This is a genomic window from Kitasatospora sp. NPDC057738 (genome assembly GCF_042798815.1).
Taxonomy (GTDB): domain Bacteria; phylum Actinomycetota; class Actinomycetes; order Streptomycetales; family Streptomycetaceae; genus Kitasatospora; species Kitasatospora lactacystinica.
This window is the reverse complement of sequence record NZ_JBHVJT010000016.1, coordinates 38,347-95,251: the sequence shown is the minus strand read 5'-3', so window position 1 is coordinate 95,251 and position 56,905 is coordinate 38,347. Positions and strand designations below refer to the sequence as shown.

40 protein-coding genes and 3 pseudogenes are annotated in these 56,905 nt (G+C 71.5%); 29 read left to right on the top strand and 14 right to left on the bottom strand.

Annotated elements, in window-relative coordinates:
* Nucleotides 1–137: 137 nt before the first annotated feature.
* The 7 genes from ACFVGO_RS11615 to ACFVGO_RS11585 all read right to left on the bottom strand — a co-directional run bounded on the left by ACFVGO_RS11615 (nt 138) and on the right by ACFVGO_RS11585 (nt 8,473).
* Nucleotides 138–1,166 (bottom strand): alpha/beta fold hydrolase, encoded by a 1,029-nt coding sequence (locus ACFVGO_RS11615; protein WP_380631439.1) that lies wholly within the window; start codon nt 1,164–1,166, stop codon nt 138–140.
* A gap of 11 nt (nt 1,167–1,177) precedes the next feature.
* The gene (locus tag ACFVGO_RS11610) at nt 1,178–2,458 is read right to left on the bottom strand and encodes a lipase (protein ID WP_359898870.1); all 1,281 of its coding nucleotides are present in this window, start codon (nt 2,456–2,458) and stop codon (nt 1,178–1,180) included.
* Nucleotides 2,459–2,673: 215 nt separating this feature from the next.
* The gene (locus ACFVGO_RS11605) at nt 2,674–2,898 is read right to left on the bottom strand and encodes a ferredoxin (protein WP_359898872.1); all 225 of its coding nucleotides are present in this window, start codon (nt 2,896–2,898) and stop codon (nt 2,674–2,676) included.
* A 3-nt stretch (nt 2,899–2,901) separates the two neighbouring features.
* Entirely contained in the window at nt 2,902–4,107 is a 1,206-nt protein-coding gene (locus tag ACFVGO_RS11600; protein ID WP_359898873.1) for a cytochrome P450, read from the bottom strand.
* Between the two features lie 204 nt (nt 4,108–4,311).
* Nucleotides 4,312–5,676 (bottom strand): hypothetical protein, encoded by a 1,365-nt coding sequence (locus tag ACFVGO_RS11595; RefSeq protein WP_380350691.1) that lies wholly within the window; start codon nt 5,674–5,676, stop codon nt 4,312–4,314.
* The gene (locus ACFVGO_RS11590; protein ID WP_380631438.1) at nt 5,673–6,986 is read right to left on the bottom strand and encodes a phenylacetate--CoA ligase family protein; all 1,314 of its coding nucleotides are present in this window, start codon (nt 6,984–6,986) and stop codon (nt 5,673–5,675) included. Before ACFVGO_RS11590 ends, ACFVGO_RS11595 begins: the two co-directional genes overlap by 4 nt.
* A 248-nt stretch (nt 6,987–7,234) precedes the next feature.
* Nucleotides 7,235–8,473 carry an MFS transporter gene (locus tag ACFVGO_RS11585; RefSeq protein ID WP_380631437.1) on the bottom strand — a complete coding sequence of 413 codons (1,239 nt, stop codon included), beginning with the start codon at nt 8,471–8,473 and terminating at the stop codon, nt 7,235–7,237.
* 107 nt (nt 8,474–8,580) lie between these two features.
* On the opposite strand from ACFVGO_RS11585, the gene ACFVGO_RS11580 reads away from it, so the two are divergent.
* Nucleotides 8,581–9,162 carry a GNAT family N-acetyltransferase gene (locus tag ACFVGO_RS11580; protein WP_380543862.1) on the top strand — a complete coding sequence of 194 codons (582 nt, stop codon included), beginning with the start codon at nt 8,581–8,583 and terminating at the stop codon, nt 9,160–9,162.
* Between the two features lie 27 nt (nt 9,163–9,189).
* Here the strand turns inward: ACFVGO_RS11580 and ACFVGO_RS11575 are convergent, their stop codons facing one another.
* On the bottom strand, nt 9,190–10,860 hold the full coding sequence (locus ACFVGO_RS11575) for a class I adenylate-forming enzyme family protein (RefSeq protein ID WP_380631436.1): 1,671 nt from the start codon (nt 10,858–10,860) through the stop codon (nt 9,190–9,192).
* A 214-nt stretch (nt 10,861–11,074) separates the two neighbouring features.
* Here ACFVGO_RS11575 and ACFVGO_RS11570 point away from each other — a divergent pair, with 214 nt between their 5' ends.
* Genes ACFVGO_RS11570 through ACFVGO_RS11545 form a run of 6 tightly spaced genes read left to right on the top strand, consistent with a single transcriptional unit; the run spans nt 11,075 to nt 19,747 of the window.
* On the top strand, nt 11,075–11,395 hold the full coding sequence (locus ACFVGO_RS11570) for a chorismate mutase family protein (RefSeq protein WP_359899017.1): 321 nt from the start codon (nt 11,075–11,077) through the stop codon (nt 11,393–11,395).
* Nucleotides 11,396–11,432: 37 nt separating this feature from the next.
* Nucleotides 11,433–13,544, top strand: coding sequence for an aminodeoxychorismate synthase component I (gene pabB, locus ACFVGO_RS11565; RefSeq protein WP_380631435.1), 2,112 nt, complete (start codon nt 11,433–11,435; stop codon nt 13,542–13,544).
* Nucleotides 13,541–14,437 carry a prephenate dehydrogenase/arogenate dehydrogenase family protein gene (locus ACFVGO_RS11560; RefSeq protein WP_359898887.1) on the top strand — a complete coding sequence of 299 codons (897 nt, stop codon included), beginning with the start codon at nt 13,541–13,543 and terminating at the stop codon, nt 14,435–14,437. The genes pabB and ACFVGO_RS11560 overlap by 4 nt, the downstream gene beginning before the upstream one ends.
* Nucleotides 14,434–15,684 (top strand): aminotransferase class I/II-fold pyridoxal phosphate-dependent enzyme, encoded by a 1,251-nt coding sequence (locus tag ACFVGO_RS11555; protein ID WP_359898889.1) that lies wholly within the window; start codon nt 14,434–14,436, stop codon nt 15,682–15,684. The genes ACFVGO_RS11560 and ACFVGO_RS11555 overlap by 4 nt, the downstream gene beginning before the upstream one ends.
* Nucleotides 15,681–16,556 carry a HemK/PrmC family methyltransferase gene (locus tag ACFVGO_RS11550; RefSeq protein WP_359898891.1) on the top strand — a complete coding sequence of 292 codons (876 nt, stop codon included), beginning with the start codon at nt 15,681–15,683 and terminating at the stop codon, nt 16,554–16,556. Before ACFVGO_RS11555 ends, ACFVGO_RS11550 begins: the two co-directional genes overlap by 4 nt.
* Nucleotides 16,557–16,567: 11 nt before the next feature.
* A complete protein-coding gene (locus ACFVGO_RS11545; RefSeq protein WP_380631434.1) occupies nt 16,568–19,747 on the top strand; it encodes an amidohydrolase family protein in 3,180 nt (1,059 codons plus the stop codon).
* 13 nt (nt 19,748–19,760) lie between these two features.
* Here the strand turns inward: ACFVGO_RS11545 and ACFVGO_RS11540 are convergent, their stop codons facing one another.
* Nucleotides 19,761–20,870: a helix-turn-helix transcriptional regulator gene (locus ACFVGO_RS11540; RefSeq protein ID WP_359898894.1), complete on the bottom strand. Its 1,110-nt coding sequence runs from the start codon at nt 20,868–20,870 to the stop codon at nt 19,761–19,763.
* Between the two features lie 476 nt (nt 20,871–21,346).
* On the opposite strand from ACFVGO_RS11540, the gene panD reads away from it, so the two are divergent.
* The 3 genes from panD (at nt 21,347) to ACFVGO_RS11525 (ending at nt 26,213) form a co-directional block, all read left to right on the top strand.
* On the top strand, nt 21,347–21,769 hold the full coding sequence (gene panD, locus ACFVGO_RS11535) for an aspartate 1-decarboxylase (protein ID WP_359898896.1): 423 nt from the start codon (nt 21,347–21,349) through the stop codon (nt 21,767–21,769).
* Between the two features lie 259 nt (nt 21,770–22,028).
* Nucleotides 22,029–23,369: a GH1 family beta-glucosidase gene (locus ACFVGO_RS11530; protein WP_380631433.1), complete on the top strand. Its 1,341-nt coding sequence runs from the start codon at nt 22,029–22,031 to the stop codon at nt 23,367–23,369.
* A gap of 363 nt (nt 23,370–23,732) precedes the next feature.
* Complete coding sequence (locus ACFVGO_RS11525) at nt 23,733–26,213, top strand: FHA domain-containing protein (protein ID WP_359898900.1); 2,481 nt, start codon at nt 23,733–23,735, stop codon at nt 26,211–26,213.
* Between the two features lie 102 nt (nt 26,214–26,315).
* On the opposite strand, the gene ACFVGO_RS11520 is transcribed toward ACFVGO_RS11525, so the two are convergent.
* Nucleotides 26,316–28,565: an MMPL family transporter gene (locus tag ACFVGO_RS11520; RefSeq protein WP_380631432.1), complete on the bottom strand. Its 2,250-nt coding sequence runs from the start codon at nt 28,563–28,565 to the stop codon at nt 26,316–26,318.
* Nucleotides 28,566–28,705: 140 nt separating this feature from the next.
* On the opposite strand from ACFVGO_RS11520, the gene ACFVGO_RS11515 reads away from it, so the two are divergent.
* The 6 genes and pseudogenes from ACFVGO_RS11515 to ACFVGO_RS11490 all read left to right on the top strand — a co-directional run bounded on the left by ACFVGO_RS11515 (nt 28,706) and on the right by ACFVGO_RS11490 (nt 37,869).
* The gene (locus ACFVGO_RS11515) at nt 28,706–29,380 is read left to right on the top strand and encodes a TetR/AcrR family transcriptional regulator (RefSeq protein WP_380350707.1); all 675 of its coding nucleotides are present in this window, start codon (nt 28,706–28,708) and stop codon (nt 29,378–29,380) included.
* Nucleotides 29,381–29,663: 283 nt separating this feature from the next.
* Nucleotides 29,664–31,178, top strand: a complete 1,515-nt coding sequence (locus tag ACFVGO_RS11510; protein ID WP_380631431.1) for a TIGR02677 family protein — start codon at nt 29,664–29,666, stop codon at nt 31,176–31,178.
* Entirely contained in the window at nt 31,175–32,389 is a 1,215-nt protein-coding gene (locus ACFVGO_RS11505; RefSeq protein ID WP_380350710.1) for a TIGR02678 family protein, read from the top strand. Before ACFVGO_RS11510 ends, ACFVGO_RS11505 begins: the two co-directional genes overlap by 4 nt.
* Nucleotides 32,390–32,405: 16 nt before the next feature.
* Nucleotides 32,406–36,503: a TIGR02680 family protein gene (locus ACFVGO_RS11500; protein WP_359898922.1), complete on the top strand. Its 4,098-nt coding sequence runs from the start codon at nt 32,406–32,408 to the stop codon at nt 36,501–36,503.
* Nucleotides 36,500–37,690, top strand: a pseudogene (locus tag ACFVGO_RS11495) (TIGR02679 family protein); the annotation flags it as partial. The gene ACFVGO_RS11500 and the pseudogene ACFVGO_RS11495, both read left to right, overlap by 4 nt.
* A gap of 29 nt (nt 37,691–37,719) precedes the next feature.
* A complete protein-coding gene (locus ACFVGO_RS11490; RefSeq protein WP_380631430.1) occupies nt 37,720–37,869 on the top strand; it encodes a family 1 glycosylhydrolase in 150 nt (49 codons plus the stop codon).
* A 278-nt stretch (nt 37,870–38,147) separates the two neighbouring features.
* Here the strand turns inward: ACFVGO_RS11490 and ACFVGO_RS11485 are convergent, their stop codons facing one another.
* A complete protein-coding gene (locus ACFVGO_RS11485) occupies nt 38,148–39,500 on the bottom strand; it encodes a chloride channel protein (RefSeq protein WP_380350713.1) in 1,353 nt (450 codons plus the stop codon).
* Nucleotides 39,501–39,815: 315 nt separating this feature from the next.
* Between ACFVGO_RS11485 and ACFVGO_RS11480 the strand changes: the two genes are divergently transcribed.
* From ACFVGO_RS11480 to ACFVGO_RS11465, 4 genes are read left to right on the top strand one after another with little or no spacing between them, the layout of a single operon-like run.
* Nucleotides 39,816–40,655 carry an SDR family oxidoreductase gene (locus tag ACFVGO_RS11480; RefSeq protein WP_359898928.1) on the top strand — a complete coding sequence of 280 codons (840 nt, stop codon included), beginning with the start codon at nt 39,816–39,818 and terminating at the stop codon, nt 40,653–40,655.
* A gap of 7 nt (nt 40,656–40,662) precedes the next feature.
* On the top strand, nt 40,663–41,655 hold the full coding sequence (locus ACFVGO_RS11475) for an NAD(P)/FAD-dependent oxidoreductase (protein ID WP_380350715.1): 993 nt from the start codon (nt 40,663–40,665) through the stop codon (nt 41,653–41,655).
* Between the two features lie 35 nt (nt 41,656–41,690).
* Nucleotides 41,691–43,172 carry a cytochrome ubiquinol oxidase subunit I gene (locus ACFVGO_RS11470; protein ID WP_380631429.1) on the top strand — a complete coding sequence of 494 codons (1,482 nt, stop codon included), beginning with the start codon at nt 41,691–41,693 and terminating at the stop codon, nt 43,170–43,172.
* The gene (locus tag ACFVGO_RS11465; protein ID WP_380350719.1) at nt 43,169–44,212 is read left to right on the top strand and encodes a cytochrome d ubiquinol oxidase subunit II; all 1,044 of its coding nucleotides are present in this window, start codon (nt 43,169–43,171) and stop codon (nt 44,210–44,212) included. Before ACFVGO_RS11470 ends, ACFVGO_RS11465 begins: the two co-directional genes overlap by 4 nt.
* A gap of 53 nt (nt 44,213–44,265) precedes the next feature.
* On the opposite strand, the gene ACFVGO_RS11460 is transcribed toward ACFVGO_RS11465, so the two are convergent.
* The 3 genes from ACFVGO_RS11460 to ACFVGO_RS11450 are packed head-to-tail and all read right to left on the bottom strand — an operon-like array spanning nt 44,266 to nt 48,652.
* The gene (locus ACFVGO_RS11460) at nt 44,266–45,846 is read right to left on the bottom strand and encodes a GMC oxidoreductase (RefSeq protein WP_380631428.1); all 1,581 of its coding nucleotides are present in this window, start codon (nt 45,844–45,846) and stop codon (nt 44,266–44,268) included.
* A 31-nt stretch (nt 45,847–45,877) separates the two neighbouring features.
* Entirely contained in the window at nt 45,878–46,825 is a 948-nt protein-coding gene (locus ACFVGO_RS11455; RefSeq protein WP_380631427.1) for a cyclase family protein, read from the bottom strand.
* 6 nt (nt 46,826–46,831) lie between these two features.
* Nucleotides 46,832–48,652 (bottom strand): glycoside hydrolase family 15 protein, encoded by a 1,821-nt coding sequence (locus tag ACFVGO_RS11450; protein ID WP_380631426.1) that lies wholly within the window; start codon nt 48,650–48,652, stop codon nt 46,832–46,834.
* A gap of 320 nt (nt 48,653–48,972) precedes the next feature.
* Here ACFVGO_RS11450 and ACFVGO_RS11445 point away from each other — a divergent pair, with 320 nt between their 5' ends.
* From ACFVGO_RS11445 to ACFVGO_RS11405, 9 genes and pseudogenes are all read left to right on the top strand, one after another.
* Nucleotides 48,973–49,914 carry a DUF389 domain-containing protein gene (locus ACFVGO_RS11445; protein WP_359898942.1) on the top strand — a complete coding sequence of 314 codons (942 nt, stop codon included), beginning with the start codon at nt 48,973–48,975 and terminating at the stop codon, nt 49,912–49,914.
* Between the two features lie 405 nt (nt 49,915–50,319).
* Nucleotides 50,320–51,240, top strand: a complete 921-nt coding sequence (locus ACFVGO_RS11440) for an aldose 1-epimerase family protein (protein WP_359898944.1) — start codon at nt 50,320–50,322, stop codon at nt 51,238–51,240.
* 384 nt (nt 51,241–51,624) lie between these two features.
* Nucleotides 51,625–53,400, top strand: coding sequence for a sodium:proton exchanger (locus tag ACFVGO_RS11435; protein ID WP_359898946.1), 1,776 nt, complete (start codon nt 51,625–51,627; stop codon nt 53,398–53,400).
* Nucleotides 53,397–53,534: pseudogene (locus ACFVGO_RS11430) on the top strand (DUF2399 domain-containing protein); the annotation flags it as partial. The gene ACFVGO_RS11435 and the pseudogene ACFVGO_RS11430, both read left to right, overlap by 4 nt.
* Nucleotides 53,535–53,620: 86 nt before the next feature.
* Nucleotides 53,621–53,755, top strand: a pseudogene (locus ACFVGO_RS11425) (family 1 glycosylhydrolase); the annotation flags it as partial.
* A gap of 161 nt (nt 53,756–53,916) precedes the next feature.
* Nucleotides 53,917–54,750, top strand: a complete 834-nt coding sequence (locus ACFVGO_RS11420; RefSeq protein WP_380631425.1) for a CPBP family intramembrane glutamic endopeptidase — start codon at nt 53,917–53,919, stop codon at nt 54,748–54,750.
* Nucleotides 54,750–55,958: a sensor histidine kinase gene (locus ACFVGO_RS11415; RefSeq protein WP_380350767.1), complete on the top strand. Its 1,209-nt coding sequence runs from the start codon at nt 54,750–54,752 to the stop codon at nt 55,956–55,958. Before ACFVGO_RS11420 ends, ACFVGO_RS11415 begins: the two co-directional genes overlap by 1 nt.
* Nucleotides 55,955–56,614 carry a response regulator transcription factor gene (locus ACFVGO_RS11410; RefSeq protein ID WP_359898952.1) on the top strand — a complete coding sequence of 220 codons (660 nt, stop codon included), beginning with the start codon at nt 55,955–55,957 and terminating at the stop codon, nt 56,612–56,614. Before ACFVGO_RS11415 ends, ACFVGO_RS11410 begins: the two co-directional genes overlap by 4 nt.
* A gap of 6 nt (nt 56,615–56,620) precedes the next feature.
* Nucleotides 56,621–56,737 (top strand): DUF3050 domain-containing protein, encoded by a 117-nt coding sequence (locus tag ACFVGO_RS11405; RefSeq protein WP_359899023.1) that lies wholly within the window; start codon nt 56,621–56,623, stop codon nt 56,735–56,737.
* Nucleotides 56,738–56,905: the final 168 nt, after the last annotated feature.

Sequence of the window (56,905 nt, the reverse complement as noted above, 5' to 3'; positions counted from 1 at the left end):
GTAGAATGGAGAAGGGGGAGAGGGGCTAAACAAGGAGGGGGGGGGAAGAAAAAGGGGGGGGGCGACAGAACCCCCCCCCCCCCCCCCCCCTTCCCCGTCCGTCAGGACCGCTCGACCCGCCGGGGGCCGTCCCGCCGTCAGGCCCCGTCCAGCACCTCCACCAGCGCCGTCAGGAACTCCTTCGGCCGTTCCAACTGCACGCTGTGCCCGGCGCCTTCGACCGCGACCTCGCGCACCCGCCCGCCGGCGGCGGCGTAGCGGTCCAGTACGGCGCGGGTCTGGGCCACCATCGGCTGTGCCGGGCAGGTGTCCGCGCCGGGCCAGCCCGGGACGGCACCGATGGCGCCCAGGTGGGCCAGGTCGAAGAGCGAGGTGTCGGAGACGATCACGTCGGCGGTGCCGCGGATCCACAGGATCGGCGGCTTCGGCTCGACCAGTTCCAGGTCGTCGATCCGGAAGTGGGTCGGCGCCATCGAGTTGAGCACCCCGCGTTCGCCGGGGCCGAAGCCCGGCCAGGCGTCGCTCGTGCGGCTGTCGCCCGGGTAGTGGTCCTCCCCGGTCCGGGTGGTCAGCATCGCCGCCACGTAGGGGTCCGGCTCCGCCAGCGGCTCGCTGACGTAGGTGGTGTTCAGCACCGAGAGCGGCGCGAACGGCGACTCGGCGCCCGTCTCGCCCTCGCGCAGCAGCCGGACGAAATCGGGGGCCGCGCCGCCGGCGCCGGAGCCCGCCCCGTCGGGCGAGTTGAGCCGCCCGTCCACCCCGTGGGTGCCGCCGAAGCCGTACGGGGAGACCGGGTTGACCAGGGTGAGCGAGCGGACCAGCTCCGGGTGGTCGCGCAGCAGTTGCAGCACCACGCCGCCGCCCATGCTCCAGCCGACCAGGTGGACCGGGCCCAGGGCCAGCGCCCGGAGGTAGGAGAGCAGGTCCTCGCTGTGGTCGCGCAGGCCCCGGGTGGCGTCCACCGGCAGCGGCTCGGTGCGGCCGAAGCCGCGCAGGTCGGGGGCCAGCGGGCGGTAGCGGGCGGGGAGCCCGGTCATGGTCGAGTGCCAGAAGACGCCGGAGGAGACGTTGCCGTGCACCAGGACCACGGGTTCCCCGGTGCGGCCCGCGATCTCGGCGTAGCCCACGGTGAGCCGGTCGGTGGCGATCAGTCGATCGGTGATCATCCGGGATGTCCTCAGTTCAGCCAGCCGGCGACCTGCGCGCTCGCCGCGCTGTCCCAGCCGAGTTGCAGGTGGTTGGCGAGGGCGATCAGCGCGGTGCCGCCGACGGTGCCGTAGCCGGTGGTGTCCAGCGCGCTGGCCACGAAGACCACGCCGTCGCTGGGCCCGCGGTTCTCGTTGAAGATCCCGACGATGCTGGGCGTGCCGCCGGCCAGGAGGTAGGCCGTCACCGAGGAGGGCACCCCGGCCTGGTGCAGCGGGGCGATCAGCGAGCCGGCGTTGATCGCGGCCTGGATGCCGCCGCCGTCGGTGTAGAAGCCCTGCCCGCCGTAGTAGGTCGTGTACCAGTCCTGCTGGGTCTGGTCGATGCCGAACACCGAGTCCCAGCGGGCCAGCATCTGCCGCTGTCCCGGGTAGTTGTCGTAGCCGCCCGAGGGGGTGAAGGAGAACTCCGGGTGCGCGGTGTAGGTGCCGTAGCAGGTCATGCGCAGGTGCGGGGACGGGGCGTTGACGGCACCGCCGCACTGCGGCCAGATCGAGAAGTCGTGCGCCCACCCGTGCGCGAACGGGTAGTCGTAGCCGCCGTTCGGGCCGCCGAGGGTGATCAGCTTGCGCACGTCGCCCGCGTACGGGCGGCCCCAGGAGGGCTTCACCGAGGACACGTAGGCCCGCGAGGACATCTCGCCCTTGCTCCAGCCGACCACGTCCACCTGCGGGACGCCGAGCTTGGCACGGATCAGCGCGACGGCGTCGCCGACCTCCTGGGCCTGCATCAGGTTGTCGCCCTGCTTGTGCGCGAAGCCGATCGCGAAGACCCGGTAGCCCCGCCCGGCCAGGTTCTGCATCAGCCCGGTGTTCGGGCAGGACATGGAGCCGCAGCCGTAGCCGCCGGACTCGCCGGGGTTGGCCCAGGCGCGGTCCGGGTTGTCGTTGGCGCCGTGCACCAGCAGCACCGGGACCTGGTGCGCGCCGGTGTTCCAGCCCGGGGCCGAGTAGAGCAGGAAACGGCCGGAGAAGGGCTGCTTGACGCCGCCGAAGAAGGTGAGCCGCTGGCCGTCCTGGTCGCCGCGGCCGTCCGGCGGGTACTGCTCCTGCCGGAAGCCGGTGGTGGTGTCGAGGTAGCGCTCGACCCGGTCCCAGCCGTTGGCGACGGTGCTGTAGGTCGCCTCCAGGGTCAGGTTGGCCGGCACCGCGGCCGCGGCCGGCCCCGCCGGGACGGCCGCACCGGCCAGCGCCAGGACGCCCGCGAGCACCCAGCCCAGTCCTCTTCGCCTGCCACGCCCGTTCCTTCGCATACGCGTTCACTCCTCCACACCGGGGGCCAAGTGCGCGACACGCTACGGACGCCGCAGTGCCATCCCTATGGAGGCGTCACATACCTCCGGCGTTCCGGTATGGGTGTCCACCACCTGGCCGGGGGCGGGACCCGGCTCCACTCTTCACGGAGACCGGTCGCCGCCGAGGTCCGCACCCGCCGGGCGGAGGACCTCGCCGTTCCTCCGCCGGACGGTCATGCGTCGGACCCGCCCTGGTGCCGCGGGTCGGCCGACAGGCTGATCGCCGAGGCGGGGCACAGGGCGACCGCCTCGCGAACCGCGTCCAACGCCCCGGCCGGAGGCTCGGGTTGCCGCACGAACGACGTGCCGTCGTCCTCGCGCTGGTCGAAGACCTCGCCGGCCGTCAGGACGCACATTCCGGAGCCGATGCAGCGTTCGGCGTCCACGGTGATCCTCATCGATCACGCGTCCCAGGTGACGGGGAGGCTCTTCACCCCGTAGATGTCCGCGATCTCCGGGCGCAGGGCGACCTCCTCGGGCGGTACGGCCAGGCGCAGCGTGGGGAAGCGGTCGAGCAGCGCGGGGAAGGCGACCCGCATCTCGATGCGGGCCAGCTGTTGGCCCAGGCACTGGTGGATGCCGTGGCCGAAGGCCAGGTGTCCGCCGTCCTGCCTGCGCAGGTCGAGCACATGGGGATCGGGGAAGCGCTCGGGATCGCGGTTGGCGGTGTTGAACGAGAGGATCAGCCGCTCGCCGGCCCTGACGGTCCGGCCGCCGAGTTCGACGTCCTCCAGGGCCGTCCGCATGAAGGTCTTGGCGACGCTCAGGTACCGCAGCAGTTCCTCCACGGCCCGGTCGGCGAGCGCGGGATCGCCCCGCAGTGCGGCCAGTTGGTCCGGGTTGCGCAGCAGCGCGAAGGTTCCGAGGGCCAGCATGTTCGCGGTGGTGTCGAGACCGGCCGCGAGCAGGATCAGGCTGATCCCCTTCAGTTCCTCGTCGGTCAGATCGCTGTCGGTGAGGTCGCTGAGCACGTCGTCGGTGGGGTCGGCGCGCTTGGCGGCCACCAGCTCGGCCAGGTACTCCTGGGTCGAGGCGTAGGCCGCCATCATGTCCTCGTCGCTCGTCTCCCCGTTCATGAACGAGTCGACCTGCTCCTGGAAGGAGCCCCGGTCCTCGTACGGCACCCCGAGCAGCTCGCAGATCACGATGGCGGGGATGGGCTTGGCGAACGCGGTCACCAGGTCCGCCGGGGGCCCGGCCGCCTCCATGGCGTCCAGGCGGGCGGTGGTGACCTGCTCGATGCGCTCGGTGAGCAGCCGCATCCGCCGTACGGTGAACCTGCCCGTCAGGGGCTTGCGGTAGCGGCTGTGCTGGGGCTCGTCCATGAGGACGAACTCCCCGGGCGGCGCCGGCGGGATCTGGAAGTCGCCGTAGTCGATGGTCGGGTGGAGCATCAGGTCCTTGCGCGAGCTGAACCTCGTGTCGGCCAGCACGGCCCTGACCAGGTCGTATCCGGTGACCAGCCAGCCGGGCTGCCCGCCGGGGAAGGTGTAGCGGCTCATCGGCGCGTGCCGGCGGGCGTCGGTCAGCTCGGCGGGCGGGTCGAAGGGACAGCCGGGGCGGCGTGCCACCGGCATGGTCGTGACGGTGTGCGGGGATTCACCCATGGCCGTTCCTCGTTTCGCGTTGCCGCACGTTCGGATAACTGGAAAGCTACGGCCGTTTCTGACTCGACGTCAATCGCGTGGAACGCGTCTTTCCAGCTCGGCGGCGGTAAATTGATGCAATGACGCTGAACTCGAACGCAATGGATCGTTGCAATGGATGAAGGTTAAGGCAATGCCGCGCCCGGGCTCGCCCGCGAGTACGGGTCAGGCCGGGTAGCTGAACACGGCGGTGAGCTGCGGCAGCGCGTCCCAGCCGACGACCGCGCTGCCGGCGGACTCGGACAGCGCACGGATGTAGGTGCCCGCGTACCCCTCGTCGGTCAGGTAGACGCCCCAGGTCGCGAGCCAGTCCCGCACCTCGCCGGTCTCCGCGTCCTGCACCGGCTCCGGCTGCGCCGGGGCCTTGCGCTGCACCAGGAACCGTCGCCGGTCGCACTCCGTCAGGGCCCGCCGCCAGTCCCCGTCGGACGTCTCCCAGCCGGCGACGATGCCGCCGCCGCGCGCGTCGTTGTTCGGCTTGAGGATCAGGTCCTCCCGATGGGCGCGGCAGTAGTCGATCAGATCGACCACGTCGCCGTCCACCTCGACCGTGCCCTCGGCCATCGACCGCGTCCACGGCAGCATTCCGTCGACCAGGGCGAGCTCGTCCTCGGCCAGGGCGGCCCGGAACCGGGGGTCGTGCAGCATCGGCAGGATGCCCTTGTTGCCGTGCAGGTCGGTACAGATCGGGGTCAGCTGCACGGTCCGGCCCTCCTCGTGGGCGCGGAAGACCGGCTCCATGGCCGCGGCGACCTCGGGGTCGGCGAGGATCTGGTCCACCGACACGTAGCGGAGGATCACGTCCACCGGGGTGCCGTCCAGGTGGATCTTCCCGCCCGGCGAGCTCAACTCGCCCACCTCGGCCAGTCGCAGGTCGATTCCCTTGCCCCGCATGTACTCCTGGAAGGGCAGCATGTACTTCCGGTACCGGGCCACCCGGCCGTTGCTCTCCAGCATCACGACCACCGGTGTGCCGGCGGCGGACACGCTCTCGGCGCAGCGGGTGAGCATGCGGGCGATGCCCGCCCCGATGTCGGGGTAGGTCAGCCGGTGCTTCTCGGCGAACTCCCGGAACCTGGGCACGTCCATCAGCGCCCGCGGGATGTCGCCGGTCCGCTCCATGCCGCCGAGGTCGGCGCCGATGTTGAACTCCAGCAGCCGCCAGGAGTCGCCGTCGCGGTGCAGGTCGGCCCGGCCGTACGGGATCGGCGGCACGAGTCCGTTCCGGCGGACGATCTCCACCGACCGGCGGTCGAGCCCGAGCGCCTCGCCGTAGGCGAACACGTCGCCACCGTGGAGCCGGCCGGGCAGCGAGACGATCAGGTCGTGGAACCGCATGAGCCGGTCGGCGACGCCGCGGATCGCGGTCTCCTCGACGAACAGCGGCCGGCCGAGCACCCGCCCGTCGAAGGCCGCGGTGAAGTGCGGCGGGAACCGCAGGTGGTCGACGACCCCGCGCAGGCCGTCGCGCCCCTCGGCGGCGCATTCGTCCAGGTAGGACCGGGTGACGGGGCAGGGGTTCCGGTTCATGCGGTGACCGTTCGCTGGTAGAGGGTGGGCACCTTGCCGCGCTCGGTGCGCTCGAAGTCGCCGCGCTCGACGTGCTCCACGGTGAATCCCAGGCAGCGCGGGCCGGTGACGATCTGGTTGAGCTCGACGGTGTCCGCGAAGGCCGCGACCACCGCGTCGACGGTGATGTCCCCGGGCGTGCTCGGTGACAGCAGCAGCCGCACCCGGTACCGGTTGACGGTCCAGAGCACCTGAAACTGGCAGTCGGCGGGATCGGTGATGCCCAACCGGGCGAGCCGCGACATCAACTGGTCGGCGGAGACGGTCTCGGAGTCCACGTTCAGCGACTGCCGGGCCCGGCCGAGCAGGGTGAGCACGGAGGCCCGGCTGCCGCAGCGGCACGGCTGGGTGCTCAGCCGGCCCCGGTCGCCGATGGCGTAGCGGAACAGGGCCATGCCGGTGTCGCTCAGCGGCGTGACCAGGACCTCGCCCTCCTCGCCGTCGGCCACGGCGAGCCCGGTCTCCTCGTCGACGATCTCCACCACCATCGCGTCCTCGTGCACGTGGTGGTCGTTGCCGGACAGCCACTGGCACTGGTAGCCGATGGGCCCGGTCTCGGTGGTGGAATAGGCCAGCGAGCGCACCGTCAGGCCGGGCAGGGCGGCGGTGAGCGCCGCGGTGCGGCCGGCGCCGAGGCTCTCCCCGATGTAGAGGTAGGTCCGCATCGAGGCGAGCAGGTCCGGGGGCGTTCCGGTGAGCAGGTCCACCCCGTACCCCGGCGGCGCGGCCAAGGTGTCGATCGCGTGCTCGGAGATCATCTTCGCCGTCTCCGCGACGCTGGTGACGTTGCCCAGGGGGTACACCCGCGCGCCGAGCAGCCGAGCGACCTCCTGGGTGAACAGGAAGGATCCGTTGAGTTCGGCCCCGTAGAGGCAGTTCGCCACCCGGTGGGGCGGCTCGGGCAGGGTCGCGCGCAGCCCGCGCGCGCCGAGCGCGGACACCTGCTCGTTGAACGCCCAGGAGTGGTACATCATCTTGACCTTGCTGGAGGTCCCGCTGGAACGAAGCACCATGCCGGGCTGGTCGCCGTCGATCAGGAACTCCACCGAGTGCGGCGGACAGCCGTCGGCCAGCGCGGACGGGGTCAGCACGGGCAGCTCCGGCAACCGGTCCAGGCTGTGCACGGAGTCGAGCCCGGGCCAGCGGCGCAGCACCGCGGGCGTGCGCCGGGCCGCGGCCACCAAGCGCGTGAAGTTGTGCGCCCGCAGTCGCTCGATCTCCTCCCGGCTGATGGCGTCCAGGTCGGCGGCGAGCCGAATGCCGGTGTTCATCGGGAACCTCCGTTGTGTGCTGATCTCGTCGCGCACGATCGCCGTGCCTGCCCGGACCGCTCCGCGCAGCGCGCGCGTTCCTGCCCGGGCGGCCCCGGCGCCGACGGGCCGGCCGCACCGGGCATTCGCGTGGCCCCATTCCCATTCCGTCGACGCCCGAACACTAGATTCCGTCGGACGACCGGACGACCGGCTTCTTTGCGTTATGGGGCGGCATTTTTTGCTGAGGGCGGCATTTGTTGCGCGAATTATCCGACCGTCGACGGGAGGCGTTCCGGTTCGTCCAACTCCCGCCAAACCCGGAACACGAACGGCCACAGCGAAACGAGCAGGCAGAGCCCGCCGAGCACGAGCACCGCGGCGGTCGGCCCGACCGCGTCCAGCAGCACCCCGGCCAGCAGCAGTCCCACCGGCATGGCCGCGTTGGCCGAGGCGTGGAACGCCGCGAACACCCGGCCGCGCAGCCCCTCGGGCACCCGGGCGTACTTGACCGCGGCGATCACCGGGTTGATCGGGCCGTTCGCCATCATGCAGGCCGAGACCACCAGCACCAGCAGCACCGGGTGCGGGTCGGCCGCCACGGCCAGGAAGACGGGCGCGCCGGAGACCAGGGAGCAGATCGCGAACACCCGCCACCGACGGCCGCCGTCGCCCAGCCAGCCGTACAGCGCCGTGCCCAGGATGCTGGCGCCGCTGGACGCGGCGATCAGCACGCCGACCAGAGTGCTGTCGTGCCACACGGTCAGTCCGTAGGCGGGCAGCAGCACCGAGAGCAGCCCAACGGTGAGGGCGTTCAAGGCCGCGCACTGCACGCCGATGACCAGCAGCAACCGGTCGCGCCGGAAGTGCTCGGCGGCCTGCTTGAGCTCCCGCAGGTAGCCGTGCGCGCCGCCGGCCGGCGCGCGCCCGGCGGCGGCCGCGGGCCGGACCAGGAGGCCCACCAGCGCCGCCGCGGTGAGCAGCGCCGCGCCGTCGGCCAGCAGGACCCAGGTGGGTCCGATCAGCCCGATCAGAATGCCGCCGAGCGGCGCGCCGAGCAGGTCTCCGGTGCGCAGCGCGGACTCCTCCGCGCTGGTGCCCCGCTCGACGCGGACGCCGGTCGCGGCCAGCACGGCGGGCAGCAGCACCTGTTTGGCGCTGCGGGAGGGCGCTCGCCCGGCGCCGATCCCGAACACCAGGACCACGAGCACCGGCAGCGACAGCAGGTCCAGTGCCTCCGCGGCCGGGATCGCGATCACCGCGACGGAGGCCGCCAGGTCGGCCATGATGCTGCCGCGCCACGCGCCGTACCGGTCCAGCAGCGGGCCGACCAGCACCACCGAGAGGACCAGCCCGAGCGTTTCGGCGGCGGCCACGGCCCCGGTCTGGAGGCCGCTGCCGGTTCTGGACAGCACGAACCAGGGAAGGGCGATCATCGTCATCGTCGCGCCGCACGAGGAGACGCCGCACGCGGCGACGAGTGCGATCAACGGCAGTCGACGGATCACCGGCGTACTCCGCGGAACAAGGTGTTCACGATTCCCCTAAATGCCGATTTTCGGATGCTAGTATCCGCTGGACCATTCATCGAATAATCCAATTCGGAGTCTCACCCGTGGATCCTGTTGTCACTGACCGGCTGGTGCTGCGTTCCTTCACCGAGGCGGATATCGACGACCTGCACGACATCCAGCGCCGTCCGGACGTGACCCGGTACCTGCTGTGGGACGCCCGCACCCGCGAGGAGACGCGCACCGCGCTGGCCACCAGGATCTCGGAGTCCGAGCTGGCGGGGGAGGGCGACAACCTGGCCGTCGCGGTGGAGCTGCGCGAGTCCGGCCGGCTCATCGGCGAGTTCAACCTGGACTGGCTGAGCGCCGAACTGGGCCGCGCCGAGATCGGTTTCGTGATGAACCCCGACCACGGCGGCCGCGGGTACGCCACCGAAGCCGGCCGCGAGGTGCTGCGGCTGGCGTTCGAGCGGTACGGCTTCCACCGGGTGGTCGGCATGTGCAACGGGAACAACGTTTCGTCGATGCGGCTGATGGAGCGTCTCGGCATGCGTCGGGAGGCGTTCTTCGTGCAGGGCGAGATGCTCAAGGGGCAGCGGGCGGACCTGGCCGTGTACGCGATGCTGGGCACCGAGTGGGCCGGCGCGGACGTCATCGCCGAGGGAACCCCGGTCGCCCGGGGATGACGTCCGCACGTCGTGGTGGCCGCCCGCCTAGAGGATGGTGGCCACCGCGGCGGGGTCGCTCGCGCGGAGGTAGTCCGCGAGCGTGTCGTAGCGTTCACGGAGCTGACGCTTGAGCACCTTGCCGGTGACGCCCTGCGGGATGTCGGTGACGGAGCGGGTCAGTTCGAGCACGGCCAGCGTCGGGTGGCCGGCCGCGCCGAGCACGGTGTTGGCCGAGGCGAGCAGCTGCGCCGGGTCGAGGTCCTCGCCGTGGGCGGCGACCAGGGCCACCGCGACCGTGTTCCCGCCGTGCCGGCCGGCCACGACCGTGCAGTCCACGATCACCGGCAGCTCGTTGAGCAGGAGCTCCTCCATCTGCACCGAGTGCGCGGGGCCCGCCGCGGTCGCGATGGTGTCCACCGCCCGGTCCACCTGGTAGAAGTCGCCGGCCTCGTCCTGGTACGCCAGGTCGCCGGACAGCCAGTACCCGGACAGCCGGCTGCGGTAGGTGGTGTCGGAGTCGTTCCAGTACCCCGCGGTGATGGTGGGGCCCTTGGCGCCCAGCAGTCCGATCTCGCCGCGGTCGGCCGCGGTGCCGTCCCGGCGCAGCACGACGACCTCGGACAGCGCGTCGGGACGGCCGATGCAGCGGTCGTTGCGCTCCGAGGCCAGCGATCGCGGCTGCACCATCAGGCCCCAGCCCAGTTCGGTGGCGCCGAAGCGGTCGTAGAACACCGCGGAGGGCAGCTCGGGGTCGCGCTTGCCCAGGATGGCCTTGAGGTGGGCCTCGTGGATGGCGTCGCCCATGGTCACCCAGCTGTCCACCGAGTCGACCGCGCCGTCGGCGACCTCGACGTCGGCCAGTTCCGTGAACGCGTGCGCGAAGGCCATCACCGTGGTCGGCCGGTACCGGCGGATGGCGTCGACCAGGTCGGCGCCGGTGGGGTCGTAGTGGGCGACCATGGGCGTGCCGGCCAGGACGGCGTAGTTGACGTACACCACCGAGCCCAGGTGCGACTGCGGCTGCGCGGCCATCATCAGGTCGTCGGGCGAGTCCAGGTAGTTCGTGAGCCGGAACCGCGGGCCGGCGACGCTGGACGCGTGCGTCTGCACCACCGGCTTGGGGAAGCCCGTGGTGCCCGAGGAATGCAGGATCGAGACCGGGTCGTCGGGCGCGTGCCGGAACCGCGCGGCGGCGTCCAGCTCGGCCTGGGGCGGCGCGGGCACGTCCTCGGCCAGTACGACCCAGCGCGAGCCCGGCAGTTCGGCGAGCTCGGGGCCGAGGAGGTCGCGCCGGCCGCGGGTCGTGTAGACGCCGACCGGCTCGGTGCGCCGGATCAGTTCGAGCGCGTTCTCCTTGGGGGCCTTGCTGTTGATCAGCACCGCGATCGCGCCGATGGTCGCCAGCGCGTGCAGGTGGACCGAGTAGGCGAAGGAGTCCTCGATGTGGACCGCGACCCGGTCCCGGGGCCGCACGCCCCGGTCGAGGTACCAGACCGACCAGCTCTGCACGAGCCGGTCCAGCCCGCGGAGGCTGAACTCGGTCGTCGTCCCGCCGTCGCAGGTGGCGACCGGCCGGCCGGTGGCGATGAACGGCAGGTCCGGGTTCGGGCTGACGGCCAGCGCCGACTCCAGGACGTTCCCGCCCCCGAGACGGGGATCCGCGGCGAGCTTCGCACGTGACTCGGCGGACAGCAGGGTTCGAGCGGACAAGGTCATCGGCGCGCCTTCCGGTGATGGTTTCCGGGAACCGATCGTCCGTGGGCCTGCCGGAAGCGACAAGGTCTTTCTTGCGCATGTGGACCTCGGTTGTTGCGCGAGACCGCGTTTGTTGCCGCAACCGCCGCGCGGGCTCCTGCGGACCGCCGTTGGCAGGTACATCTGGAAGAGCCCTTCGGTGGGCGAGACGATCACGAGGAGATTCCAGGTGACCATGGGGGATTCGGCGGCACGATCCGGCGGAGCGGACCGTCAACTCGAGGAACTGCGGGGCGAACTGGACGGCATCGACGCCCGTCTGCTGGACGTGCTGCGCGACCGGATCGACGTCTGTGTGCGCGTCGCCCACCACAAGAGGGAGCACGGCGTCCCGATGATGCAGCCGCACCGCATCGGCATCGTGCAGGAGCGGGCCGCGCGGTACGGCGAGCGCAACGGGATCGACCAGGACTTCCTGCGCCGGCTGTACGACCTGATCATCGCCGAGACCTGCCGGGTCGAGGACCTGGTCATGGGCAACACCCCGGCGAGCTAGGCACCACGGCCACACTGAAGGAAGGACAGACCGGGCAATGCGGATGTTGCTGATCGACAACTACGACTCGTTCACCTACAACCTGTACCAGCTGCTCGGCGAGGTGACCGGCCGGGCGCCGGTCGTGGTGCGCAACGACGCCGAATTCCCGGCGGAGCGGATGGCCGAGTTCGACGGCATCGTGGTGTCCCCCGGGCCCGGCCGGCCCGACCGGGCCCGTGACTTCGGCATCAGCTCCCGCGCCGTCCTCGAGTCGGGACGGCCGGTGCTCGGCGTGTGCCTCGGCCACCAGGGCATCGCGAACCTGTTCGGCGGCAAGGTCGGCCTCGCGCCTGAACCCATGCACGGCCGCAGCTCGCTGGTGCACCACACCGGCGACGGCGTCTTCGCCGGGCTGCCCACGCCGTTCTCGGTGGTGCGCTACCACTCGCTGACCGTCACCGACCTGCCCGAGGTGCTCGAACGCACCGCGTGGACCGAGGACGGCGTGCTGATGGGCCTGCGCCACCGGACGGACCCGCTGTGGGGCGTCCAGTTCCACCCCGAATCCATCAGCAGCGAGCACGGCAGGCTGCTGCTGGCGAACTTCCGCGACCTCGCGATGGACGCGCGCCCCGCTCCGGCCGTCGCCCCGCCTCCACCGGCCGTGCGGCCGGCGCCCGCTGACGCCACGCCGGATCTGCGCCTGCACGTGCGCGAGGCGGCGCACGAGCCGGACCCGGACGCGGCGCACCGGGAACTGTTCTCCGGCTCCACCCGCAGCTTCTGGCTGGACAGCAGCGAGACCCGCCACGAACGCTCGCGGTTCTCGATCATGGGCGACGACAGCGGACCGCTGGCCGAGTACGTCTCCTACGACGTCGGCCGGCGGCTGGTCACCGTCACCCACTCGGACGGCCGGGTCGAGGAGGTCCACCGGGACTTCTTCGGCTACCTCCAGGACAGTCTGGCCGCGCGGTCCCTGCCGACACCGGACGGTCTGCCGTTCGACTTCAACCTGGGCTACGTCGGTTACCTGGGCTACGAGTTGAAGGCCGAGACCGGTGGCTCCCGGGCGCACCGGGCCGACACCCCCGACGCCGCCCTGCTGTTCGCCGACCGCGCGCTGGTCGTCGACCACGTGGAACACCGGTCGTACCTGCTGGCGTTGAGCACGCCGGAGCACGAGGCGGCCGCGCTCGACTGGCTGGACGGGACGGCGGCCCGGCTGTCCCGGCTCGACGGGTCCGCCGTGGACGATTCGGGCCGCACGGGTGTGCTGGCCGGCGCCGAGGCCGCCGACATGGCCGGCTGGGAGACCGCCCGTCCGCGCCACGACCGCGAGGGCTACCTCAAGCGGATCGAGGAGTGCCTCGACGAGATCCGGCTCGGCGAGTCGTACGAGATCTGCCTGACCAACACGGTCACCGTGGACGAGAGGATCGATCCCCGGCACACCTACTCCCGGCTGCGCCGGATCAGCCCGGTGCCCTACGGGGCCTTCCTGGACTTCGCCGAGGTCGCGGTGCTCAGTGCGTCGCCGGAGCGGTTCCTGCGGATCGGCGCCGACGGCGTCGTGGAGTCCAAGCCCATCAAGGGAACCCGGCCCCGCGGCGGCACCCCCGACCAGGACGAGCTGCTCAAGCTGGACCTCTCCACGCACGAGAAGGACCGCGCGGAGAACCTGATGATCGTCGACCTGGTGCGCAACGACCTGAACACGGTCTGCGAGATCGGCTCGGTGCACGTCCCGGTGCTGTTCGACGTGGAGACGTACGCGCCGGTGCACCAGCTGGTCTCCACCGTCCGCGGCACGCTGCGGGCGGAGGAGAGCGCGGTCGGCTGCGTGCGCGCGGCGTTCCCCGGCGGCTCCATGACCGGCGCGCCGAAGGTGCGCACGATGGAGATCATCGACCGGCTGGAGGAGGGCCCGCGCGGCGTCTACAGCGGTTCGCTGGGCTGGTTCGCCCTGTCCGGCGCCGCGGATCTGAGCATCGTGATACGGACCCTGGTCGCCACCGGCGAACGGATGAGCTTCGGCGTCGGCGGCGCGATCGTGGCGCTGTCGGACCCCGACGAGGAGTACGAGGAGACCGTGGTGAAATCGCGCGCGGTGCTCACCGCGGTCGCGGCGACGGCGCTGCGCCCCGCGCTGGGAGGACTGGCATGAGCGGGACCGGAGTTCGGTCGCTGCGGCGTTGCCTGGTGGCGGGCGGCGCCGGCGCGGTCGGCGGCATGTTCGCCTCGCTGCTGGCCGGTTCGGGCGCCGAGGTCGTCGTGGTGGACCCGGCCGGCGGCGACATCGCCGGGGACATCACCTCGCCCGGTGGCGCCCTGGTCGCGGAGCTGGGCAAGGCGGACCTGGTGCTGCTGGCGGTGCCCGAGCGCACGGGGCTGGCCGCGATCCCGCTCATCGCTCCGCACCTGCGTCCCGGCGCGCTGCTGGTGGACACGCTGTCCGTGAAGGACGCCGTGGTGACCGCGCTCCAGGGCGTCGAGGGCGTGCAGGCCGTCAGCCTGAACCCGATGTTCGCGCCGGCCCTGGGCATGCCCGGCAAGCCGGTCGCCACCGTCGTGGTGCACGACGGGCCGGCCGCGGCCGAACTGCTGCGGCTGCTCGCCGAGTGGGGCGGCCGACCGGTGCTGCTCGACGCCGAGCGGCACGACCGGCTCACCGCCGCCGCCCAGGTGCTCACCCACGCCAGCGTGCTCGGTTTCGGGCTGGCGCTGGAGGAACTCGGCACCGACATCGGCGAACTCGGCGAGATCGCCCCGCCGCCGCACGCGACCCTGCTGGCCCTGCTGGCCAGGATCGCCTCCGGGACACCGGAGGTGTACTGGGACATCCAGGTCGCCAATCCCGACGCCGCGCGGGCCCGCGGTGCGCTGGCCGCGTCCGTGCGCCGACTGGCCGACCTGATCGACGGCGGCGACGAAGCCGGGTTCGCCGCGGCGCAGGGCCGGCTGCGCGACCTCTTCGGCACCGCCCTGGACGAGCACCGCGACACCTGCGCCCACCTGTTCGACGCCCTGTCCGCGTCCACCCGAATCGAGGCGACATGATCCATCCGCAGCAGGAGACACAGCCGGCCAACTGGGTCGAGTCCCGCATCAACAAGACGTCCGACTCCCTGGACGTGGCGTTCGAGCAAGGCCTGACCGGGCACGTGGTCACCGGCCGCAAGCCCGGCAAGGTGGTCTGCCTGGCGGACGGCACCGAGGCGCTGGAGTTCGTGTCCTGCTCCTACCTGGGTCTTGAGGAGCACCCCGCGCTGGTGACGGCCGCCGAGGAGGCGCTGCGTCGCTTCGGCGTGCACCTGTCGACCTCCCGCAACCGGATGCGCCCGCACTACCTCGGCGAGTTGGAGGACCTGCTCTCCACGGTGTACCGCGGCAACAAGGTCGTCCCCTTCACCTCCGTCGGAACCGTCCACCTGGGACTGCTGCCGCTGCTCGGCGCCGGCGCGCTGCCCAGCTACCCGATCGCGCCCGGCGGCGCGACCTTCCTGGTGGACCGGACCGCGCACTCCTCGATGCAGGTGCTGCGGGGGGTCCTCGACCAGATCGGCCCCGCGCGCCGGTTCGACCTGGAGACGCCCGACTCGCTGGAGTCCGCGCTGCGCGACGCCCGTCGCGACGGGCGCACGCCGATCGTGCTGATCGACGGCGTCGGCTCGATGGGCGGTCTGATCGACGTCGCCGGGATCCTGGAGGCGCTGGCGCCCCACGGGGGACACCTCTACATCGACGACGCGCACGGCATCTCCGTCGCGGGCAAGCACGGCGCCGGCTACGCCTTCGAGGCGCTCGGCGACCGGCTGCCGCCCAACGTGGTCATCGCCGGCTCGCTGTCCAAGGCGTTCGGCGGCTGCGGCGGGTTCGCGGTGGTGCCGAGCGAGGACGACGTGCGCGTGCTGCGCAAGTTCGCGAACCCGCTGGTCTTCGGGCACTCGATCATGCTGCCGATGCTGGCCGCGAACGTCGCCTCGGCCCGGCTGCACCTCGACGGCGAGGTCGCCGCGCTGCAGGAGCGGCTGTGGCGCAACACCGAGGTGTTCGACGAGCTGACCGGCAACCGGCTCGTCAACGCCGGTCTGCGGTCCCCGGTGCGCGGTGCGCACTTCGACACCGAGGAGGCGGCCTTCCGCGCGGCCACCACGCTGAAGGAGGCCGGGGTGCTCATCCTGCCGGCCTTCTTCCCCACCGTGGCCAAGGGCACCGGTCTGATCCGCTTCGCCCTGTCCTCGCTGCACGAACGCGGCCATCTGGAGACGGCCGCGAACATCCTGGAAGGAGTCCGGAACGGATGACCGCCGACATTGGTGAACCGACGCTGGGTGCGTTCCTGACGGACGCCGAGAAGACCCTCGCCGAGGCGGGCGCCTGGCAGCCGCGCGGGGACGCCGAGAAGCTGGCCGAGTACGTGCTGGGCCGCGCCGTGGAGCGGCTGCCCCTCGACGCCACGCTCGGCCGGGAGGATCTGGCCCGGCTGCGGGAGCTGGTCGCCCGCCGGGCCGACCGCACGCCGGTGGAGTACCTGACCGGCCGTGCCGTGCTCGGCGGTGTCGAGGTCGCGGTGGGCCCGGGCGTCTTCGTGCCCCGCAAGCACACCGAGCCGCTGCTGGCCTGGGGGCTGGACGTGGTGAGCGGGGTGTCCAAGCCGCTCGCGGTGGACCTGTGCACCGGATCGGCGGCGATCGCCCTGGCGGTCGCGCACGCCCGGCCGGACGCGACCGTGCACGCCATCGAGCTCGACCCGGTGGCCCTGACCTGGGCGCGCCGCAACGCCGCGCGGCAGGCGGAGCTCGGCGACACCCCGATCATCCTGCACGCCGGCAATGTCACCGACACCGCGATGTTCGCCGACCTGGACGGCACGGTGGACCTGCTGCTGGCCAATCCGCCGTTCGTGGTGGACGGCGTCGTGCTGCCGCCGGAATGGCAGGAGCACCAGCCGTGGCCCGCGCTGTTCGGCGGCCAGGACGGACTCGTCGTGATCCGCGCGGTGGTGGCGGCCGCCACCCGGCTGCTGCGTTCCGGCGGCGGCGTCGCGATCGAGCACGACGACGAGCAGGCCGACGTGGTCATGTCCCTGCTGCGGGAACAGGACGCCTTCACCGGCATCAGCTACGGCGTGGACCACTGGGGCACCCCCCGGTACACCACCGCGCGCAGAAAGTAACGAGGAAGACCATGGAACACACGTCACCATCCGAGAGGCTCTCCCGCCGGCAGGTGCTGCGCGGCGGCGCGGTCGTCGCGGGCGCGGGCGCGCTGTGGCTGACCGCCGGCACGGTGCCCGCCGGCGCGGTGCCCGCGTCCGCGCAGACGCCGCAGCCGGACGGCCGTCCCGGCGAGGGCAGCGTGACCGTGCGGGACAGCGCCAACGTCGGGGTCGCGGTGTCCCCCGACGGCCGCCGGCTCGCGGTGGACATCGCCGGCGGCATCTGGCTGCTGCCGGCCGCGGGCGGCCGGGCCCAGCGGATCACGCCGGCGGAGCACGACGCGACCCGGCCGCACTGGTCGCCGGACGGGCGCCGGATCGTGTTCCAGTCCTTCCTCGACACCGCCTACGACGTGTGGATGATCAACGCCGACGGCACCGGGCTCACCCGGCTCACCACCGGCTGGGGCTTCGACCTGGAGCCGCGGTTCTCGCCCGACGGCAAGCAGGTGGCCTTCGCCTCCGACCGCGACCACGTCAGCCGGATCTGGGTGCTGGACCTCGCCAGCGGACAGCAGCGCGCCGTCACCGACGCCGACGAGGTGCACGCGGCCCCGGTGTGGTCCCCGGACGGCACGAAGCTGGCCTACGTCGTCGGTGACGGCGCCATCGAGGAGCTGGACCTGGGTTCGGGCCTGCGCAGGCAGCTGCCCGGCGTACCCGGCGACGCCATGGTGTACTCGCCGGTCTACGCCCCGGACGGCCAGGTCAGCTACCTGAGCGTGGGCGGCTCCGGGACCACGGTGATGCTCGGGGCCAAGGCGATCGTGACCGGCGAGGACCTGCCGCCGCTGCCGGTGTCGTGGACCTCGGCGCAGGAGTTCGTCTACAGCTCCGGCGGCCGGCTGCGCCGCCGCTCGCTCTCCGGGGCCGTGCGGGAGATCCCGTTCACCGCCGAACTGCCGTACTCGGCGCGGAACTACCAGCGCAAGCGGCGCAACCTCGTGTCGGACGCGTCGCGCCGGGCGAAGGGCATGGCCGACCCCGCGGTGTCGCGGGACGGCAAGCAGGTCGCGTTCCGCGCGCTGAACGCGCTGTGGCTGCTGCCGATCGGCGGCAGGCCCCGCAAGGTCGTGGACGACGGGTACTTCGCGGCCGACCCGGACTTCGCGCCCGACGGCAGGTCCCTGGTCTACGTCAGCGACCGCGCCGGCACCGCCAACCTGTGGCGGCTGGACCTGGCGACCGGGCGCTCCGACCGGCTCACCGATCTGCCCGGCGGCCAGCTCGCGCCGCGGTTCTCCCCGGACGGCGCGAAGATCGCCTACCAGGACGAGTCCGGTCAGACCTGGGTGTTCGACGTCGCCGACCGCTCGGTGCGCCAGGTGCTGCCCGCGCTCTACCAGCCGGGCCGGCCGACCTGGTCGCCGGACGGCGGCAGGATCGCGCTGGCCGCGCTGATGCCGTACTCCAAGCGCACCTCGAACGGCAACAACCAGGTGCTGACCGTGGACCTGGCCGACAACAAGGTCCGGTACCAGGAGATCGGGCCGGACCGGTCGATCAGCACCCGCGACAACGACGGCCCGCTGTGGACCTCCGACGGCCGGCACCTGGTGTTCGGCGCGGAGAGCCTCGCCTGGCGGGTCCCGGTGGCCGCCGACGGCACCATCACCGGCGAGCCGCAGCAGCTGACCGACGAGGTCACCGACTCGCTGTCGATCAGCGCGGACGGCACCGTCGTCTACCTGTGCAACGGCGTGCTGCGCACCGTCGGGCCCGACGGCGGCGCGGCCCGCACGATCACCGCCGACCTCACCTACCGTCCGGCACGGGTCAGCGAGCCCACGGTCGTGCGCGCGGGCGCGCTCTGGGACGGCACCTGCGAGCAGCTGCGCCGCGACGTCGACATCGTGGTGCGCGGCACGACGATCGAGGCGGTGCTGCCCAGGGGCGGCGGCGTGCCCAGCGGCGCGCGGATCGTGGACGCCTCCGGGCTGACGGTGATGCCCGGCCTGATCGACACCCACAACCACTGGAACATGCGCGGCAAGCAGTGGGGCGACCGGCAGGGGCGGCTGTGGCTGTCCTACGGCGTGACCACGAGCAAGTCGCCCGGCGACCTCGCGTACCAGATGGTGGAGAACCGGGAGGCGATGGAGGCCGGCACCAGGGTCGGCCCCCGCTACCTCGGCTCGGGGCAGGCGCTGGACGGCAGCCGGGCCTTCTACAACTGCATGCGGCCGGTCCACACCGCCCAGCAGCTGGAGCGGGAACTGGACCGCGCCGAAGGGCTGGACTACGACCAGATCAAGTCGTACATGCGGATGCCGGTGGCCTTCGAGCAGCGCATCGTGGCCAGGGCGCACGCGATGGGCGTGCCGGTCACCTCGCACTATCTGTACCCGGCGGCGCACACCGGCCTGGACGGCATGGAGCACCCCGGCGGCGGCCATCGGCTGAACTACTCGCGCACGCTGAGCTACGCCGGTTTCCGGATGTCGCAGGACGCGGTGGACCTGCTCGTGGCCAGCGGCATGTGGGTGTCGTCGACCATGATCTTCGCCAGCGAGCTGTACGCCGGCGACCGGTCGCTGGTGGAGGACGAGCGCACCAAGGTGCTGTTCCCGGACTGGGACTACCGGCGCCTGGTGGCCAAGGCCGACGGCGCCGCGCAGCCGGGTCCGGAGAGCGAGCTCGACCAGCGGATCACCAAGGGCATGGTGGACGCGCTGTTGCGGGTGCACCGCGGGGGCGGCCTGGTCGTCTTCGGCACCGACGCGCCGCTGGACGACGTCGGCGTCAGCGCGCACCAGAACCTGCGCGTGCTGGTGAAGTACGGGTTCACCCCGCGCGAGGCGCTGATGACCGCGACCGGCAACGCCGCCAGGGCGCTGGGCTACGGCGACCAGCTGGGCGCGGTGGCGCCGGGGAGGATCGCCGACCTGGTCATGGTCGAGGGCGACCCGCTGACCGACATCCGCGCCGCGGCCGCGGTGCGGTCGGTCATGGTGGCCGGCGTCACCCGCACGGTGCCGGAGATCCTCGCGCCGTTCCGGCCGGCCAAGGCGGCCAAGGCGGCGGAGGCGGCCGGGGCGACCGAGGCGGCCGCCGTGACCGTTCGCCCGGCCGCGCCGTCGGCCTCGCAGGACCCCGCTCACTACTGGCACCGTCCGGAGTGGAGCATGCGTCAGTGCTGCCAGCACTGACCGTGCGGTCGGGCTACCGGGACACGCCCCGGTAGCCCGACGCGGAGGTGCCCAACCACTTCTTGAACGTGCGCTGGAAGTGGCTCAGTTCCTGATAGCCGACCGTACGGGAGACATCGGTGATCGACATGGTGGTGTTGCGCAGCAGGTGTCCGGCCTCGGTCAGCCGCAGCGCGGTGACGAAGTCGATGAACCGCCAGCCGGTCTCCTGCTTGAAGCGGCGGGAGAAGTGATATTGGCTCATGTACGCACTGCGCGCGACGCGACCGAGTGTCAGACCGCTGTCCGCGTAGTTCCCCCGCAGGTAGGCCACGGCGGCCCGCATGTTCGGCGAGAGCGTGAGCCGGTCGGTGTCCGGCAGCTGAAGGTCCCGTCCGACCTTCGCTGGCTCGACCGCCGACTCGACCGGTTGCCGCGTGAGGAAGACCCGCTGGTCGGCGTGGCGGTAGCCGGGCAGCGTCCGGATGAGCTGGTGCGGGGGACGGATCTCGACACCGGCGGGCGCGATCAGCACCCGGCACTGGTGCAGCCAGGGCTGCAGCCGCGGCCAGGTGAACCTGTCGTCCTCCGTGCACAGTTCCGGGGTGAGCACCTCGGCGGCCCGGTCGGCGATCCGTGCCCAGTCCGCCAGGTCGAGCTGCCGCGGCGAGAGCAGGCTGTCGGCGCCCTCGTGCCGCATCCGCGCCACCGTGGCGTAGCTCTCGTCCCCGAGCGACAGCGCGAGGTCGCAGATGCCGTCGTAGGCCCGGCGCTGCAGCCGGCGGTCCACCCGCAGCGTGAACAGGCTTCCGACCATCTCGCAGGCCGTGTGCCAGTCGTCGAACACCACCACCTCGGCCAGCTCGACCTTGGGGCTCGTGTTGAAGTAGGTGGCGAAGTCCATGACGCCCAGCGCCTGCGCGTTGTAGTAGGCGACGATGTCGCTCAGCGAGCTCTGCCCGTGCAGCCGGCGCACCGCCGGCAGCTCCGGCAGCACGCTCGCGTGCGAGAGCACCCGGTCGCTGTCGTCGGTCAGGTAGGCCACGCTGCGTCCCCGTTCGAGCGCGTGACCGGCGACCAGCAGCCCGGCGAGCGAGCGGTCGTGGCCCGCCGGAACGTCCAGCATGACGTCCGCGTCGCTCATTCTGGCGCGGTACGCATCGAGCACGCGGTGCTCGGACTCACCGAGTTGTCGAGGATCCGTCAAGGCAGCGATCATTTTTCCCCCTTGTGCAGATGTAACTCGCTGACCGCGCGCGAAGGTGCCTCCCTGCCGTCGACGGGTGCCCGATCGGCACCACGTCACGGCCTGCGCGAACCGGACTCGACGGCGATCCCGGTGGCAGCGCGCGGACAGGTCACAGCGCCGAGGACGATTCCCCGGACGCGAGCAGAACCTCCCCAACGATTCCCGCCGGCCACGGCGTCCCCGGGCGTGAACCCGTTCGATGGTCACATCACGCCGCGAACGCGTCAACCCGCATCTGTGACCCCTGACCACCGCACTTCCCGCCGCGGGCCCCTGATCGTGACGGAGCGTCAGCCGGAACCGCGGAGAGGTCTCCCGTGTTCGCCGAGGGCGTCACGGTGCCAGTACACCCCGTCAAAGAAGGAGCAGTCATGTATCGCACCCTGATGCGGTCGAAGATCCACCGGGCCACGGTGACGCAGGCCGACCTGCACTACGTCGGCTCGCTGACCATCTGCGCCGACCTGATGGAGGCCGCCGACCTGGTGGCCGGCGAGAAGGTCGACATCGTCGACATCAACAACGGGCAGCGGCTGTCCACCTATGTGATCGAGGGGCCGCGCGGCAGCGGTGTGATCGGCATCAACGGCGCCGCCGCCCGGCTCATCGGCGTCGGCGACCTTGTGATCATCATCGCCTACGCGCAGGTGCACCAGGACGAACTCGGCAAGCTCGAACCCCGGGTGGTCTTCGTCGACGAGAACAACCGGATCCTGCACGAGGGCTCCGATCCGGCCGACGTGCCGGCGGAATCCGGCCTGGTCCGCGGTGACACCCTCGCGAACGGGAACTGAGCCGGGGTCACCGCGCAACGGGTCCATGGCATTTCGCCACGGCGTCCGGGCCGGGGCGGGGCGATCGCGTGCGCCGCGGTCGCCCCGGCCCGGCGCCGGCCGGCACCCGTCGGCTGACGCTGGCCGGCACCGGTCGGCCGCCGCGTACGGCTCCGGCCGAATAGGGGTCCGACCGCCGAAGTCCGGGGTCGCCTTCTCTGGTGTTCCGGCGCGGCGTCAGTAATATGACAGCCCCTCATGTTCTCCTCAGGAGGCTGTCATGCCCGACCGCTTCGACCTGCCGGCGGACTTCCGCTGGGGTGCCGCCACCGCCGCCTACCAGATCGAGGGGGCGGTGGAGGAGGACGGCCGCGGACCGTCCGTCTGGGACACCTTCACCGCCCGCCCCGGCGCCGTCCGCGACGGCCACACCGGCGAGGTGGCCTGCGACCACTACCACCGGTACCCCGAGGACATCGCCCTGATGAAGGGCCTCGGGCTCGACGGCTACCGCTTCTCCGTCGCCTGGTCCCGCGTCCTGCCCACCGGCGCCGGCGCGGTGAACCCCGCCGGCCTCGCCTTCTACGACCGCCTCGTGGACGCGCTGCTGGAGGCGGGCATCACCCCGCTGCCCACCCTCTTCCACTGGGACCTCCCGCAGGCCCTCGAAGACCACGGCGGCTGGCTGAACCGCGACACCGCGTACCGCTTCGCCGACTACGCCACCGTCATGGCCGACCGCCTCGGCGACCGCGTCCCCGCCTGGATCACCCTCAACGAGCCCTTCGTCCACACCGTCTTCGGCTACGCCCTGGGCACCCACGCCCCCGGCCGCACCCTGATGTTCGAAGCCCTCCCCGCCGCCCACCACCAACTCCTCGCCCACGGCCTGGCCGCCTCCGTCCTCCACGACCACGGCCTGGAGGCGATGCTCTCCAACAACCTCACCCCCGTCGAGCCGGCCTCCTCCGAGCCCGCCGACCTCGCCGCCGCAGCCGCCTACGACGCCCTCCACAACCGGCTGTTCACCGACCCCGTCCTCCTCGGCCGCTACCCCGACCTCTCCGCCCTCGGCGTCCCCGACGACATCTTCGGCGCCGTGCGCGACGGCGACCTCGACCTCATCCACACCCCCGGCCTGGACGGCCTCGGCCTCAACTTCTACAACCCCACCCGCGTCGCCGCCCCCACCGAACCCGGCCTGCCCTTCGACCTCGTCGACATCCCCGACGTCCCCCACACCGCCTTCGGCTGGCCCGTCGTCCCCGACGCCCTCACCCGCCTCCTCCTCTCCCTCCGCGACACCTACGGCAAGGCCCTCCCGCCGATCACCATCACCGAGAACGGCTGCTCCGTCACCGAGGAGACCGTCCCCGACCAGCCCCGCATCGACTTCATGGCCGCCCACCTCGACGCCCTCGCCCGCGCCACCGCCGAAGGCATCGACATCCGCGGCTACTACACCTGGTCCCTCCTCGACAACTTCGAATGGGCCGAGGGCTACCACCAGCGCTTCGGCCTGGTCCACGTCGACTTCGCGACGCAGAAGCGCACCCCGAAGGCCTCGTACGCCTGGTACCGCGACCTGATCGCCGCCCACCGGGCGCGGTATACGACCTAGGAGTCGGCAACTCTCCGGCGGAGGGGTACGAGCAGAGGTTCGACACGTCCGAGTCCCGGTGGCCACCCCGACCCACCCCGTCGACACCCCCGGCGAACCGCACTGGTTCATCCGGGCGACGACGGGAGTACCCCGATGCGGCCGCCGACCGGGAACGTCCGCCCGGCCGGCCCGACGACCCCGTGCCCCTCGGCTTGGAGCGCACGGCTGATCCCGGCCCGGAGGTGCCGTGCCCGGACGGCCGGCCCGTGCGGTACCCGCGACGGTGGTGCCGGCCCGACCGGGGCGGTGCCTGCCCGGCGCCCGACGGGCCCCTCGACCAGTGGAAGCCCTCCGCGGGCCGGAGGGGCTATGGTCGAATACATGGGAGAGCGACAGGTCGCACCCATTGCGCCGGACCTGGTAATGACGACTGCCGGCGGCTCGCGGGTCCTCACCCCGAGCCGCTCGTACCACGTTGGCCGCGACCCGGTCAGCGAGATCCCGCTCAGTGACCCCCGGGTGTCATGGCACCACGCGGTGCTGCACCTCGGCGACGGACACTGGATGCTGGACGATCTGGACAGCGACAACGGCACCTGGTCCGGGGGCCGCCGGATCTCGCGCCTCGATCTCGGTGACCTCGGCACCGACAGTGTCATCCGGTTCGGCAGCCCCGGCGACGGCCCGGAGGTGGAGCTCACCTTGGCCCCCCCGCAGCAGTCCGCCGTCCCGCGTCCCACTGCGCTGACTGCGATCACCGGCTCGTACCGGCCGCCCACCGGCATCCATCCGCTGATCGCCCGCACCCTGCGGATCGGCCGCGCACCCGACAACGACCTGGTCCTGGCCGACATCGAGGTTTCCCGCCACCACGCCGAACTGCACACCACCGCCGACGGCCGGTACGCGATCACCGATCTGCACAGCCACAACGGCACCTACCTCAACGGTCAACCGGTGGTGGAGGCCGTGATCGGCCCGGGAGACCTGCTGGGCATCGGCCACTCGGAGTTCTGCCTGGTCGACGGCGAACTCCAGGAGTTCGTCGACACCGGCGACATCACCCTCGACGTGGCCGACCTGGTGGTCACGGTCGGCGACGGCCGACTGCTCGACGGGATCAGCTTTCCGGTCGGCCTGGACTGCCTGCTGGCGGTCACCGGTCCGAGCGGCTCGGGCAAGTCGACCCTGCTGAACGCGCTCACCGGGCTGCGGCCCGCCGACGGTGGCACGGTGCGTTACGACGGTCGCGACCTCTACCGCGACTACGCCGAACTGCGCCACCGGATCGGCTTGGTGCCGCAGGACGACATCCTGCACACTCAGCTGACCGTCCGGCGCGCGCTCGGCTACGCCGCCGAACTGCGCTTCCCCGGCGACACCGGGGCGGCCGAGCGGAACGCCCGGGTCGACGAGGTGATCGCCGAACTGGGCCTGGAGAAGCGGGCCGACCTGGTGGTCGCCAGCCTCTCCGGCGGCCAGCGCAAGCGGGTCAGTGTGGCACTGGAACTGCTCACCAAGCCGTCGCTGCTCTTCCTCGACGAGCCGACCTCCGGCCTGGACCCGGGGATGGACCGCTCGGTGATGCAGATGCTCCGGGACCTGGCGGACGACGGTCGCACCGTCGTCGTGGTGACGCACAGCGTGCTGAGCCTCGATCTCTGTGACCGTCTGCTGATGCTCGCCCCGGGCGGTCGCACCGCGTACTACGGACCGCCCGGCGACGCTCTGGAGTACTTCGGGTGCTCGCAGTGGCCGCAGGTGTTCGAGAACTTCGAGACCCAGGAGGACCGCGACTGGATGGGCGAGTACCGGGCTTCGCCCGCGTACCGCCGGTACATCGACCCCGTGGAACGGCCCCGAGCCCCGGTCGCGCCGTCGGGGCCGGCCGAGTCGGACGGAATGCCGCCATCGGGGGCGGCCGGGCGCAGTGGTGTGCCCTCTGCACCGTCCGGGCAGCGCAGCCCGAGGTCCCCGCGGCCCGCGCGACGCCGTGCCTGGCCCGTACCGGTCGAGCCGCCCCCTCAGCCGCAGCGCTGGGACCGCCAGTTGGGCACCCTGGTGCGCCGCTACACCGCCGCACTGGCCGCCGACCGCACCTTCGCGGTGATCATGATCGCGCTGCCGTTCGTGATGGGCGTGCTGGCCCGGGCGTTGGCCGGCGGCAGGCTCACCGACAGCAGTGTGTTCAGTGCGCTGTTGATCCTCTGCGTCGGCGGGGTGCTCACCGGTGCCGCCAACGCGGTCCGCGAGCTGGTCAAGGAGCGGGTGATCTACCGGCGGGAGCGCGCCGTCGGGCTCTCCCGATCGGCGTACCTCTGCTCGAAGGTGGTGGTGCTCGGCACGGTCACGGTGGTTCAGGCCGTGGTGCTCACCATGGTCGCGTTGGCGGGAGTGCGGCTCAGACCCGAGGGTGGCAGCGGGGTCTTCCTGCCGCCGCTCGCCGAGATCGTCATCGTGATGGCGCTGCTCGCCGTCGCCGGAATGATGCTGGGACTGCTGATCTCGGCGCTGGTCGGCAAGGAAGAGGCCACCATGCCCCTGCTGGTGCTGCTGGCCATCGTGCAGGTCGTCTTCACCGGCACCCAGCTGCGCCTGTACGGGGTGCTGGGACTCGAACAGCTCTCCTGGCTGATGCCGTCCCGCTGGGCGATGGCGGCGATGGCCGCCACCGTCGATCTGCACGCCATCTCGCCCGGCAACAACCTGGCGGCCGATCCGCTGTTCCGGCACAGCGCGGGGACCTGGCTGCTGAGTACCGGAATGCTGCTGGTGCTCAGCCTGGCCTACGGCCTGGTGGTCTACTGGCTGCTGCGGCGGACCGAGCCGGCGGTCATGCGTCGGGCCCGGAAGGTCGGCTGACGGACCCGCTCGTCAGCCGGACCGATCCGGGCGCTGCGTCGTCGGCGACGCCGTGACCGGCGGACCGCGGCGTCGTGGGGCGCCTGCGGTCCGCCGGTGCCGCTAGCCGACCACCGCCGGGGAGCGGGGGGCCTCGGGGGCGGGCTCCGGCTGGTAGAGCTCGGTGCGTCCTTCGACGTGGAGGTGGGGCAGACGGCGGTCGAGCCAGGCCGGCAGCCACCAGTTGCCGCGGCCGAGCAGGTGCATCACGGCCGGTACCAGCAGCAGTCGGACCAGCGTGGCGTCGATCAGGATGGCCGACCCCATGCCGACGCCGATGACCTTGATCGGCAGGTCGGGCGCCGGGACGAAGGCCGCGAACACGGCGACCATGATGGCCGCCGCCGCGGTGATCACCCGCGCGGTGCCCGCCAGTCCGCTGACGATGGACTCCGCGTTGTCGTCGGTGCGAAGCCAGGCCTCCCGCATCCGACTCACCAGGAAGACCTCGTAGTCCATCGAGAGGCCGAACAGGACGGCGAAGGTCAGCACCGGCACGAAGGCCGGCAGCGGGGTGGGGCTGTCGATGCCGATCAACCGGCCGGCGGTGCCCCCTTCAAGGACGAGGGCGACCACGCCGTACGCGGCGCCGACGGAGAGCAGGTTCATCACAGCGGCCTTGAGGGCGACGGCGAGGCTGCGGAAGGCCACCAGGAGCAGGAGCATCGACACCGTGACCACGCCGCCGACCAGCAGCGGGATGCGGCGGGCGATGTTGTCGGTGCTGTCGATCGCGCTGGCGGTCGCCCCGCCGACGTGCACCCGGACGCCGGGGCCGACCGCAGCCGGGATGACGTGATCGCGGAGGTCGCGGACCAGGGTCTTGGTGGAGCTGGACTGCGGACCGCTGTCCGGGACGACGGTGAGAAGCAGCGAGCGGCCGTCGGAGCCGGGCACCGGAGGGGTCACGGCCGTGACGCCGGGCACCGCCTTCAGCGCGGTGGGCAGCGCGGCCGTCGCCTCGGCGGGGGTGCCCGGCGCCAACTCGGCGACCAGGACCAGCGGTCCGTTGCTGCCCGGTCCGAAGCCGGCGGCCACTGCGTCGTACGCCAGCCGGTTCGAGCGCCCGGCGGGGTCGTTGCCCGCGTCGGGGAAGCCGAAGCGCACGCCCAGGAACGGCGCCGCGAGCGCCAGCAGGACGAGGACCCCGGTGACGGCACCGAGGACGCGGTGACGCTCGACGAGCCTGCTCCAGCGCAGCCAGCCGGCGCTCACCGAGCTCTCGCCCCGGGCGGCGCGGCGCTGGGGCAGCCGGAGGCGTTCGATGTGTCGGCCGAGGTAGCCGAGCAGGGCGGGGAAGAGCGTGGCGGACGCGGCGATCACGACGAACACGGAGAGGATCGCAGAGACCGCGGCGCCGCGCATGAACGACAGGCCCATCGCGAACAGTCCGAGCATGCTGACCACCACGGTCATTCCGGCGACCACGACCGCGCGGCCCGCGGTGTCCAGCGCGGCGACCGTGGCGGCCTCGGGTTCGAGCCCCTCGGCGCGCCACTCGCGGAACCGGGTTACCAGCAGCAGCGCGTAGTCGATGCCGACGCCGATGCCCAGCATCGCGGCGAGCGAGGTCGACCAGTCCGGGACCGGCATGATCGCGGCGAGGACCGGCAGCAGGGCGCTGCTGACCGCGAGCCCGCCGAGCGCGGTGAGCAGCGGCAGGCCGGCGGCCACGACCGAGCCGAAGGTGATCACCAGGATCAGGGCGGCGGCCGCGATGCCGATGCCCTCCGAGCCGATCGCGCCCTGCTCGGCCTGCTGGACCGCCATGCCGCCGAGGTGGACTCGCAGGCCGCCGTCGACGGGGCGGGCGAGGTCGAGCAGCCGCTGGGTGTCCGCCTCGGGCATGTCGGGGGCGACGGCGACGTCCAGGTGGATCTGCCCGAGGGCGGTGCGGCCGTCGGCCGACACCTTGCCGCGCGGGCCGTACGGGTCGTCGATGCCGCTGACGTGCGGCACCTCGGCCATCCGGGCGAGCAGGTCCTCGACCCGGCCGCGGGTGGCGGCGTCGGTCACGCTGCCGTCCGAGGTCAGCACCAGGCTGATCGATTCACCGCCCAGCCCGGGGAAGTCCCGTGCCAGCAGCTGCTGGGCCTGCTTGGAGTCCGAGCCGGGCGCGGTGTAGTCGGCGCTGTACTTGGCGCCGAGGCCGGCCGAGAGGCCGAAGGCCGCGCCGGCGGCGAGCAGCCAGAGCAGCACCGTGCGGCCCCGGTTCCGGAAGCTCCAACCGGCTATTCGGCCGAGCGGGCCGGGCCTGTGCGACCCGCTCTCCCCGGCGGCTGTCCGCCGATCCTCGCGCAGTCCCTGGGACATGTGGTCCTCCGTGCGTCGTCAGGGGCTCCGCCCCAGGCAAAGCGTTACGCTTCATAACGTGCCTTACGAAGCGTAACGTTTCCCTCGACGGGTACGGATTGTCAACGCGGTGACTGGCGCGGCGAGCGGATGGAGAGGCGATGACGGATGGGGCGACCGACGGGAGCGGGGGGCGGAGCCGCCGTGAGCGGCTGCGCGCCGACACGGTGGAGGAGATCAAGCGCGCGGCTCTGAGCCTGATCGTCGAGCGCGGCGCCGCGAACCTCCGCTTCACCGACATCGCCCGCAGCATGGGGATGACCCCGCCCGCGCTGTACCGCTACTTCGCCGACCGGGACGAGCTGCTCACCGCCTTGGTCGCCGACTCGTACGACAGCCTGTCGGACGCGTTGACGGCGACCCGCGAGACCGTGCCGCCGGACGACCTGGACGGACGCTTCATGGCCACCTGCATCGGCTACCGCACCTGGGCGCAGCGGAATCCGGAGCGCTTCGCCCTCATCTTCGGCGCCCCCGTGCCCGGGTACGCGGCCCCACCGGACGGACCGACCGTGGCGGCCGGCCGGCGGGCGATGGAGCACATGGTCGAACTCGTCGCCGACACGGCCGAACGCGGCCGGCTCGGCAGCCCGCCGGTGCCGGACGCGGCGGAAGCCCTGATGCTGGCCTGGGCCACCGTGCACGGCTTCGTCACCCTTGAGGCGCACGGCCACTTCCACGCGCTCGACCAGCAAGCGCGGGACCGCCTCTTCGCTGTCCAGGCGGGCGTCGCCGCGCGCACCGCAGGCCTGTCGCCGGCCGTGGACCGGTGGTGACCACAACCCGCGCGGCAGACGGCCATGGCTCGGGCGGCGCGGACGGCACCATCCGCGACTCCTGCGCCTCCCCGACGCGCCGGCCGGCACGCAGGCCTCCCCAGAGGCTCCGGCACACCTGCGCCGGCTGTACCTGCCGCACTCCGACCTGCGGCTGCAGGCGCTCCTCCCGTCGACGATCCGCCTGCAGGAGCCACTCCGGCGCATGTCCGAGACGGCGCGTCCGCGTACTGTGGTGCCCGGAAAACGGGGAGGGGAGCCGTTGCGCAGGGTGCCGCCGGAGATGTTCCGGTTCACGACGGGGGAGAAGGCCGATTTCTACGGTGCGATCCTGCAGGCCTTCGGCGCGGCCAACGAGCGGCTGGAGACCGCGCTGGGGCTGGACGATGTGCGCGCCCGGCTGCGGACGGTCGGCTGGCTCGACGCGGTGGACGACGACGAGCTCCAGGACGCGCTGCGAAGGCTCAGGGAGTGGCAGCTGCTGGACGTCGTGCAGAACCACGCGGAGAACTACCGCACCGCCGAGGAGTACGAGCGCCGCAACCTCCAGTACTCGCTGACCCGGCGCGGTGAGGCCGCGTCCGCCGGGGTCGAGCACGCCCTGTCCGTCCTCGCCTCGTCCGGTGCGCTCCAGACGGCGGTGCTGGAGGCGATCACGGACCGGCTCGACGAGCTGTACGTCCTGCTGGGGGACTCCACGTCCTCGGACCGGCGGGTCTTCACGACGCTGCAGGAGCTGGAGGGCCACCTGGAGGCACTGCTGGCCAACACCAAGGCGTTCAACGGCGAGTTGCAGCGCCTGCTGCGCGCCGAAGGCGCTGACCTGGCGACCTTCCGGGAGGTGAAGGCCGCGACGGTGGGCTATCTCCAGGAGTTCCTCGTCAACCTCGACCAGCGGGGACAGGCGGTCGCCTCCGCCGTGGAGCGGGTCGAGGGGCGGGGCGTGAGCCTGCTGCACGAGCGGGCGCTGCGGGGTGCCGAGCTGCCGCCGGTCGCCGAGGGTGATCCCGCGCCGGCCTGGTTGGAGCGGCGCCGGGCGCGTTGGGAGGGGCTGCAGGCCTGGTTCCGGCCTGCGGACGGGGCACGACCCCGGGCGGAGCAACTGCATGACGTGGCGCGCCGCGCGATCGTGACGCTCCTGCAGGTCCTTGACCGGATCACCGAGTCACGGCGCCGCTCCTCCAGCGCCGTCCAGGACTTCCGGGAGCTGGCCCGCTGGTTCGCCGCGGCCCCCACCGAGGACGACCTGCACCGCCTCTGGTCGGCCGCCTTCGGCCTGGGGCCGGCCCGTCACGCGCATCTCGCCCACCCCGACCCGGAGTTGGTTCCCTCGTCGGGCAGCTGGGCCGAGGCTCCGCCGGTGGAGGTGTCGGCCCTGCTGCGGACCAGTGGCCGCACCGAGCGGTTCACCCGCACCGGGAAGGTGCGCGACATCGGCGGGATCAAGGCGGCCCGTGCCGAGCGGGCGCGGAAGGAACGCGCCGAACTCGAAGCGGCCTGGGACGTCCTGACCACTGACGGTCCGGTGCGGCTCTCCGGCATCGGCACGCTGGACCACGCCGTCTTCGACCGGCTGCTCGACCTCCTTGGCCGGGCGCTCGCCGGACGACCGGACGGCAGCGGAACGCGCCGGGCGGTCACCTCCGACGGCCGGGTCGAGATTCTCCTCCGGCCGCTGCCCGACGGCGGGCGGGCCGTTCTGCGGACACCTCGGGGGAAGCTGGAGGGACCGGACCACCTGGTGGAGATCCGCAGCGCGGGGAGCACATGGGAGCCCGCTGGGCGGGAGGCAGGATGAGCACCCTTGCGAACCAGCTGGTCCTGGCCGAGCGGCAGGACGTCGCCCGAGGCATCAAGCTGCTCCTCGGCCGGCCGCTGATCACCGAACGCGGAGACCCGTCCGCCTTCGAGGTGATCCGCCGTCGGCAGGACCCGTTGACGAAGTGGTTCGACTACCACTGCGGTTGGCAGCTGGCGGTGGAACCGCGCCTGGGGTACGCGCGCCTGCTCAAGATCCGGACCGTCCCCGACGCCTCGCGCCCCGCCCGTCGGCTGCGGTCCGGCAAGGCTCCGTTCGACCGCCGCCGCTACACCCTGCTGTGCGTCGTCGCGGCCGAGCTGCTCCCGGTCCCGGTGACGACGGTCGGCCTGCTCGCCGACCGGGTCGTCCAGGCCTGTGCCACCGACGAGGCGCTGCCGCCCTTCGACACGGCGAGCAGGCCCGAGCGCATGGCCTTCGTGGACGTCCTGAAGCTGCTGGAGGCGTACGGCGCGCTCCTCACCGTGGATGGCCTCACGGAGAGCTTCGTCGACTCGGCGAAGGCCAAGGTCCTCTACCGGGTGGACGCCACCGTACTGATGCGTCTCCTCGCCGCACCCGTCGGGCCGTCCCGGCTGGCCGTTCCGGCGGAGGACGTGCCGCTGCGCTTCGAGGAACTCCTGCGGGGCACGGTGCGCGAGAGCCGGTACGGTGGCGCCGACGCCTCCGATGCGCAGCGCAACCTCCGCCTGCGGCACTCGGTGCTGCGTCGGCTCTTCGACGATCCCGTCCTCCACCACGACGAGCTCGGCGCCGACGAAATGGCCTACCTCACCTCGCCGACCGGGCGCCAGATCGTCCGGCGCGCCGCCGAGCAGGGCGGGTTCGTGCTGGAGGAACGGGCCGACGGCCTGCTGCTCGTGGACCCGGACGGGATCGCCACCGACAGCCGCTTCCCGGACGACTCCGCGACGGCCCGTGTGGCGGCCCTGCTCCTGCTGGAACCGCTGACAGCCGCTCCGGACGGGCTGACACCGGAGCAGCTCGCGGCCGAGGCGAACGAACTCCTGCGGCGCTTCCCGCAGTGGGCGAAGAGCTACCAGTCGGAGGACGGCGCCCAGCGCCTCACGGCCGACGCCGTTCGCATCCTCGGCGACTTCGGCCTGGCCCGCCGGATCGGCGACCGCACCGTCCCCCGGCCCGCGGCGTTCCGGTACCGGACCACCGTGCCCGACGGTCCCGCGACCTGACCAGGGAAGAAAGCCGATGACCGTGACACAGTTCCCGCAGCCCTCCGCGTTCCCGACGGCGGCCGCAGCAACGCGGTGGCAGCCCTCCAGGGCCGGCATCCTCAATGTCTGGCGCTACTACGACGAGGTCTTCACCTTCCACGAGGGCCGACTGCTCCTGCGGGGACAGAACGGCACCGGCAAGTCGAAGGCGCTGGAGGTGCTCCTGCCCTTCCTGCTCGACGCCAGCCTGCGACCCAACCGGCTGTCCACCTTCGGTGGATCCGAGCGCACCATGCACTGGAATCTGATGGGCGAGGGCGCCTCGGGCAAGACCCGCGTCGGGTACGTGTGGCTGGAGTTCGTCCGCGACGACGGAGAAGACGACAGCGGTTCCGGCTGGTTCACCTGCGGCGCCAGACTCCAGGCCAGCGTGCACACCACCGGTGTCACCGTCGACTACTTCACCACCGGCGCGCGGATCGACCGCCCAGGCGGTCTCTCCCTGCTCAACGACGCGGGCCAGCCGCTCACCCGTGCCGCGCTGGCCGAAGCGCTGCAAGGCCGGGGCGAGCTGCACGGATCACCGACCGACTACCGCAACACGGTCCGGAGCAGGCTCTTTTCCGGGCTGAGCGAGCAGCGCTACGACGCCCTGATCACCGCGCTGCTCCAGCTCCGCACCCCCAAGCTCTCGGAGCGCCTGGATCCGTCGCTGCTGTCCTCCCTGCTCTCGCGGGCCCTGCCCCCGCTCGGCCAGGGCGAGATCACCGAACTGGCCGAGGGCTTCGAACGCCTCGACCGCCAGCGTGAGCACCTGAAGGCCCTGGACGACGAGGTGGCCGCGGCCACCGCCGTCGCGACCCAGCAACGCGGCTACGCCCAGCGCGTCCTGCGCGCGGGGGCGGCGGCGCTCATTTCCGCGACGACCGAGATGGACAATCTCACCCGCATCGCCAGGGAGAGCGAGGAGGAGCACGCCGACGCCCTGCGCCGGCGCGATGAGGACAGAAGGGCGCGGGAGGAGCTCGAACACCGGCGACAGGAGATCGAGGGCACCGTCGAGGGGCTGCTCGACTCCGAGGCCTACCGACAGGGGCAGGAACTCGATCAGCTCCGTCGCAGGACCGACCAGGCCGCGGGAGCCGCCGCCCGTGCCCGCGCCGCCGCTGACCGGAAGGTTCAGGCGGCCGACGAGGACGCCGGGCGTGCCGACGAGGCACGGCTGCGCTCTGAGCAACGGGCTGAACACACCCGCGTGGCCAGGGAGGAGACGCGCGGCGCGGCACGGCGAGCAGCCATGGAGTCCGTCTGCACCGAGGTGCAGACGTTGCTAGGCGCCGCACCGGGGCCGTCCGGGGACGCGCAGGAGCAAGGGCGCACGGCACGCCGCCTGCTGCGCGGCGCGGTCGTCTCGCGGCACGGCCAGATCGCCGAGGTCCGCACCGCCGTCGAGTGTCACGAGCGTTCCCTCGCGGGCCGGACGGCGGCGGAGCAGCACCTCGACACGGCGCGCGAACGGCTGGCCGACGCGACTGCGAAGCGCGAGGCGAACGCCCACGCCTACGAGACGGCCGTCGATGCCCACGCCGACCGGCTGCGCCGGTGGGCAACGGCCGACTGCACCGAGCTGTTGATAGATGACGTCGAGGAGATCGCCTCCCGCGCCGCCGTCGAGACCGACGTCCTCGCGCTGGTCGAAGCCGCCGCCCGGGCCGTGGAGAGCTCCATCACCGTGGACGAGACGACTGCCCGCGCCGGCCGGGACAACGCCCGCGCCCGGCGTGACCTGGTCGTCGGGGAACTGGAGCGCACCGCGGCCGCGGCGGATCTCCCGCCGGTGCCGCCACGGACCCGCACGGCCGACCGGTCGGTCCTGCCGGGCGCGCCACTGTGGCGACTGCTGGTGTTCCGGCCGGACGTGCCGCCTGCCGACCAGGCAGGTATCGAAGCGGCTCTGGAAGCGGCCGGCCTGCTCGACGCCTGGATGACCCCCGACGGAGGCCTCGTCGTCTCCGGACACGACACCCTGGCCGACCCGGCATCGGCCCTTCCCGCACCGGGTCCCTCGCTGCTCGACGTCCTCGCTCCGGAACCCGACGGCCCGGTGCCGTCCGGCCGGGTACAGAGGCTGCTGGCCGGCATCGCCTACGGCCCCACGCTCCCGGCGGGCCACCCTGCCGCCGTGGCGGCCGACGGAAGCTGGCGGCTGGCGACGGTGGTCGGCTCCTGGACCAAGGAGGAGTCCAGCCACATCGGCGCCGCGGCCCGGGAACGCGCCAGGCAGCGACGGATCGCGGACCTCGCCGCCGAACTGGCCGAGGTCGAGACCAGCGTCACCGGCTTCGAGACGCGGCTGCGCGCCGTTGCCGACCGCCGGACGCGGCTCGGTGCCGACCTCCGCTGCCGGCCGCACCACCGGGAGGTGGAACAGGCCAAGCGGGTCTGGGAACGGTCCGAGTCCGAGGTGGGTGCCCGCGAGGATACCGTTCGCGAGGCCGTCGAACGCTTGGCGAGGCAGGAGGAGGTGGTTGCGGACGCGCTGCGCGTACTCGCCGTCGCCTCGGCCGAGCACGCCCTGCCGACCGAACGGGCCGCCCTGGACGCGACCGCCACGGCGATCGACGCGCTGCGCGAGCAGGCAGACGTCTGGCTCGATGCGCACCTGGCCTGGACGGCCGCCCAGCAGGCCTGGGACATCGCCCGCAGCCACGCCGAGGCGTCCCGGGGTACGGCAGCCGAGAGCCTGGGCGAGGCCGAGGACGCCGAGGCCGCCGCCCGCGGGCTCCGATCCGCGCTCCTGGCCGTCGAGAGCACCGTCGGCGAGGACTACCGCCAAGTGGCCGCCCGGATCAGCCACTTCCGAACGATGCTCGACCGGACCCGCCACGAGATCGACACCGGCAACCGGTCGCTCCTCGCCCTCGAAGGCCGGATCGGCGCGCTGGGCGCCACGACGGCCCAGGACGCGGCCCGGCGTGATGAGGCTGTGCTGGTCCGGAACGAGGCCGCCCACGGCTTCCGGCGCCTGTGCGTCCTCGGATTCCCCGAGGACGCGGGCCTCGACCTCGTCCTCACCTCCGTGGACGGCACTCGCGCGACCCTCGAAGCGGCACGCGAGACCGCCGCGACATGGCCCAACCTGCCGCACGGCACCAGGAACCTCGGCGACTCCCTGAACCGCCTCTCCGAGGCCGTCCACCGAGCCCGCCAGAGCCTCAGCAGCCGTGCCGACCTCGAATTCGAAGCCGAGGAGGACATCCACGTCCTCACCGCCACCGTCGACGGCATCCGTGTCGGCGCGACCAGCCTCCTCGCCATCCTCACCGGCGACCGTGACCGCAGCCAGGACGACATCACCGCCGCCGAACGGAGCCTCTTCGACCGAACCCTCACCGGCGACACCCGCCGCCACCTCGCTTCCCGGATCCGCCAGGCCGGTGAACTCGTCGAGCGGATGAACGGCCACCTCGAACGGGTCCGCACCGCCTCACGGGTGGCGGTCCGTCTGGTGTGGCAGATCCACCCCGACCTGCCCGCCGGCACCCGGACAGCCCGTGAACTGCTGCTCAAGGACCCGGCCCGGATCACCGAAGCCGACCGCGAGGCCCTGCACGCCTTCTTCCGGGGCCGTATCGAGGAGGCCAAGACCCGCAACACGGCGGCGACTTGGGAAGAGCAGCTCGCGGAGGTCCTCGACTACACGGCCTGGCACCAGTTCGTCGTCAAGCTGGACCGCGCCAACGGCGCCGGGTGGCAGCTGCTCACCAAGAAGCTCCACGGCGCGCTGTCGGGCGGCGAGAAGGCCATCGCACTCCACCTGCCGCTCTTCGCCGCGGTGGCCGCCCACTACGAGGCGGTGCCGGAGTCCCCGCGGCTGATCCTGCTCGACGAGGTCTTCGTCGGCGTCGACACCGTCAACCGAGGGCAGGTCTTCGCCCTCCTCGCGGCGCTCGACCTCGACCTGGTGCTCACCTCCGACCACGAGTGGTGCACCTACCGGGAGCTCTCCGGGATCGCCGTCCACCAGCTGATCACCGGAGGCGACGGCGACGATGCCGTCACCAGCGTCCGGTTCACCTGGACGGGTGCCGACCTGCTGCCCGACGAAGCCGGCCCGGAGGGATCGGCATGACAGGCCGCCATCCTCTCGACGTCCCCGAACTCAGGCCCCTCTGGTCGGCCGTCCACGATCGCCTGTCGACCGGCCGCCCCGTCAGCCGGGTGCGGTCGGGGCCGCTCGACGAAGCCGGCCGGGAGGCCCTGGCCGACCTCCTCGGACTGGACCGGCTCCCCGGTGCCGAACCGACGATCCCCCTCGCGGTACTGGAAGCCGCTGTGGTGGACGCCTGCGGTCGGCCGGTCCGGGAGGCGGTGGCCGCGATCATCGGCCCGATCGACGACCGGGCCGCCGAGCGTGAGCGCAGGACCGGTCAGCGCGACGCCCTGTGGGGCTGGTTGGCAGGGCACGAGGTGGTCACCGCCCAGCCCGTTCTTCTCGAATGGGTCGGCCATCTACGCGCCAATGGCCTCGTCGACGGCTCTCCCGACCGGACCAGGGGCCTCCTGACCGCCGCGCTGGCCGTCCTGGCCGCACTCCCGGCCGATGGCGAGCCACTGCCTGTGTTCGCCGCTCGCCTCCTCGGTGACTCGCACGCCCTCGACGACGGGACTCGGCTGTCCTCCCTCGTCCTGCGTGCACTGGCGGTGCTGTACGGCACCGACATGCCGGATGCCGCCGAGGGGCGACGTTCGCTCTGGAGCCGAGCCGGCGTCGCCGACGACGAACTGTCGGCCACCGTGCTCGCCGTCGGCCTCCGCCCCGAGGGAGCAGGCCCGGTCGCCGGGGTCTCCCGGATCTGCGCCGCGTCCGGTCACCCCATCAGCCTCACCCTCGCCCAGCTGCGCTCACCCGGCGAGTTCACCGGTCCCGCAGGACCGGTGCACGTCACCGAGAACCCCAGTGTGCTCGCCCTCGCCCTACGGCGCTTCGGCCGGCACTGCCCGCCACTGGTCTGCACCTCCGGCTGGCCCAACACCGCCGTGATCCACCTGCTGCGCCGACTCGCCGACGACGGCGCCTCCCTGCGCTACCACGGCGACTTCGACGGCGAGGGCATCCGCATCGCGGCTCACGTCATGGCCAAGGCCGGAGCCGTCCCCTGGCGGATGGCGGCCGACGACTACCGGGCCGCCGTGTCCCGGGTTCCCCGGGGCCCCGATCCGGGGCGCCTCACGCCCGCCCCGTGGGACCGGGCGCTCGTCGACTCCATCGCCGAACTGCGCAGCGCAGTGGTCGAGGAGGTGGTCGCCGACCTTCTCCTCGACGACTTGGCAGAGTACCGTCACGGATGGAACGACAGGCTGTTCGACGGGCCGAGGGCTACCACCAGCGCTTCGGCATCGTCCACGTCGACTTCGCGACGCAGCAGCGCACGCCGAAGGCCTCCTACGCCTGGTGCCTCGACCTGATCGCCGCCCACCGATCCGGGCACGGTTGATAGTTGGGCTCCGGGTTGGACGTGGCAACCGTCAGGATCGAGCAGGTCCGGCGGGGCTTCGTGAAACGCAAACCCATGGCTGCACACCGCACTCGGGGAGGATGACAGGGTGTTCGACGGGTCGGGCGGTCTTCGCCAGTGGTTCAGCCCGCGGCTCGATCAGGCACGGTTGGTTTGACCTGACTGAACGGGGGCAACCTCCACCGGCCGAGCGTCTACCACCGCAGGCTCCAGCACGTCTTCTCACCCCCGGTGACCGAGACGGCTGGACAACGACATCAGGAAGCGTGCGGGGTCCCGGACACCGGTCGTGACGTTTCCGGCTGGGCGAGCCTGGACGACGTGACATGGCAGACCACGACCGCCACGATCACCAGCGGCATGGCGGTGACGCCGTCGGACCCCAGCAGCAGGGTCGCCAGTAGTACGGAGGTCATCGGCAGCCTGAGCATGGCGACCGACATCGCGCCCATGCCCATGGCGGCGGAGGAGATGACGGGCAGCCCGGGCAGGTGGGAGAGCGCGATCCCTGCCGTGGCACCCAGGAACAGCGCTGGGAAGATCGGTCCTCCCCGGAATGCCGCCAATGACACACCGTAGGCGAGCCACTTGCACACGATTAGCAGTGTCAGTGCTCCCACCGAGTAACTCGTACTGTGGAGCAGCAGTTGGGGCAGCGCGGACTGACCGGAGAACAGGACGTCGGATGGCGGCTTCCCCACGCCCTCGGCGTACGCGATGGCGAGCCCTGCCACGGCGAGGCCGGCCACCGGTGTGAGCAGCAACCGTCTGTGGTTGACGCGCGGCTGGAGGAAGAGCGCGAGGCACCGGACTCCCGTGCCGGCGAACGCCGCCGCCACCCCGATGGCGAGAGCCCAGCCGAACTGGGCGACGTTCGGATGGCTCACTGCGGGAAGGCTGGGAATCGTCAGCGTGCCAGCCCCGACCCCGGTCCAGGCGCCGAGCCCGATGAAGACGAGATACCCGACTCCGGAGGCCAGCAGACCGGGCAGCAGTACGATCCCCAGCACCGGGCCGCCGAGTCCTGACGCCTCCATCAGCAGGAACGCTCCGAGCAGGGGCGAGCCCAGCAGGGCGCTGATGGCCGCGAAGCTTCCCGCGGCGCCGACCACGGCCTGGGCCCTGGCATCGACGCCCGGCTTGAGCAGCCGGACGACGTACACGGCCAGGCCTCCGCCGAGCGCGATCAGGGGCGCCTCGGGCCCGATCACCGCGCCGAAACCCAGCGACGCCAGCGCTGCGAGAAGGATCCCGGGCAGTTCGGCGGCCGCAGGGACGCCTGCGGTCTTGAGCCCCTCGGCCGGCTGGTGGCCGCCGTTGCCGGGCAGGTACTGGACGGTCAGTGCCACCAGAAGTCCTGCCAGCCCCATCAGGGGCAGCGGCCACCAGGGCGGTGCCCCGTGGAATCCCAGTCCGTTCGGCAGATCGGTGTAGAGCGCCTTCTGGAGCTGGTCGACGGCCTGGAGGAAGCCGTACGCGCCCGCTGACAGGAGCACGCCGAGGACGGCCGAGATGACCAGGAGCGCCAGGTAGCCCTTGGTCCGCAGGGGGCCGAATGGGTCGGCGGGCGGCGCCGCCGCAGGATCGCCCGTGGGCTCGTCCGGTGACATCAAGTCGCTTTCCCGACACCACCTACTGTGCCGACTCGGTCGATGCTGACAGCAGAAGGTCCGATTCCTCCACGCTTTGCTGAAGTCGGGACCGTCAAGGGTCATTCGAGCCGACATCTCCGGATCGTGCGGCGCTTTCTAGTCCGATTGCGTGGCGCTCACTACCGAACGGGTGAGCACTGCGTGGCGCTTCGGGCTCGTCGTGCCTGATGGTGCTTCTCTCGCCGAGAAGTGTGGAGCCTGGAAGAGCATGGGCACCGGGGCGGGCGGTCCGTCACTGCCCGCCGGGCCGCCCACAGATCCGAAGGAGAAGTCGTGGCAGGCAGTGTCGGTGAGAATCGCGGGGTGATCCACTCGCAGCTCCTGGCCGGGCAGAAGGCCCTGGTGACCGGTGCCAACTCCGGCATCGGCAAGGCCACGGCGATTGCTCTCGGCCGGGCCGGCGCGGACGTCGTCGTCAACTACGTTGTCGGCGCGGACGAGGCCGAGAAGGTGGTCGCGGAGATCGAGGCTTTCGGGGTCCGTGCCTACGCGCACGAGGCCGACGTGTCCGACGAGGAGCAGGTCGTCCAGATGGTCTCGGGCATGGTCGACGAGCTCGGCACCATCGACATCATGGTCGCCAACGCGGGCCTGCAGCGGGACGCTCCCGTCACGGAGATGACACTGGCCCAGTGGAACAAGGTCATCGACGTCAACCTCACCGGCCAGTTCCTCTGCGCCCGGGAGGCGGCCAAGGAGTTCCTGCGGCGTGGCGTCGTCCCGGAGGTGTCCCGCGCCGCCGGAAAGATCATCTGCATGAGCTCGGTCCACCAGATCATTCCCTGGTCGGGGCACGTGAACTACGCCTCCTCCAAGGGCGGCGTCGGCATGATGATGCAGACGCTCGCCCAAGAGCTGGCGCCCAAGAAGATCCGGGTGAACGCGGTCGCCCCCGGCGCCATCCGCACCCCCATCAACAAGGACGCCTGGGACACCCCCGAGGCCGAGGCCGACCTCCTCCGGCTGATCCCCTATCGCCGCGTCGGTGACCCGGAGGACATCGCCAACGCCGTCGTGGCAGTGGCCTCCGACCTGCTCGACTACGTGGTGGGCACGACGCTCTACGTGGACGGCGGAATGACGCTCTTCCCCGGCTTCGCAACCGGCGGCTGACACCGCGATGGAGGACCACATCACGCCCCGCCGAGTGGTGATCCTCGGCGGGGGATTCGCCGGGTTGTTCGCCGCCCGGGCGCTGCGCCGGTCGCCCGTCGCCGTGACCCTCGTCGACCGCTGCGCCCGGACTGAGTCGGCCACGGACGCCCGGGAGCGGCAGGCGTGGCTCACCTTCGCGCTCGTCGGGGCCGGGCCGACCGGAGTCGAACTCGCCGGGCAGATCCGCGAGATCGCAGGCCACACGCTCGAAAGGCAGTTCCGCACGATCGAGCCCGGGCAGGCGCGGGTGCTGCTCCTCGAGGGGGCCGACTCCGTGCTGGCCGCGTTCGGGCCGACCCTGGCCCGCCGCGCGGCCGGGACACTGAAGGGCCTCGGGGTCGAGCTCCACATGGGAGCGATGGTCATCGGCGTGGACGAGCGCGGCCTGACGGCGCGTGACCGTGCCGGCGCGATCACCCGGATCGACGCGCGCACCGTGCTGTGGACGGCGGGCATGGAGGCGCCACCGCTCGCCGGGGTGCTGGCCCGGGCGACCGGCGCCCAGCAGGACCGGGCCGGCCGGATCCTCGTCGAGCCCGACCTCACGATCGCCGGCCACCCGGAGATCCGCGTGGTGGGCGACCTGATGAGTCTGAACAGGCTGCCGGGCCTGGCCGAGGTCGCGATGCAATCGGGTGCCTGTACGGGCCGCGCGATCCGCCGCGCCGTGGAAGGCCGGACCAAACAGCCGAAGCCCTTCAGATACCTGGACCTCGGCAGCGCCGCCTACATCTCCCGGGGCCGGGCGGTCGTCAAGGTCGGACGGCTGAACGTGTCAGGGGTCACGGGCTGGCTGGCCTGGTTGTTCATCCACATCGCCTTCCTCACCGGCTTCCGCAGCAGGATCGGAGCGCTGCTCACCTGGTTGATCGTGTTCGCCTCCGGGTCCCGCCGCGAGCGCGCTTTCACCTCCGCCGGAACCCGCGCCCCGACCGACCCGGCCCCGCCGGCTCACTGACCCAGCGCCACACGGATCGAGCCATCGAGGCACACATGCACAGCACCACACTTCTTCTCGCGAACACCCCACCCCAGACGTTGCCCGCGCGCGAGCTGATGGCCTTCACCCTGGGCTCCCACATCCTCCTGGTCCCGTTCGGTGTCGCGCTGCCTTTCATCACGCTCCTGATGCACTATCGCGGGCTGCGCAAGGGTGACGTCGTGGCCCTGAAGCTGGCCCGGCGCTGGTCGGCGGTGATGGCCGTGCAGTTCGCCATCGGGATCGTCACCGGTACTGTCCTCTCCTTCGAGTTCGGACTGCTGTGGCCGAGGATGATGGGCCGCTGGGGGGACGTGTTCGGTCTCGGATTCGGCGTCGAGGCCTGGGCGTTCTTCCTTGAAGCCGTCCTCATCGCGATCTACCTGTACGGCTGGCGCAGGCTCAGGCCCTGGACGCACTTCTGGCTCGGCACGCCGCTGCCGCTGGCCGCGCTGCTGGGAGCCTTCGGCATCATCGCGGCGAACTCCTGGATGAACACCCCGCAGGGCTTCACTCTCGACGCCCAGGGCAACCCGGTCGATGTCACGGTGCGGCAGGCGATCTTCACACCGATCTTCGGCCCGCAGTACTGGCACTTCGCGGTGGCGATGTTCCTGACCGCCGGCTACGTGGTCGCCGGGGTCTACGCGGTCGGCTGGCTGCGCGGACGCCGCGACCGGTACCACAGGCTCGGCTTCACCGTGCCGTTCACCGTCGCCGCGATCCTCACGCCGGTCCAGTTCTTCCTGGGCGACAATCTCGCCCGGCAGGTCTTCCACAAGCAGCCGGTCAAGTTCGCCGCCGCCGAGATCGTCTGGAACACCGACACCCACGTGCCGGAGTACCTGTTCGGGCGCCTCAACGAGGACGGAACGATCTCCGGCGGCATCAAGATCCCCCAACTCGACTCCATCCTGGCCGGATTCAAGCCCAGCACTCAGGTCACCGGCCTGACCTCGGTGGCCGCCGACGACCGCCCCACCGCCACCCAGGCGACCATCGTCCACTGGGCCTTCGACATCATGGCGACCATCGGCAGCCTGCTGATCCTGCTCGCCCTCTGGTATGCGTGGTGCTGGTGGCGCCGCCGTGATCTCCCCCGATCCCGGTGGTTCTTCCGCTGCGCTGCCGTCGCCGGGGCCGCCAGTCTGCTGACCGTGGAGTGCGGCTGGATCACCACCGAGGTCGGCCGCCAACCCTGGATCGTCTACTTCAACATGCGGGTCTCCGACGCGGTCACCGCCACCCGCGTGAGTTCACTGTGGACGATGTTCGGCATCGTGGTGGCCGTGTATGTGCTCATTTTCGGTGCCTTCCTCGCCGTGCTGCTGAAGATGCGCACCCGCTGGCGGATCGCCGACGAGAGCCCGGCCGGGCAGGCCGGCGCGCTCGGTCCGGAGGCCGGCACTCCGTACGGCCCAAGGGAAGGGACCATGGCAACCACCGGAGCCGCGCCGGATCCCGGTACGCCGCAGTCACCTGGTGGTGCGTCATGATGGCCGACGCGATCTCCTGGGTCCTGGTGCTGGCAGTCGCCGCCTACGCCTGCGCCGGGGGCACCGACTACGGCGCCGGGTTCTGGGATCTGCTGGCCGGGGGAGCCGAGCGCGGCGAGCGGCCCCGCTGGCTGATCGACCATGCCATGGCACCCGTCTGGGAGGCCAACAACGTCTGGCTGATCTTCGTCTTCATCATCATGTGGACCGGCTTCCCCACGATGTTCCAGGCCGTGTTCGGTGCCATGTGGCTGCCGCTGGCCCTGGCCGCCATCGGCCTGGTCCTGCGCGGCGCAGGCTTCGCCCTGCGCAAGCCGACCCGGAGCCTGGCCGGACGGCGGATCTACGGCGCGGTCTTCGCGGTCTCCTCACTGCTCACCCCGTTCTTCTTCGGCGTGGTCATCGGTGGCATCGCCTCCGGCCGGGTCGCGCCCGGGGCCACGGCCTCCTCCGACGCCTGGGCCAATCCCACGTCCATCGTCGCCGGGCTGCTCACCGTCGCGGCCACCGCGTACCTCGGCGCCGTCTTCCTCACCGCGGACGCGCGCCGCTTCGGAGCCGACGACCTGGTCCGGTACTTCCGGTTCCGAGCGCTCTGCAGCCTCGCAGCCATCGTGGTGCTGGCGGTCATTGGCATCCCCGTCACCCACCACGACGCCGAGTACGTCTGGCACGGCCTTACCCATGGAGCCGGGTTGGCGCTCGTGATCCTCGCCGCCCTCGCCGCCGCCCTCACCGCACTGCTGCTCGCGCGGCGGGAGTACCGCTGGTGCCGCTACACCTCGGTGGCCGGCGTCGCTCTGACCGTGGCCGCCTGGGGCCTCGCCCAGCGCCCGTACCTGCTGCCCACATCGTTGACGGTGGCACAGGCCGCGGGAGCCGCCCACACGTTGCGCTGGTTGGCGATCGTCACGGTGATCGCGGTCGTGCTGGTCGGGCCGGCCCTCGTCCTGCTCTACCGTCTCGACACGCTCGGCGACCTGGAGCCCCTCACCGACTCCGATACGCGAGGGGCTCAGGCACCGGGCGACAACCCCTAGCCCGACCGGGCCCCCTCCGGTTCGGCCGCTGTCCTGTGCGGACCTGAGGGCGTTCAGCGCAGCCGGTCGATCAGATGGTCGCCGACCCGCAGGGCGTTGGCGATGGCGGTCAGTGACGGGTTCACCGCGCCGATGCTCGGGAAGAAGGCGGTGTCGACGACGTAGAGGTTGTCCAGGTCGTGCGCTTTGCAGTTGACGTCCAGGGCCGAGCTTCTCGGGTCGTCGCCGAACCTCACGGTGCCGGCCTGGTGGGCGGTGGCCCCGATCGGCATTCCCTTGTGCAGGTAGATGCTGTGGTCGAGCAGGCGGTGCTCGTGCATGCCCAGCTGCCCGAGCATGCCCTGCAGCTTGTGCTGCAGCTTCCTCAGCCCGGTCGTGTTGTTCTTCTCGTCGATCGACAGGTGGACGTTCCCGTCGCCGTCGAGGGTGACGCGGCTGTCGGGCAGCGGCAGGTCCTCACCGCACAGCCAGAAGTCGACCGCATGGTGCGCGAGTACCTCGAACGGCATGTTCGGCGAGAACTTGCCGGCCCACCGCGGCGCCTCACCGTGGATCTGCTCGGCGTCCGACTTGCCGAGCATCTGGATGCCGCCGAGCGGGTAGTCGAAGTCGTCCGAGCCGAGGTACCAGTCGTTGAGCGCCAGGGTCTTCTGGAACTGGGTGGGGTTGGGTTCCTTCGAGATCGCCATCAGGGCCAGGTTGTTGTGCCGCATGTAGTGCCGTCCCACCACGTCCGAGCTGTTGGCCAGCCCGTTCGGGTGCCGGTCGTCGGCCGAACGCAGGAGCAGGGCGGCGGAGTTCACTGCTCCGCAGGCGACGACCACGATGTCGGCGCTGAACTCCGTCGCCGAGCCGTCCGCGAGTTCCACGACCACGCCGGTGACGGTGCGTCCGGTCGGATCGGTCTCCAGGCGGCGCACATCGGCGCCCGTGATCATCGAGACGTTGTCGTGCTTCAGCGCTGGATCGACGCAGACCACCTGGGCATCGGCCTTGCCGTTCACCAGGCAGGGGAAGCCGTCGACCCGGTTGCAGCGGATGCAGACGCTGTCATGGGTCGCCCGCCCGTTCTCCTTCTGCGTGAGGTTCACGCCGATCGGCAGATGGAAGGGATGCAGCCCCTGCTTCTCCAGGTCGTCGCTGAGCTGCTGGATGCGCGGCTCGTGCTCCACCGGAGGGTAGGCGTACGGCGCGCCGGCCGGACCCTCCGTGGGGTCCTCGCCGTGCTTGCCGTGCACCAGGTAGAGGTGCTCGGCCTGGGTGTAGTAGGGCTCCAGGTCCTCGTAGCGGATGGGCCAGGCGGGCGAGATGCCGTCGTGGTGGCGCAGCTCGCCGAAGTCCTGGGGGCGCAGCCGGAAGAGCGCGGCGCCGTAGAACTTGGTGTTGCCACCGACGTAGTAGTTGACCTCCGGGGTGAACTCGTGGCCGTGCCGGTCGTACCAGGTCTCCTGCGCCAGGTACTTGCCCTGCACGAACACCTTGGTGGAGTCCCAGTTGTCGATCTCGCGAGGCAGGTAGTCCCCGCGCTCCAGGATCAGCACCCGCTTGCCGGAGGGCGCCAGCCGGTGGGCGAGCGTGCCGCCACCCGCGCCGGTGCCGATGATGATGACGTCGTAGTGTTGGGTGTCGGCCACGATGGGCTCCCGTTCTCGAAGTGTTCGCACGTCACAGGATCGCGATGGGATTGACGGGTGATCCGGTGGCGCCGGGAAGCCGGAGCGGGGCGATCACGCAGAGGAACGACCAGCGGTCCTGCTCCTCGCAGATCGGCACCAGATCCTCGAACTGCAGGTAGTCCAGCAGGTGCAGTCCCATGGCGTGGATGCCGAGAACGTGCACCGGGAAGGCCACACCCTCCGTGGTGCCGGGAGCGGTGTCGTTGTTGCCGTCGCTGCCGAGCACCGCGACCTGCCGGTCCGCCAGGAACTCCATCGCGGTGGGGTGAAGCCCGGCGCGAGCCTTGGTCGCGTTCCACGGCCCGAGTTCGCGGTGACGGCGGCGATGGCCGACCCGCACGAAGAGCAGGTCCCCTCGAGTGACCCGCAGATGCTGCGCGGTCTCGGCGGCGGCCAGTTCCTCTCCGGTCACGTGGTCGCCGGGTTCGAGCCACGGCACGCCGCGCAGACGGGGGATGTCGAGCAGCACGCCGCGGCCGACGATTCCGTCCCGCGCCACGTCGATGGACAGCTTCGTCGCCCCGGTCACGGTCAGGCTGCTCGCGGCCACGCCGTTGTGCAGTGTGCCGTCGTAGACGACGTGACACAGGGCGTCGATGTGGCTGTCGGCGTCGCCGTGCACGTTCATGGCGAAGCGGTCCGCAGCGAACTGCAGGCCGTTCGCCTCGATGTTGCCGTCGACGACGCCGGTCATCTGGTGCTCGCACGGCTCGGGATTGCCGGGGCGCACCCGGGTTTCCATGACGGCGGCGAGCGTGACGGTGCGACCTGATCGGACCTCACCGGCAGCTGCCAGCACCTGCGTCGGTGCGAGGGTGTCCAGTGCGCCGCGGTCGGCGGTGTCCCGCAAGGCCTCGCGTCGCACGCGCTGGTAGAGCGCGCGGAACTCGGCCGAACTCAGCGGTGGTGGGCCGTCGGATCCTGTGTGCGTCGTCATGGATGCTCAGCGGGTCTGTTCGCGGTCGAGTGCTTCGTCGAGGGTGGTGGCGGCCATGATCAGCGAGAGGTGGGTGAACGCCTGTGGGAAGTTGCCCAGTTGCTCCCCGCGCGGCCCGACCTCCTCGGCGAAGAGACCGACGTGGTTGGCGTAGGTCTGCATCTTCTCGAAGGCGTAGCGCCCCTGCTCGGTCCGGCCGGCCCGGGCCATCGCATCGACGTAGAGGAAGGTGCAGAGGCTGAACGTGCCCTCGGAGCCTCGCAGACCGTCCGGTGAGGCGGCCGGGTCGTAGCGGTAGACGAGGCTGTCGGAGACGAGTTTGTGGTCGATGGCGTCCAGCGTGGACAGCCAGCCCGGGCCCTTGGGAGCGAGGAAGCGGACCCGGGGGATGAGCAGCAAGGACGCGTCCAGGACGTCCCCGTCGTAGTGCTGGACGAGAGCCTGCTCCTTGTCGCTCCACCCGCGGGTCATCACCTGCTCGAGGATGGCGTTGCGGGCGGTGGTCCAGCGCGCGAGGTCGGCGGGCCTGCTGAACTCGGTGGCCAGACGCAGCCCGACGTCGAAGGCGGCCCAGCACATCACCCGGCTGTAGGTGAAGTCCTTGCGTCCGCCACGGGTCTCCCAGATGCCCTCGTCGGGACGGTCCCAGGAGTCGGCGAGCCAGTCCAGGGTGGCGGCGAGCGCCTTCCACCCGTGATAGCCCGTCTGTTGGCCCACCGTGCCGCCCTCGGCCAGGGCGTAGAGCGCCTCGCCGTAGATGTCGAGCTGCAGCTGGTCCATGGCGGCGTTGCCGGCCCGGACCGGGGCCGAGCCGCGGTAGCCCTCGAAGTGGTCGAGGATCACTTCGGGGATGTCGGGATCGCCGTCGACCCGGTACATGATCTGCAGACGCTCGCCGTCGGAGCTCGCTCGTTCGGCCAAGCGATCGCGCAGCCAGTGGGTGAACCGGGTGGCCTCCTCGACGAATCCGAGGTCGAGCAGTGCTCGGACGGACAGTGAGCCGTCACGGACCCAGGTGTAGCGGTAGTCCCAGTTGCGCTCGCCGCCGACCTGCTCGGGAAGGCCCATGGTCGCCGCGGCGACCGGGGCGCCCGTGGGGTGGTAGGTGAGCAGTTTGAGCGTGATGGCGGAGCGGTTCACCATGTTCGGCCATCGGCCGCGGTAGGTGGAGGTGCGCAGCCAGCCCTGCCAGAAGTTGCCGATGTCGAAGAGCTGGTCGTTGAGCTCCTCCACGGTGATCGGCGCGGGCGGGGCCCCGTCCGGGCCGCAGACCGTGAAGGCGGCACCCGCCAGCTGCCCGGCGTTCAGCGTGACCTCTCCGCGCACGTCGTCCCCGTTGCGTTCCACGGGGAAGGTGCTCTGCAGGTATCCGGCAAGTTCCGGGGCACGGAACACCGCGGTCTCGCCCTGGAGATCGAGTACGTGAGTGGCGCGGCCGTAGTCGAACCGCGGTCGGCAGTCCAGGACGAACCGCACGGTGCCCCGCACCGCGCGCACGACGCGAATCAGCGTGTGCCGGTCGGTGGGCTTGCCCGTCCGGTCGGGCGGCATGCAGTCGACGACCTCGCCGACCCCGTCGGGGGACATGAACCGGGTCACCAGGACGGCCGTGTCGGGGTAGTAGAGCTGCTTGTACGTGACCTCCGTCTCTTCCGGTGCGAAGAGGAAGTAGCCGCCCCGGTCGTGGTCGAGCAGGGCGGCGAAGATGCTGGGCGAGTCGAAGCGAGGAGCTGCGAACCAGTCGACGACCCCTTGCGACGAGACCAGCGCGGCGGTCTGCAGGTCGCCCACCAGGCCGTGGTCGGCTATAGGCGGGTAGCGGTCCATGGTGTCTCCGCAATCTCGGGAGGACCCCCTGCGTTCCACTATCCGACCAGCCGCGCGCACGCGCTCCACGACAGGTGCCGACGACTCCCGGAATCCGCTGTGACCAGGAAGGGCGCGTCTGCCCGCCTGGTACTCCAGGCGGAGCAGCCACGTGCCTGCCCGGCGTCGGCGGGCAGGACCGGGACAGGCCGCGGCCCAGACCGCCCGGAAGCGGTACCGGCCGGGCCGCTCGACTTGCCGACGATCGTCCCCCCGGCGGTACTGGCCTCGGGCGGTACGCACGCGCCGCCACTGGACTTCCCCGGCTGCGGAGGGGCTACATGGAGATGGTCCATCTCCGGCTGGTGACTCCGCCGGACGTCACCGACGAGACGGTCGACATGCTGACCGGCGACCGTTACGTCTTCAACCTGGTCGTGCTCGCGGGTACGGCACGTCACCCGGACGGCGACGCCATCGAGTGCGACGTGCTGGCAGGTGCGGCGAACGAGGTCCTGCGCAACCTCCGTGAGCTGGACGTCGACCGGCGTGGCTCGGTCGTGATCGAGTCGGTCGACATGGCGTTCTCCGGACTCGCGGAGGAGGCGGAGACACACCAGCTCGGGGCGCTCGCGCATGCACCGGTGTGGGAGGCGGTCGAGGCGCGTATCCGGGCCGAGGGGACCTATCTGCCGAGCTTCTACGTCTATCTGATCATCGCTGGAATCATCGGCTCGGTGGGAATCCTCACCAACTCCCAGATCCTGATCGTCGCGGCAATGGTCGTGGGGCCCGAGTACGGCGCCATCACCAGCGTGGCTCTGGGCATAGACCGGAGGAACGGGCCGCGGATTCGGCAAGGGCTGTTTGCGCTGCTCGTCGGCTTCTCGCTGGCCGTGGCCTTCACGCTCCTGTTCTCGTTACTGGTCCGGGGTCTGGGAATTCAGCCGAAGGCGTTCACGCTGGGTGTCAGGCCGGTCTCCGACCTGATCAACACGCCGAACTTCTTCTCCTTGGCCGTCGCAGTGCTCGCCGGCATGGTCGGGATCATGTCGCTGACCCAGGCCAGGACGAGCGCCCTGCTCGGCGTGTTCATCTCGGTCACCACGGTCCCGGCGGCCGCTGACATCGGCGTGTCCTGTGCCTTCGCGAGCTGGAGCGAGGCGCGTGGCTCACTGCTGCAGCTTCTGCTCAACATCGTCGTGCTGATCGCGGTGGGTGTCCTCACACTCAGGTTCCAACGAGCGATCTGGCGGCAGATCAGCCTTCGAAACAGCCGTTGACACCCACGGCGGCACTGCGGGAGGCGACAGCCCAAGAGTGGTCCGAGGATCGTGGCATGGCAACGAAGCGCGGAATCACCGCGCCGGACGACGAACCTCGTGGTTCTGGGCGTTTCCGGGTCAGGCAAGAGCACGTTGGGGGCCATGCTGGCCGAACGGCTCGGGCTGTCGGGGAGCGGGGATCTCATCGAGAGCTTCACCGGACGGTTGATGAGGACGCCCACCGCGCCAGGAATCGTCTCAAAGGGCGAACCCACCGAGCTCTTCCGGAGGTGGGATCGTGTCTCGCTTGATTTGGACCCTGCGCGCCCGCACCCTGCCGATCGAGGGGCCTGCACCTGTCGGGCCGCCACGGCGCCCGGGTTCGTGGGTTGTGCCCACCCTCGGGCAGTGCGAGGAGGCCGCGTGCGCGAGAGCCGGACCGGACGGCAGCTGACGTTGCGTCATGGGAGTCAGTCCGTGGTCATCGTCGAACTGGGCGGTGCCCTTCGGGACTACGCGACCGGCGGACGTCCGGTGCTCGACGGCTTCGCTGCCGACGACCGGATCACGGGAGGACGCGGCCAACTCCTGGTGCCGTGGCCGAACCGGGTCAGGGGCGGCCGCTACCGATGGCACGGACAGGACCTGCAACTGCCGCTGACCGAGCCGGTGAACGGCAACGCGATCCACGGTCTGCTCCGCTGGACCTCGTGGCAGGTGCTGGAGGAGGCGGACAGCCGAGCCGTGCTGGAAGTCACGCTGTGGCCGCAGCCGGGCTATCCCTTCCACCTGCGGGTCCGAGCCGAGTACGTCCTGGGCGACGAGGGCCTCGAGGTGGCCGTGACCGCTCTGAACCAGGGCGCGAGCGTCGCACCGTACGGGGTGGGCCAGCATCCCTACCTCACCGTCGGCACGGCCACGGTCGACGACGCGGTGCTGACCGTTCCGGCGCGGAGTTGGGTCCGCACCGATGACCTGGGCCTGCCCGTGGCCGTCGAACCGGTCGCGGGCACGCCGTACGACTTCCGCACACCGAGGGCGATCGGCGCCCAGCACCTGGACACCCCGTTCGGCGATCTCGACCGGGACGCCCGTGGTCGTGCCGTGGTACGCCTGGCCCACCCGTCGGGGGAACACGGTACGGATGTCTGGCTCGGCGAGGGGGCGGACTTCCTGCAGGTGTACACCGGCGACACCCTGCCGGAGGGGGAACGTCGTCGCGCGGTCGCCATTGAACCGATGTCCTGTCCGCCGGACGCCCTCCGCAACGGTGCGTCGATCGTCGCCCTCGGACCGGGCGAGCGGCACACCGTCAGATGGGGCATCTCGCCATGGGGGAAGTGACCGAGGCCATGGTTCCTCGACCTCGTCCTCATCGGCCTGGCGATCACTCCGGAACCGGTGCCGATCGCCGCGTTCATCCTGATCCTCCAGGCGCGGAACGGCGTACGCAACGGGCTTGCCGTCCTGCTCGCGTGGATCGCGCGCCTGGCTGTGGTACTCGGAGCCGTCCTCCTGTCCACCCGAGGCACGCCGCCCCGTTCGTGATGGAGCTTCCGACGACGTTCGCGTCCGCTTCGGGGGGAGCCGGACTCGCGCCGATGCGCACCTGGTGGGCGGAACACGAGGACCGGGCGATCGTCACCCTGACGCCGCTGCTCGGCCGCTGGCCGGCCGGCAAGAGCCGCTACCAGCCCCTCCGGTGAACTGGCCTGCCGGAGCAATGACATGACGACGAACCAGATCCTCATCGGGACGAGCCTGATCCTGGTGCTCGCCGTCGGCTCGCAGATCCTGGCCAGCCGACTGCACGTCCCCGCCCTGATCGTCCTGCTGCCCGTCGGCTTCACCGCAGGCGCGCTGACCAGCGACGTCGATCCCCAGCGACTGCTCGGCGCAGCCTTCTCGCCTCTGGTGTCGCTCGCCGTGGCGGTGATCCTCTACGACGCCGGTCTCGGGCTCGACCTGGCGAAGTTGCAGGGGCACATGCGCCGCGTCGTCATCCGGCTGATCTGGATCGGGGTGCTTCTCACCTGGGCGATCGGCACGCTCGTGTCGAAACCGCTGCTCGGCCTGGACTACGGAGCGGCCGTGATGCTCGGGGCCATCCTGGTGGTCTCGGGGCCGACTGTCGTGGGACCGCTGCTCAGCTTCGTCCGCCCGACGGACCGGCTGCGGCACCTCCTGGTCTGGGAGGGCTCGCTGATCGATCCGGTGGGTGCGATCCTGGGCGCGCTCGTCTTCCACGCGGTCGACGCCAGTACCAGGGGTCGGTTCGGGAGCGGGGCGGCACACTTCCTGGGGAGCGTGGGCGTCGGCCTGGCCGGTGGGGCCGTCGGAGCGGTCCTGCTGTGGGCGCTGGTGCAGGGACTGCGGCTGGGCGAGGTGCTCGGCACCGCCGCGCAGCTCGCCGTGGTGATCGGCGTGGCGGCGGTCTGCGACGTGCTCCGCGAAGACACCGGGCTGATCGCCGCAGTCGTGATGGGCCTGGCTGTCACCAACCTGCGACGCTTCGACTTCCCAGTGCGTCGGCCGTTCTTCGAGACACTGGTCACCCTGATCCTCGGGGTGCTCTTCGTCTCCATCTCGGCCACCGTGACACCGCAGTCGCTGCGGCACGTACTGCTCCCCGCGCTGAGCCTTTCGGCCGTCCTGGTTGCCGTCGCCAGGCCGCTGGTGGCTCTGGTGTCCACGCTCGGCACTGACATTCCCCGCAGGGAGCGTGCCTTCCTCGGCTGGATGGCGCCGCGCGGCATCATCGCGGCATCAACCGCCTCGACCTTCTCGGCCGGCCTCGTCAACAAGGGGATCGTCGGCGCCTCGAAGATCCTCCCGGCTACCTTCGTGGTCATCGTCGCCACGGTGACGCTCTACGGGCTGACCGCGACGCTCGTCGCCCGACGCCTGGGGGTCGTGCGCTCGGGCCGTTCCCGGCCGCTGCTGGTGGGCGGTGAGCCCTGGGTGGTCGACCTGGGCCTGGCCCTGAAAGCCGCTGGTCTTCAGGTGCTGCTCTGGGCCGGTCTCGAAGAACAGCGTGAGCGCATCGAACAAGCCGGACTCGAGCTGGCACCCGGAGAACTGCTGGCGGCAGCCACCGGGGAAGGCGCCGAGCTGGAGGGCATCACCGTGGTACTGCTTCTCACTGCCGAGGACGACTTCAACGCACTGGCGTCGGTGGTCCTGCGGGGAAGCGTGGAAGGACCGGTCTACCGGATCGGGCCTCCGGCAGCCAGCCACGGCGTCGTCGCCCCGTTCCTGGGCGGTGACATCCTGTTCGGTGCCGGGCTCACCAGGCCTCGGCTGATGCGCCGGTACGGTGCCGGGGCCGACGTCGTGGCGCAACCGGTGAACGGCGCGACGCCGGCAGGGCACGACGCCCTGTTCGTGGTGCGCACCGACGGCCGCCTGGTTCCGGTCACCGAACACGACATCCCGTCTCCGCAGACGGGAGACACCGTCGTGATCCTTGGCCCGGCCCCCGCCGGCCGTGCGGAACGGATCTGAGCTTCGGCCGGCATTGCCCGCCACTGGTCTGCATCTCCGGCTGGCCCAACACCGCCGTGATCGACCTGCTGCGCCGACTCTCCGACGACGGCGCATTCCTGCGCTACCACGGCGACTTCGACGGCGAGGGCATCCGCATCGCGGTCGAGGAGGTGGTTGCCGACCTTCTCCTCGACGGCTTGGCAGAGTACCGTCACGGATGGAACGGCAGCTTGTTCGATGGGCCGAGGGCTACCACCAGCGCTTCGGCATCGTCCACGTCGACTTCGCGACGCAGCGGCGCACGCCGAAGGCCTCGTACGCCTGGTACCGCGACCTGATCGCCGCCCACCGGGCGAAGCTCGCGGCGCGGTAGCGGACCGGAATCGGGGTTCTGTCCCCCGTGAGAGCTACGCGCAGGTGTCCCCTGTGAGGTGACGACTCCTGATCACCGTCTCCCTAACGTTCAGTTCAGCCGCGGCGCCTCGGTCGCGGACCGGACTGGGAACCGGAAACGGAACCGAAGAAGGAGTCGTCATGAAACCGGTGTGGCAGGTCCTGGCCGTGATCCTGGTCGGTGCGGTCTGCGGCCAAAGTGCCGCCGCGGTCCAGGACAACCCGTGGCTCTCGCTCCTCGTGGGCAGCTTGACGGTCGTGCTCTCGGTGCTCGTCTACCGATGGGTCGTGGGGCGCACCGAGCGGCGCCCGGTCACGGAACTGGCCCGCGGGGGAGCGCCCGGGGCGCTCCTGCGGGGGCTGGTGATCGGGGTCGCGATGTTCGGATCCGTCATCGCGAACATCTACTTCCTCGGGGACTACGAGGTGCACGGCCTCGGCTCGCCGACCGGGGCGATCGGGCTGGTCGGCTTCATGGCGGGCGCCGCCGTCACGGAGGAGCTGATGTTCCGCGGCCTGCTCTTCCGGCTCGTGGAGCGCGGCCTCGGAACGTACCTCGCGCTGGCCCTGTCCGGCACCGTGTTCGGTGCGTCCCACCTGCTCAACAAGGACGCCACCCTGCTGGGCGGCGTCGCCATCGCCATCGAGGCCGGCGGCATGCTCGCCGCCGCGTACGCCGCCACCCGCTCCCTGTGGCTGCCGATCGGCCTGCACTTCGGCTGGAACTTCGCGGAGTCCGGCATCTTCGGCACCGAGGTCTCGGGCAACGGCGACACGCACGGACTGCTGGACGCCTCGACGTCGGGGGCCAAGCTGATCACCGGCGGCGAGTTCGGCCCGGAGGCCAGCGCGCACGCGACGCTGTTCGGCGCGCTGCTCACAGTCGTCTTCCTGTGGCTGGCCCGTCGGCGCGGCCACATCGTCCCCCGCCGGCGTGCCGAGCGCGTCGACGCCCCGGCTGCACTCGCCCGGTGATGAGCCTTCAGGGGGCCGGTCAGGTGTGGCGCCGGCTCGACGTCACCCTCCGCGACCTCCCTCTCGGGACACTGTTCCTGGTCGCGTCGTTCCTGCCGGGTCTGAGCGGCCACGGGACGCAGGTCGGGGATCTGCCGACCCGCCCCTTCGACGCGCTGGCCGTGGTGGCCCTCGCGCTCGAATGCCTCTCCCTCGTGGTGCGCCGGCGGTGGCCGGTCAGCTGTCTCGCGCTGGTGGCGTGCGGCTTCGCCCTTGACCAGTTGTGCGGCTACCACTCGGCCGCCGGCACCGCCCTGCCCGTCGCGCTGATCAGTGCCGGCTTCCATCTGGAGCGGCGCCGGCGCACCACCGTGGTCCTGCTGTCCGTGGCGTACGTGCCGCTGGCGATCGCGCTCGCCCGGCTCGGTTCGGGCGGCGAGACGGCGACGGGGTTCGTGACGTTCTACCTGGCGCTCGCCCTGGCCTGGGGAGCCGGGGCGTGGCTGCGTTCCGCGCGGGCCGCGGAGGCCGCACGCCGCGAGCGTGTGGCTGCCGAGACCCGAACTGCCGAACGCGGCCGCATCGCCCGCGAGTTGCACGACGTGGTGACCCACCACGTGACCGCGATGGTCGTCCAGGCCGAGGCCGCCCGCTACCTGACCGCCGCACCCGAGCGGCTGGAGCAGTCCCTGACCGCTGTCAGCGACACCGGCCGCCGCGCCCTCACCGACCTGCGTCACCTGCTGGACCTGCTCAACCCCGGTCACGGCACCGACCACGGCACCGACCACGGCGTCGGCCCGGCGGAGGCCGCGCAGGCCAGGACACCGGCCGTCGGCAGGGTCCTCACGCTCGTCGAGCAGACCCGCCGGGCCGGACAGCCCGTGGACTTCACCGAGCGGGGCACAGCGCCCGCCTCGACCGGCAGCGCCGACCTCGTCGCCTACCGGGTGGTGCAGGAAGCACTGACCAACGCCCTCAAGTACGCTCACGGCAGCCGCACTTCCGTGCGGGTTCAGCGCTGCGAGAGGGAGATCACCGTGGAGGTCAGCACGGACGGAACCGGCTCACCCGCCGCCACCGCCACCGCCGTCGCCTCCGGCAGCGGACGGGGCCTGGCGGGCCTGCGCGAGCGCGTCGACGTTCTGGGCGGCGACTTCAGCGCCGGCCGCGGCCCGGACGGCGGCTTCACCGTCCGGGCGCGCATCCCCGCCGACGGCACCTCGTGAGCGCACCGATCCGGGTCCTGGTCTGCGACGACCAGATGCTGGTCCGCACCGGCCTGGTCACCATCATTGGCGCCCAGCCCGACATGGAGGTGGCGGGCGAGTGCGGAGACGGACGGACCGGGGTCGACCTCGCCCGCAAGGTGCGACCCGACGTCGTCGTGATGGACATCCGCATGCCGGTCCTCGACGGCCTCGAAGCCACCCGCCTGCTGGCCGGCGTCGGAGTGCCCCACCCCGCCAAGGTCCTCGTGGTGACCACGTTCAACCTGGACGAATACGTCTACGAGGCACTGCGCGTCGGCGCCAGCGGCTTCCTCCTCAAGGACGCCCCTCCGGACCGACTGCTCCACGGCATCCGGACCGTGGCCACCGGAGCGGCCCTCCTCGACCCCGACGTGACACGCCGCCTCGTCGGGCGCTACGCCGCCCGCATCCGCCCCGCCGAGAAGACCCACCGAGACATCCCGCTCACACCTCGCGAACTGGAAGTTCTCCGCCTCATCGCCGACGGCCTCTCCAACCGCGAGATCGCCGCAACCCTCGTCATCAGCCAGGAGACCGTCAAGACCTTCGTCTCCCGCATCCTCACCAAACTTCAACTCCGTGACCGGGTCCAGGCCGTCGTCCATGCCTACCGCCACGGCCTGGTCACCTGACCGGGCATTCCGTCCCCGGTCGAGCGGGTCCGGACCTTCCACGAGCACCACGTCGTCGCGGTCCGGGACTTCGTGTCACTGCTCAAGTGCCCGCAGCGGCAACCGACCTGCGTGGAGCCGTAGTTGAGGCGTTGTTCGACAACAGTGCCCCGGTCGGTCGGTCGGTCGGCCGACCGGCCGACCGGCCGACCGGCCGACCGGGCCAGGGGGGGGCGGGGGCTTGTGGGGGTGGAAGGATGGGGGGGGGGGGGGGGGTTGTTGGTGGTGGTGTTTGCGGGGGTTGTGAAGGTG

What these genes read in the sequence shown, in the direction of transcription:
- ACFVGO_RS11615 (WP_380631439.1), bottom strand. Translation starts at nt 1,166, where the DNA reads ATGATCACCGATCGACTGATCGCCACCGACCGGCTCACCGTGGGCTAC.
- ACFVGO_RS11610 (WP_359898870.1), bottom strand. Translation starts at nt 2,458, where the DNA reads ATGCGAAGGAACGGGCGTGGCAGGCGAAGAGGACTGGGCTGGGTGCTC.
- ACFVGO_RS11605 (WP_359898872.1), bottom strand. Translation starts at nt 2,898, where the DNA reads ATGAGGATCACCGTGGACGCCGAACGCTGCATCGGCTCCGGAATGTGC.
- ACFVGO_RS11600 (WP_359898873.1), bottom strand. Translation starts at nt 4,107, where the DNA reads ATGGGTGAATCCCCGCACACCGTCACGACCATGCCGGTGGCACGCCGC.
- ACFVGO_RS11595 (WP_380350691.1), bottom strand. Translation starts at nt 5,676, where the DNA reads ATGAACCGGAACCCCTGCCCCGTCACCCGGTCCTACCTGGACGAATGC.
- ACFVGO_RS11590 (WP_380631438.1), bottom strand. Translation starts at nt 6,986, where the DNA reads ATGAACACCGGCATTCGGCTCGCCGCCGACCTGGACGCCATCAGCCGG.
- ACFVGO_RS11575 (WP_380631436.1), bottom strand. Translation starts at nt 10,860, where the DNA reads ATGACCTTGTCCGCTCGAACCCTGCTGTCCGCCGAGTCACGTGCGAAG.
- ACFVGO_RS11570 (WP_359899017.1), top strand. Translation starts at nt 11,075, where the DNA reads ATGGGGGATTCGGCGGCACGATCCGGCGGAGCGGACCGTCAACTCGAG.
- pabB (WP_380631435.1), top strand. Translation starts at nt 11,433, where the DNA reads ATGCGGATGTTGCTGATCGACAACTACGACTCGTTCACCTACAACCTG.
- ACFVGO_RS11560 (WP_359898887.1), top strand. Translation starts at nt 13,541, where the DNA reads ATGAGCGGGACCGGAGTTCGGTCGCTGCGGCGTTGCCTGGTGGCGGGC.
- ACFVGO_RS11555 (WP_359898889.1), top strand. Translation starts at nt 14,434, where the DNA reads ATGATCCATCCGCAGCAGGAGACACAGCCGGCCAACTGGGTCGAGTCC.
- ACFVGO_RS11550 (WP_359898891.1), top strand. Translation starts at nt 15,681, where the DNA reads ATGACCGCCGACATTGGTGAACCGACGCTGGGTGCGTTCCTGACGGAC.
- ACFVGO_RS11545 (WP_380631434.1), top strand. Translation starts at nt 16,568, where the DNA reads ATGGAACACACGTCACCATCCGAGAGGCTCTCCCGCCGGCAGGTGCTG.
- ACFVGO_RS11540 (WP_359898894.1), bottom strand. Translation starts at nt 20,870, where the DNA reads ATGAGCGACGCGGACGTCATGCTGGACGTTCCGGCGGGCCACGACCGC.
- panD (WP_359898896.1), top strand. Translation starts at nt 21,347, where the DNA reads ATGTATCGCACCCTGATGCGGTCGAAGATCCACCGGGCCACGGTGACG.
- ACFVGO_RS11530 (WP_380631433.1), top strand. Translation starts at nt 22,029, where the DNA reads ATGCCCGACCGCTTCGACCTGCCGGCGGACTTCCGCTGGGGTGCCGCC.
- ACFVGO_RS11525 (WP_359898900.1), top strand. Translation starts at nt 23,733, where the DNA reads ATGGGAGAGCGACAGGTCGCACCCATTGCGCCGGACCTGGTAATGACG.
- ACFVGO_RS11520 (WP_380631432.1), bottom strand. Translation starts at nt 28,565, where the DNA reads ATGTCCCAGGGACTGCGCGAGGATCGGCGGACAGCCGCCGGGGAGAGC.
- ACFVGO_RS11515 (WP_380350707.1), top strand. Translation starts at nt 28,706, where the DNA reads ATGACGGATGGGGCGACCGACGGGAGCGGGGGGCGGAGCCGCCGTGAG.
- ACFVGO_RS11510 (WP_380631431.1), top strand. Translation starts at nt 29,664, where the DNA reads ATGTTCCGGTTCACGACGGGGGAGAAGGCCGATTTCTACGGTGCGATC.
- ACFVGO_RS11505 (WP_380350710.1), top strand. Translation starts at nt 31,175, where the DNA reads ATGAGCACCCTTGCGAACCAGCTGGTCCTGGCCGAGCGGCAGGACGTC.
- ACFVGO_RS11500 (WP_359898922.1), top strand. Translation starts at nt 32,406, where the DNA reads ATGACCGTGACACAGTTCCCGCAGCCCTCCGCGTTCCCGACGGCGGCC.
- ACFVGO_RS11490 (WP_380631430.1), top strand. Translation starts at nt 37,720, where the DNA reads ATGGAACGACAGGCTGTTCGACGGGCCGAGGGCTACCACCAGCGCTTC.
- ACFVGO_RS11485 (WP_380350713.1), bottom strand. Translation starts at nt 39,500, where the DNA reads ATGTCACCGGACGAGCCCACGGGCGATCCTGCGGCGGCGCCGCCCGCC.
- ACFVGO_RS11475 (WP_380350715.1), top strand. Translation starts at nt 40,663, where the DNA reads ATGGAGGACCACATCACGCCCCGCCGAGTGGTGATCCTCGGCGGGGGA.
- ACFVGO_RS11470 (WP_380631429.1), top strand. Translation starts at nt 41,691, where the DNA reads ATGCACAGCACCACACTTCTTCTCGCGAACACCCCACCCCAGACGTTG.
- ACFVGO_RS11465 (WP_380350719.1), top strand. Translation starts at nt 43,169, where the DNA reads ATGATGGCCGACGCGATCTCCTGGGTCCTGGTGCTGGCAGTCGCCGCC.
- ACFVGO_RS11455 (WP_380631427.1), bottom strand. Translation starts at nt 46,825, where the DNA reads ATGACGACGCACACAGGATCCGACGGCCCACCACCGCTGAGTTCGGCC.
- ACFVGO_RS11450 (WP_380631426.1), bottom strand. Translation starts at nt 48,652, where the DNA reads ATGGACCGCTACCCGCCTATAGCCGACCACGGCCTGGTGGGCGACCTG.
- ACFVGO_RS11445 (WP_359898942.1), top strand. Translation starts at nt 48,973, where the DNA reads ATGGAGATGGTCCATCTCCGGCTGGTGACTCCGCCGGACGTCACCGAC.
- ACFVGO_RS11435 (WP_359898946.1), top strand. Translation starts at nt 51,625, where the DNA reads ATGACGACGAACCAGATCCTCATCGGGACGAGCCTGATCCTGGTGCTC.
- ACFVGO_RS11420 (WP_380631425.1), top strand. Translation starts at nt 53,917, where the DNA reads ATGAAACCGGTGTGGCAGGTCCTGGCCGTGATCCTGGTCGGTGCGGTC.
- ACFVGO_RS11415 (WP_380350767.1), top strand. Translation starts at nt 54,750, where the DNA reads ATGAGCCTTCAGGGGGCCGGTCAGGTGTGGCGCCGGCTCGACGTCACC.